This is a genomic window from Mycobacterium sp., assembly GCF_049608025.1.
Taxonomy (GTDB): domain Bacteria; phylum Actinomycetota; class Actinomycetes; order Mycobacteriales; family Mycobacteriaceae; genus Mycobacterium.
The window spans coordinates 35,745-92,633 of sequence record NZ_JBMYXC010000002.1 but is presented as its reverse complement, the minus strand read 5'-3'; the positions used below and the strand labels follow the sequence as shown (position 1 = coordinate 92,633).

Here is a 56,889-nt window from a genome sequence, read left to right as displayed (position 1 = left end):
TCTCCAGCAGCGGCAGCAGATCCTTGACGGTCGACACCTTGGAGCTGACCAGCAGGATGTAGGGATCCTCCAGGACGGCTTCCTGACGCTCGGCGTCAGTCACGAAGTAGCCCGAGATGTAGCCCTTGTCGAAGCGCATACCCTCGGTGAGCTCGAGCTGAAGGCCGAAGGTGTTGGACTCCTCGACGGTGATGACACCCTCGTTGCCCACCTTGTCCATCGCCTCGGCGATGAGCTCACCGATTTGGATGTCGCCGGCCGAGATCGCGGCCGTGGCAGCGATCTGATCCTTGGTCTCGACCTCCTTGGCGCTCTTGAGGAGACCTTCCGTGACTTTTTCCACGGCCTTCTCGATGCCGCGCTTGAGGCCGAGCGGGTTGGCACCCGCCGCAACGTTGCGCAGGCCCTCGCGGACCAGCGCCTGGGCCAGCACGGTGGCCGTGGTGGTGCCGTCGCCGGCGACGTCGTCAGTCTTCTTGGCGACCTCTTTGACCAGCTCAGCGCCGATCTTCTCGTAGGGGTCCTCCAGCTCGATCTCCTTGGCGATGGACACGCCATCGTTGGTGATCGTGGGAGCGCCCCACTTCTTCTCCAGGACGACGTTGCGACCCTTGGGCCCCAGCGTCACCTTTACCGCGTCGGCGAGGGCGTTAAGTCCCCGCTCGAGGCCACGGCGGGCCTCTTCGTCATACGCAATTGTCTTGGCCATTGCGAAGTGTTTCCTCCGGATTGGGGATGCACGTCTTGCTGGTCGGGCGCAGTGCCCGCGACGGACGGCCTGGGTGTGCCCCGCAGGTGCGGACCCAGGCCTCACCGTCCCGACCTAGCACTCGCCGGTCGCGAGTGCCAACGTCATTCTTAGCACTCGGCCTGGGCGAGTGCAAGGAAGGCCCGGTGCCCGGTGCCGAAACGACACGCGGCGCCGGACACGCCGGACGAATATGCAATCGCGGAACCGCCTGCCCTAGACTGCATTCCGGTCGAGAGGAGGCTTCGGGTGCGGGCTGACGCAGCGCCCAGCACCCAGGCTCTGCGGGGCTGGCAGCGACGGGCGCTGGTGAAATATCTCGCCGCCAGACCGCGCGATTTTCTCGCGGTGGCGACCCCGGGCGCCGGCAAGACGGCATTTGCGCTGCGGGTCATCACCGAGCTGCTCACCGAGGGCGCCATCGAGACAGTCACCGTCGTCGTCCCCACTGAGCACCTCAAGATCCAGTGGGCCCGGGCCGCCGCGCAGCACGGCATCGCGCTGGACCCGAAGTTCTCCAACTCCAACTCGCAGAACTCGTCGGAGTACCACGGCGTCGTCGTCACCTACGCCCAGGTCGCCAGCCATCCCACCCGGCACCGGGTGCGCACCGAGAACCGCAAGACGCTGGTCGTCTTCGATGAGATCCATCACGGCGGCGACGCCAAGAGTTGGGGTGAGGCCATCCGTGAGGCGTTCGACGACGCAACCCGGCGGCTGGCACTCACCGGTACCCCGTTTCGCAGCGACGACAATGCCATCCCGTTCGTCACCTACGAAGGCGACGGTGCGGGGTTCAGACAATCGAAGGCCGACCACGCCTACGGCTACTCAGACGCGCTCGCCGACGGGGTCGTCCGGCCGGTGATGTTCATGGCCTACTCCAGCGAGTCCCGGTGGCGCGACAGCGCGGGTGCGGAACACGCGGCCCGCCTCGGCGAACCACTGACCGCCGAGCAGACCGCCCGAGCGTGGAAGACGGCGCTCAATCCGGCCGGCGAATGGATGCCCGCTGTCATCTCCGCGGCCGACACCCGCCTGCGGGGTCTGCGCCAGCACGTGCCCGATGCCGGCGGCATGATCATCGCCTCCGACCAGGCCGCGGCCCGCGCCTACGCCGACCTGCTGCGCACCATCACCGGCGAGGCACCCACCGTGGTGCTCTCCGACGACAAGGGCTCCTCGGACCGAATCTCGAAGTTCGCGGCGGGCACCTCACGGTGGCTGGTGGCCGTGCGCATGGTGTCCGAGGGCGTCGATGTGCCACGACTGGCCGTCGGCGTCTACGCCACCAGTGCATCGACGCCGCTGTTCTTCGCCCAGGCGATCGGCCGGTTCGTGCGATCGCGGCAGCCCGGTGAATCCGCCAGCATCTTCCTGCCCTCGGTGCCGAACCTCCTGCTGCTCGCCAGCGAGATGGAGGCCCAGCGCAATCACATCCTCGGTAAGCCGCACCGCGAGACGCTCGAGGACCCACTCGACGCCGAACTGGCCGAGCAGAAGCGCGACGAGCCTGACGATGCGGACACCGGGATCGAATACCTCGGGGCCGACGCCGAACTCGATCAGGTCATCTTCGACGGTTCGTCGTTCGGCACCGCGACGCCTGCGGGCAGCGACGAGGAGGCCGACTACCTCGGCATTCCCGGTCTACTGGATGCCGCGGCAATGCGAGACCTATTGCGGCGCAGGCAAAAAGCGCAGCTCACCAAGCGGACTGCCGGCAATGAGGCACCGCGACCGTCGACGCACGGCCAGCTGCGCGAGTTGCGTCGCGAGCTCAACACGCTGGTGGCGGTGGCCCACCACCGCACCGGCAGATCGCACGGTTGGATTCACAACGAGCTGCGACGAATTTGTGGCGGTCCCCCTATCGCCGCGGCCACCACAGATCAGCTCAAGGCCCGGATCGAGGCCACGCGTACGCTGGCCCGGAAGTACTCGGAGTGAGGCTAAAGAATGTCGAAGGTGCTGGTCACCGGTTTTGGACCCTACGCGGATACACCGACGAACCCTGCCCAACGGGCCGCTGAAGCTGTGGACGGCAGCGTCATTGCCGGGGCTTCGGTGGTAGCTCGGATCGTTCCGGGCGCCTACTTCGAGGCCATCGAGGCCACCGTGCACGCGGTGGAAGAGCAAAGTCCCGATCTGTTGATCATGCTCGGCGAGTTCGGTGGCCGCGCCATGATCACCGTTGAACGGTTGGCGCAAAACCTCAACGACTGCGCGCGGTACGGCGTGGCCGACACCGCCGGCAAGGTGTTGGGCGGTGAACCCACCGCGCCCGACGGTCCGGTCGCCTATTGGTCGACCACTCCCAACCGCGCCATGGTGGTCGCGATGCGCCGCGCCGGGGTCCCGGCCGACTTATCCGATGCCGCCGGCACTTTCGTGTGCAACCACTTGATGTACGGAATGCTCCACCACATCGCCGTCAATAACCTACCGATCCGGGCGGGCTGGCTGCACCTGCCGTATCTGCCCGAGGTCGCCGCCCTCGACCGTAACCTGGGCGCTCCCAGCATGTCGGTGGATACGCTGGCGTCTGGTGTCGCCGCCAGTATCGAGGCGGCCCTCACATGCGATGTCGACATCAGCGAACCGTTCCTGTCGCGCTTGCAGATCTAGCCGACCATCGGTCACCGGCATGACCACCCAATGATTCTCAACAGCAACGGCTTTCGCCTGAGTAGCCAATTCCTGGGATTTCCGGGCTGACCACTTCGATGATTTCGGCGTGGTTCTCGTCGCTGAGAGTTGACAACCACGCCGAATCCGCTAACACCCCAGCAGCTCCGGAAGGTCGCTCACCGAGTCGATGACGTAATTGGGTTGCATCGCGAATTCATCTGCGGCCCAACGGTCCAGGGTGTCCTGACGGAACTTGCCGGTACGCACCAGCACTCCGGTCATTCCGACCACCTGGGCGGCGAGCACGTCGTTATTGAGGTCATCGCCGACCATGTGCATCTCGTCGGGGTCGACGCCGAGCCGCCCAGCGGCGGACAGGAAGCCCTCGGGCGCCGGCTTGCCGACAGCGGTGACGTGGCGCCCTGAGGTCTGCTCCATCCCGATCAGGTACATGCCGGTGTCGATGCGCAGACCGTCGGCGGTGGTCCAGGCGGTACTGCGGTGCATGGCCACCACGGGAACCCCTTGAGCCATCCAGTCGTAGACCCAGGACAGGGTGAGGTGGCTGAACGCCGGCCCGGCACCGCCGAGCAGCACCACGTCGGGGGTCTCCGGCGCGCGCTGCCCGGTGAACTCGCTGGAGTACACCAGATCGATCCCGGGCATGTCCTCGGCGATTTGGCCGCTGTTGACCAAGAAGCACCGGGCATCGGGGTAGCGACTGCGGACATAGTCCGCCGTCAGAACGGCGGCGGTGATCACCTCGTCAGCGCTGACGTTCATCCCGGCGTCGGTCAGCAGTTGGGCGATCTGTCCGCGGGTTCGGGTGGTCGTGTTGGTCAGGTAAGCGCAGGCGACCTGGTTGTCGGCCAACGTGCGCAGCGTCTCGGCCGCGCCGGGAATCGGTTCCCACGAGGTCACCAGCACGCCATCGATGTCGAAGAGCACGCCACCGATAGCCATGGTGCGACAGTAAACCGCGTTACGGGGAGCGCAACTGGAAATCGGGTTGGTTCCGGGCCCACCGGGTAGCACCTACCCACGGGGACGTCACCGCTGCCATCGACCAGGCCAGGTCAGCGGGCACGTCGATGACCTCGTAGCGCTTCACCCCGGCCGCGGTCGCGGCGATCAACGTGGCCACCCCGGCCCTGCGTTGCAGCACCGTCTGGCGCACCGTCCACCCGACGATGCCGGCGGCGGACACGCAGTCGCGGCGTCGCACCAGGCTGCCCGCCCGGGCCACCAGCCAGCCGCCGCCCACCCGATGCCCGAGCGACCGGGACCGATCGACGGCCAGAAAAGCGCTGAACAGCACCAGCACCGCCAGCGCCGGCCACGTCCAGGCGGGCGCACCCACGGTAGCGGTCAGGACCACCAGCACGAGGGCCACAACAGCAGGTAACGCCATCGCCCTGTTCCAGCGCCGACGGGTGGCCACCGATCCATGCGGCGTCACCGCGCCGGTGACCGCGTCCGGTTCGGAGATGAGGTCGGCCAGCACCGACTCGGCGGTACGCCGCGGGCACGGTGGAAGAAGTTGTGACGCCTCCCCCACCCCGGCGACGCCGGTCATCACGGCGTCCAGTCGCGCGCCGCCGAAGAGGCGTACCAGCAGCGGTTCGCGCAGCGAGCCGCCGCGCAGCCGGCGCATGTCGAAAGTGCTCTCCCTAACGCGCAGCAGACCATTCGACAGATGTAGCAGGTCGGCGTCACGCCGCAGCTCCAGGTTGGCGTAGGTCAGAAGTGACTGCGACACCGAGAGCGCCACCGAGGCGGTGAGTATCACCGCCGCACCGACCAAGAAGCTGCCGACCGCGCCCATCGCCTCGAACAATCCGGTACCCGCCCGAACGGCGCGGGAGTCCCGAAGGGCGGCAAGCACTCCCGCCTGGGAGAGCACACCGATTGTCCCCGCGATCATCAGCAGCCCGGTGAAGGTCAGCGGGCTGTAGCGCAGCCAGGACAGCTGCCAGCGGGCCAGCACCCGGCCTGATGTTCCGGCGGGGCCGATACCCGCCGGGCCGATGTGAGCCGGCGATTCGGCCAACAGGGTGGCCCGCAGCGCCGGCACCTCCCGTGCGGGCACCGCGTCCAGCGCGAAGGACGTGTCCCCGGCGGCTTCCTGCCCAGTGCTCACCCGCAGCACCGTCAGGCCGAGCACCCGGTGCAGCAGCCGTGCGTCGGTAGACACCGAACGAATCCTGTTGCGTGGTACGGAGAGCACCTTTCGCTGCAGGACGCCGCTGCGCAACTGCACCTCCTCGGAGCCGATGCGGTAGGTCGTGGTGAACCATCGCGCCAGCCCGTAGCCCACGACGAGGCCGACGCCGACCACCGCCCAGACCGGGTTGCCGGTCGCGGACCCGAGCACCAGCGACCCGATCAGGACCGGAATCTGGCGCAGCACCTCATGCACCGGATGCACGAGGAGCATTCGGGGACTCAGGCGTATCCATTCCTGACCCCCGAGCCAATCCGGCCCTGCCGCCTGAGTCATGTGGCGTCCTCGCCCCCGAGTGCGGCGATGTCGGTGAGCCGGCTCACCACCCGGTCGGCGACGTCGGCGTCCAGCGCAACGATGCGCACCGCGCCGGCCGACGAGGCCGTCGTCACCGTCACGTTGGCCAACCCGAAGACCCGATCAAGCGGACCCCGATGCGTGTCCACGGTCTGAACCCGCGAGATCGGGGCGATCCGTCGCTCTTGGGTCAGCCAACCCGATCGGGTGTACACCGCGGTGGGATCGACGTCCCACCGGTGCACGCGGTACCGCCACAATGGGACCACCACCACGAACACCGCGATTCCGAGTACCGTGCCGAGCAGCGCCAACACATGCAGCCAGGTCGGACGCGGGTCGACGGCGAACCACACCGCCTGCGCCACCACCAAGAACAGCCACGGGATTGCCGCCCCGAGTGCCCACACCATCGGTGCCTTGGGGCTCGGGCGATGCGTCGGTTCACCGAGATCCATGTGTCGAGCATGACCTATGCGCGCCGACGTATGTTGAACTCATGAGCGCTAAGTGGACGACAGCCGATATACCCGATCAATCCGGCCGCGTGGCCGTCGTCACCGGAGCCAACTCCGGGATCGGATACGAAGCCGCGTCCGTGCTGGCCGCCAACGGCGCCCACGTCGTGGTGGCGGTGCGCGACCTCGGCAAGGGCAAGCAGGCCGTCGACGAGATCGCCCGTGGCCATCCGGGCGCCGATCTCGCCGTACAGGAACTCGACCTGTCGTCCCTGGCCAGCGTGCGCGCTGCTGCGGCGGCGATGCGTGCGACGTACCCGCGGATCGACCTGCTGATCAACAACGCCGGGGTCATGTACCCGCCGAAGCAGAGCACCGCCGACGGCTTCGAATTGCAGTTCGGCACCAACCATCTCGGCCACTTTGCGCTGACCGGTCTGCTGCTGGATCGACTACTCGGCGTCGAGGGTTCGCGAGTGGTTACCGTGGCCAGCATCGCCCACAACATCCAGGCCGACATTCATTTCGACGATCTGCAATCCGACCGCAGCTACAACCGCGTCGCCGCTTACGGTCAATCCAAGCTCGCGAATCTCATGTTCACCTACGAGCTAGACCGCAGGCTGTTGGCCGGCGGCGCGAAGACCATTGCCGTCGCCGCCCATCCTGGCATTTCGAACACTGAGCTCATGCGCCATGTCCCCGGCTCCGGACTGCCCGGCTTCCATCTGCTCGCCGGACTGGTCACCAACAGCCCGCCGATCGGCGCGCTTGCGACGCTGCGGGCCGCGACCGATCCTGCAGCGAGGGGCGGCCAGTACTTCGGGCCTTCGGGCTTCCGCGAGTTGGTGGGCCACCCGGTGGTGGTGCAATCCACCGGCAAGTCACACGACGCCGCGGTGCAGCAACGTTTGTGGACGGTGTCCGAGGACCTGACCGGCGTGAAGTTCCCAACGTGAAATCCTCAGTGTGATGCGCTCCGTCGATGAGCATCGGCAGCTGGTTGCCGCCCTGATCTCCGCACGACCGCCGATGACACTGCCGGTCACCCACAGCACCGCAGCGTTGGGCCTCGTTCTCGCCGAGGATGTGGTCGCACCGTTGTCGCTGCCCGGTTTCGACAACTCCGCGATGGACGGCTACGCCGTCATCGTCGACGACATCGCGACGGCGTCCGAGGACACCCCCGTGCGTCTTCCCGTCACCGAGGACATTCCGGCCGGCCGCACGGACCCCACGACTATCACCGCCGGTACCGCGCAGCGGATCATGACCGGTGCGCCGCTGCCCGCGGGGGCAACGGGGGTGGTGCCCGTGGAGGCCACCGACGGCGCGATCGACACCGTCACCATCCGCGCGAGCGTCCGGCCGGGCCAACACATCCGCCGGGCGGGCGAGGACGTCACCTCAGGTGCGACGGTGTTACGGACCGGTCAGGCGGTCACGCCCGCCGTGCTGGGCCTGGCGGCCGCACTCGGACTGGCCGAGCTGAGCGTGGTACCGCGCCAACGGGTGCTGGTGATGTCGACCGGAACCGAGTTGGTGGCACCGGGTACGCCGCTAGAGCCGGGTCAGATCTACGAGTCCAACGCGGTGATGCTGGCGGCCGCGGTACGCGAGGCGGGCGGCGAAGTGGTGGCAGCGCCGATGACCGGTGACGACGTCGACGTGTTCCGCGAGACACTGCGCGGCTGGACTGGCTGTGGCGGTGACCGGGTCGACCTGATCATCACCACCGGCGGTGTCAGCGCGGGGGCCTATGAGGTGGTCAAGGACGCATTGTCGGGAACCGTCGAGTTCGTCAAAGTCGCGATGCAGCCCGGAATGCCGCAGGGCGCTGGGACTTTCGGGGACGCCGACGGAGAGGACGCCAAAGGAGAGGACGCCAAAGGAGAGGACGCTGCCGCAACGCCCACTGTCACGGCGCCCATTGCCAGGACGCCCATTGCCAGGACGCCCATTGTCACGCTGCCCGGCAACCCGGTCAGTGCGCTGGTGTCCTTCGAGGTGTTCGTCCGGCCGGCGCTGCGTGCCGCCATGGGGCTGCCGAACCCCGACCGGCCGCGGCGCACCGCGATACTGGCCGAGAATCTCACTTCGCCACGCGGCAAGCGACAGTTTCGTCGCGGCGTGCTGGAAGACGGCCCAGCCGCAGCCACGGTGACCAGCTACGGGCCTCCGGCCTCGCATCATCTGCGTTGGCTGGCCTCGGCGAACTGTCTGCTCGAACTCGCCGAGGACACCGTCGAGGTTGCTGCCGGCCAGCGTGTGCAGGTGTGGGACCTGCGCTAGTTTCTCCGCGTGCCAGCGCTCGCCAACGGCTGCACCGTAGAATCGCTGCACGATGGCCAGACGCCCCGACCTCAAAACAGGCCCAGCGCGGCTGGTAGCCCTGGTTCGTTCCACCGTGCCCCCGATGCACCCCGAAGGCTTGCCGTTCGTCGGCGTGAGCCTGGCGGTCGCACTGGCGGGGCGTCGGAACCGCTGGCTGCGCCGCGCCGGACTCGCCTCCGCGGCAGCCAACGCCGCATTCTTTCGTCACCCGCCGCGCCGGCCTCCGACCCGCCCGGGCCTGGTGGTCGCACCGGCCGACGGGCTCATCTGCCTGGTCGACGAAGAGATACCACCGAGTGAACTCGGTCTTGCCGCGACGCCGGTGCCGCGCATCAGCATCTTCCTGTCCCTACTGGACGCTCACGTCCAACGAGCGCCGATCGGTGGTGAAGTCACTGCCGTGGCGCACCGCCCCGGCCTGTTCGTCTCCGCCGATCTGGCGTCGGCCAGTGCAGACAACGAGCGCAACAGCGTCGTGATCCGTTCCCCTGAGGGGGCCGAGGTCGTCGCGGTGCAGATCGCCGGCCTGCTCGCGCGCCGGATCGTCTGCGACGTCAAACGCGGCGACAGCATCGGTATCGGCGACACCTATGGTCTGATCCGGTACGGCTCGCGACTGGACACCTACCTGCCCGCGGGGTCCAACATCCTGGTGGAGGTCGGGCAGCGGGCTCTGGCCGGCGAGACCGTGCTGGCCGAGCTGTCATGATCAAGCCCCGCAAACACCGCATCAAAACGCCGGTCATGAGCGTCCGAATCCTGCCCAGCGCGATGACGGTCGCCGCAATCTGCTTCGGTCTGAGCTCAGTCAAATTCGCGCTCGAGGGCCGATCCACAGAGGCGATGGCATTCCTGGCGATCGCGGCGATCCTGGACGCGCTCGATGGTCGAGTGGCCCGGGCGCTCAAAGTGAGCTCGCGCATGGGCGCGGAGATCGACTCGCTCGCGGACGCCGTGAACTTCGGTGTTGCACCGGCTTTCATCGTGTACGGCACGCTGCTGTCCACGTCACGGATCGGCTGGATCGTGGTGCTGCTCTACGCGGTGTGCATCGTGCTGCGGTTGGCGCGCTTCAACGCGATGCTCGACCTCGACAAACCCGACTACGAGAAGAAGTACTTCGTCGGCATGCCCGCCCCCGCAGGGGCGATCGGGGCGATCGGGCCACTGGCGGCAAAAATGCAGTTCGGCGACGGCTGGTGGACCTCAGAGCCGGCCGTCGTGATCTGGATGATCACCCTCTCGCTGTTGGTGGTCAGCACCCTGCCGATGCGCAAGATTCACACCTTCGCGGTGCCGCCCAGCATGGTCGCGCCGCTACTGGCACTGCTGGCCATCGGCGTGGCCGCCGCGATCCTGTACGGCTACCTGGTGATCCTGGTGATCATCGTGGCCTACGTCGTGCACATCCCGTTCGCCATCCGCACCCGGCGATTCCTTGCCGCGCACCCCGAGGTCTGGGACGACAAGCCGCGCCAGCAACGCGCCGCGCGGCGGGCCATCCGTCGCGCCCAGCCACATCGTCGGTCGATGATGCGCCTGGGTCTGCGTAGGCCACCGAGGGGCTGACGTGTCTGCCGGCACACACCTCACGCTCACCGCTCGGCTCAACACCTCTGCGCTGGACAACCGGCGCGGCGTAATCCGTCTCCATCCGGAAGCCATTGCCGCGCTCGGGATCCGGGAATGGGATGCGGTGTCTCTGACCGGAGCGCGGACAACTGCCGCCGTAGTCGGTGTCGCTCCCGCCGGGACACCGACCGGTAGCGCACTGTTCGACGACGTCACGCTGTCGAACGCCGGTCTGCGCGAGGACGCGTCAGTACTCGTCACGCCGGTCAGCGTTTGTGGCGCCCGCTCCGTCACGCTCAGCGGCTCCAGGCTGGCCACCCAGTCGATCACCGCAGCTACTTTGCGGCAGGCACTGTTGGGCAAGGTGATGACGGTCGGTGACACGGTCTCGCTGCTGCCCCGCGACCTTGGGCCGGGCACGTCGAATTCGGCGGCCAGCGCCGCGCTGGCATCCTCGGTCGGTATCACCTGGACCTCCGAGCTACTGACCGTGACGGGCGTGGATCCGGTCGGACCCGTGAGCGTACAACCCAATTCGCTGGTCAGCTGGGGCGTATCGGTGCCCTACGGTCCGAAAGTCAGCGGCCCGGATGCCGTCGGCCCAGATTCTGTTGTCCAGGATTCTGCTGCCACTCGCGCCGAGCGGCCAGCCGCTCTCCCGACGACGCCGACTGTGGCATTCGACGATCTCAAGGGGGCCCATGTCCAGGCAGGCAAGCTGACAGAGTGGCTCAAGCTGGCTCTCGATGAGCCTGAACTGCTCGAAACATTGGGGGCAACAGCAAGTCTCGGCGTTCTGGTTTCCGGCCCGGCCGGCGTCGGCAAGGCCACGATGGTACGGGCAGTATGCGTCGGTCGGCGGCTCGTTGAGTTGGATGGACCTGAGATCGGTTCGCTGGCAGCCAATGACAGGCTCTCGACGGTAGCCGACGCGGTCGCGACCGCCGGCTCTCCGAACGATGGCGGCGGCATACTCCTGATCACCGACGTCGACGCGCTCCTTCCCGCGACCGCCGAACCGGTCGCGGGGCTGATCCTGGCGGAGCTCCGAAAGGCTGTCGCCGCCAAAGGTGTCGCGTTCATTGCCACCTCCGCTGTTCCCGACAACCTCGACATGCGCCTGCGGGCGCCGGATCTGTGCGACCGGGAGCTCGGACTGAGCCTTCCCGACGGCAACACGCGCACGCAGTTGCTCGAAGTACTCCTTCGCGGCGTACCCGGAAAGGATCTGGATCTCGCCGAAATATCCAATCGTACACCAGGTTTCGTAGTTGCCGACCTGGCCGCACTGGTGCGCGAGGGTGCGCTGCGGGCCGCGGCGAGGGCCAGCCAGGACGGTGCTGCACCTGAACTCACACAGCAGGATCTGACGGGTGCGCTGAGCGTCATCCGGCCGTTGTCGCGTTCCGCCACAGAAGAGTTGGCTCTCGGTTCGGTGACGCTCGACGACGTCGGGGACATGGTCGACACCAAGCGGGCGCTCACCGAGGCGGTGTTATGGCCGCTGCAGCATCCCGAAACGTTCCAGCGCCTCGGCGTGCAGCCGCCTCGGGGTGTGCTGCTCTACGGCCCGCCCGGATGCGGCAAGACGTATGTGGTGCGAGCGCTCGCCAGCTCGGGCCGCCTGAGCGTGCACGTGGTCAAGGGCGCCGAACTGATGGACAAGTGGGTCGGCTCGTCGGAAAAGGCAGTGCGCGAATTATTCAGCCGTGCCAGGGATTCAGCGCCCTCGTTGGTTTTCCTCGACGAGCTCGACGCGCTGGCGCCCCGGCGCGGGCAGAGCTTCGATTCCGGGGTGACCGACCGGGTGGTGGCCGCATTGCTGACCGAGCTCGACGGCATCGAACCGCTGCATGACGTGGTGGTGCTGGGCGCGACGAACCGCCCGGATCTCATCGATCCGGCGTTGTTGCGGCCGGGCCGGCTGGAGAAGCTGGTGTTTGTCGAACCGCCCGATGCCGATGCCCGCAGCCAGATTCTCGGTGCCGCGGGAAAATCAGTGCCTTTGGTCTCAGAGGGCCCCGACGCCGTCGACCTCGACACCTTGGCTCGCGATCTCGACGGCTACAGCGCCGCGGACTGCGTGGCGCTCCTGCGCGAGGCCGCGCTGACGGCGATGCGACGCTCGATCGACGCCGCCGACGTCACCGGCGCCGATGTCGCCACCGCACGCGAGGCGGTGCGGCCGTCCCTCGATGCCAAACAGGTCGAGTCGCTTCGAGAGTTCTCCGCCTCACACTGAGCTCGCTTGCCGCCACCAGCGGCTGGTGTGCGGTGAGATCGCCCGGATCCCAGTTCTGACGATCTGAGCGCCCACTACGCGCGGGCCAGCCTTCGCCTGCTGCGAGCCACCCGCAGCACCATCGGGGCGCGACCGCTGGCGAAGCTGCCCTAGACTAGGGCGGCGCTGCCGACCCCGACGAGACGGAGCCATGCTCGCCATCCTCGCTGCCCATGCAGTCGCCACCCTGTTGGCTCCGCTGCTCGTGCACCGCTGGGGGCGGACAGCCTTCTATCCCCTGGCCCTGGTACCGCTGGTCTCGCTTGTCTGGGTGGCGCTGAATTGGCCCGGCGAGGATCGGGCGCAGACCGTGAATGTGCCGTGGGTGCCCGGGCTGTCGATGGACATCGCGCTGCGCTTCGATGCGCTCGCGGCCATCATGAGCCTGCTGGTGCTCGGCATCGGGGCGCTGGTGCTGTTCTACTGCGCCGAATACTTCCACCACTGCGACGGTCACAAGGAGAAACGGCTCCCCAGCTTCGCCGCCGAACTCGTCGCGTTCTCCGGCGCGATGTTCGGCCTGGTCACCAGCGACAACATGCTGGTGCTCTATGTGTTCTGGGAGATCACCACGGTCTTGTCGTTCCTGCTGGTCGGGCACTACGCCGAACGAGCGACGAGTCGCCGGGCCGCGACGCAGGCGCTGTTGGTGACGACCTTCGGCGGTCTGGCGATGCTGGTCGGCATCATCGTGCTGGGCAACATCGCGGGGACCTATCTACTGTCCGAGCTGATCGCCAACCCGCCGACCAGCCTGGCCGCCTCGGTAGCGGTGGTGTTGATACTGGTGGGTGCGCTGTCGAAATCGGCGATCGTGCCGATGCACTTCTGGCTGCCCGGCGCGATGGCCGCGCCGACCCCGGTGAGCGCCTACCTGCACGCAGCGGCGATGGTCAAGGCAGGCGTCTACCTGATCGCACGGATGACGCCGGGTTTCGCCGACTCCCCAGAATGGCGGCCGACCGTAGTGACGCTGGGCCTGCTGACGATGGTGCTGGCGGGCTGGCGCGCCATCCGCGAGTACGACCTGAAGCTGATCCTGGCGTTCGGCACCGTCAGCCAACTCGGCCTGATCACCGTCATGGTCGGTTCCGGGGGCAGCGAGATGATGCTGGCCGGTCTGGCAATGCTGTTCGCTCACGCCATGTTCAAGGCCGCACTGTTCATGGTTGTCGGGATCATCGACCACACCACCGGCACCCGCGACATCCGCAGGCTCGCCTGGCTGGGCGACCGCAGCAAGGCGCTCCTCATCATCGCCGCCGCGGCCACCGCCAGCATGGCCGCGCTACCGCCGTTCTTCGGATTCGTCGCCAAGGAAGCCGACCTCGACACGGTGCTGCACAGCCCAACGCTGGGTGGCGCGGCCCCGTTCGTCCTGGCCGGAATCGTAGTCGGATCGGTGCTGACCACCGTGTATAGCCTGCGGTTTATTTTGGGTGCGTTCGGCCGCAAAGGCTTGCCGCAGCCCAGCACCCGAGTCGCCGAGATGCACCGGCCCAAGCTCACCTTTCTGGTCCCGCCGGCCATCCTGGCCGCCGCCGGCCTCCTGTTCGGTCTCTGGCCCGCCTGGCTGAACAACATCCTCGACGACTACGCCGACACAGTGCCCGACCCCGCCGGCTACGTCTCGGACTACTACCTGGCGCTGTGGCACGGCTTCAACCTGCCGCTGGGATTGTCGGCGCTCGTACTGGCCTCGGGCACCGCGGTGTACTTCGGTCGCGGCCGGCTTCCCCGAGTGGGGTTCCTGCCACTGGCCAACGCCGACCGCAGCTACGACGCCGTGCTGCGGGGCGCCGACGTGATGTCGGTCCGGCTGACCGCGGTCACCCAGCGCGGCTCCATCCCGGCGACGCAGTCGATCATCTTGGCGACCCTGGTATTGCTGCCGGTCACGGTGCTGGCGCTGGGCGCCCGCGACCGGCCCGAGTTCGAACTGTGGGATTCACCTCCCCAGGCGGTGGTCGGGCTGCTGATGCTGGCCGCCGCCCTCGGTGCCACCGTGATGCGCAACCGCCTGGCGGCGGTGCTACTGGTCGGCGTGACCGGATACGGCTGCGGGGCGATCTTCGCCTTCCACGGCGCTCCCGATCTCGCCCTGACTCAGTTCCTGGTGGAGACACTGACATTGGTCGTCTTCGTGCTCGTGCTGCGCACCCTTCCCGCCGAGACCGGAGCCGCCGACATCAAACGGTTCCGGGTTCCGCGCGCCGCCCTCGCGATCGCGGTCGGGGCGACCGTCACCACCCTCGCGGCGTTCGCGATGGCCGCCCGCTCCGGCAGACCGATCGCCGATCTGCTGCCCGATGCCGCGTATCTGCGTGGCCACGGCTCCAATACCGTCAATGTGCTGCTCGTGGACATCCGGGCCTGGGACACCATGGGAGAGGTCGCGGTGCTTCTCGTCGCCGCGACGGGCGTCGCGTCCATGGTGTTCCGCAACCGGCGGTTCGGCACGGCACCCAGAGTCCAGGATGTGCGGGACGCCGGTGAGCCCGGCACCGGCCAGCCTGATAGCAGCCCACCCAAGGCTTTCGCCCAGGTCAGCCCCGCCGTCGGCGACATCACGTGGTTGCGCGGCAGCGGATTGCGGGACCCGCGGCACCGGTCCCTGGTGCTGGAAGTGGCCACCCGGCTGATTTTCCCGGTGATGATGGTGCTGTCGGCGTACTTCTTCTTCGCCGGGCACAACACACCCGGCGGCGGCTTCGCCGGCGGTCTGATGGCCGGCCTGGCTTTGGTCCTGCGATACCTCGCGGGTGGCCGCTACGAACTGGGTGAGACGCTGCCGTTGGACGCGGGCAAGATCCTGGGGGCCGGGTTGACGCTGGCCGCGGGCACCGCAGCCGCCTCCCTATTGGTCGGGGCACCCGCACTGTCCTCAGCGCTGATCGAAGTCGACGTGCCCGTCCTGGGCACCGTCAAGTTCGTCACCGCCTTGTTCTTCGATCTCGGGGTTTATCTGATCGTGGTGGGCCTGGTGCTCGACGTGTTGCGCAGCCTCGGAGCGCGTATCGATGAGGAGATCAGCGAGCAGGAGCGTAGGGCGGTGCGGCGATGAGCGACTGCGCGACGAACAGAGGACAACAGTGACCACCTACCTGTTTCCACTGATCATCATCGGCGGCCTGACCACCACCGGGGTCTATCTGTTGCTCGAACGGAGCCTGACCCGAATGCTGTTGGGGCTGCTGCTGATCAGCAACGCGATCAACCTGCTGATCCTCTCGGCCGGTGGTCCACGGGGGAACCCCCCGGTACGCGGACGCACCAGCGCGGGCGAGACGACCACCGCGGATCCGTTGGCACAGGGGCTGATCCTGACCGCGATCGTGATCACCATGGGCATAGCCGCGTTCGTGCTGGCTCTCACGTATCGGTCTTACCGGTTGAACACCGTCGAGGAAGTCGGCAACGATCCCGAAGACACCCGGGTGTCGCAGCGGACCGGCACGGAGTCCTTCGACGCCGACAACCGTCCAGGGCCCGATCGCACCCGCGACACCGATCTGCCCGACGAACTCGACGCGCTACCCGGGTTCGAGGGTTCCCGATGAACTCGCTGATGCTGAATCCCCATCTGGCCCAAGTGCTGACGCCGTTGCCGGTGCTCGTCCCATTGCTCGCCGCGGCGATAACATTGTTCGCCGGCCGCCAGCCCCGACTGCAGCGGGCCATCACAGTGCTCGCACTATCGCTGATGGTCGCCATCTCGGCTGCCCTGGTCTACCTCGCCGACCGTGACGGCACGATCGCTTTGCAGGTCGGCGGCTGGGGTCCCACCGAACCTGGCATGGGCCCCCTCGGTATCACGCTGGTGGTCGATCGATTGTCGGCACTGATGCTCCTCGTGTCGTCGATCGTCCTGCTCGCTGTCGTCTTCTATGCCATCGGTCAGGGCATCCGCGACGGTGACGGGCGCCAGCCGGTGTCGATCTTCCTGCCGACCTATCTGGTCCTTTCGGCCGGCGTGTGCATGGCTTTCCTGGCCGGCGACCTGTTCAACCTTTTCGTCGGCTTCGAGGTCCTGCTGAGCGCGAGCTTCGTCCTGCTGACCATCGGCGCCAGTAAGGAACGGGTGCGGGCGGGCATCTCCTACGTGATGGTGTCGATGGTCTCCTCGATGGTGTTCCTGTTGGGCATCGGACTGGTATATGCCGCGACCGGGACGCTCAACATGGCCGAGTTGTCTGTCCGACTCGGCGACGTCGGAGACGGCACCCGGACGGCGCTGTTCGCGGTGCTACTGGTCGCGTTCGGCATCAAGGCCGCGGTGTTCCCGCTGTCGGCGTGGCTGCCGGACTCCTACCCGACCGCCCCCGCGCCCGTCACCGCCGTGTTCGCCGGCCTGCTCACCAAGGTCGGTGTCTATGCCATCATCCGAGCGCATTCGCTGCTGTTCCCCGGCGGTGAGATGGACCAGGTGCTGCTGGTAGCCGGGTTGCTGACGATGGTGGTCGGCATTCTCGGCGCGATCGCCCAGAGCGAAATCAAACGACTGCTGTCCTTCACCCTGGTCAGCCATATCGGCTACATGGTCTTCGGCATCGCGCTGTCCACCGAGCTCGGGATGTCGGGCGCCATCTTCTATGTGGCACATCACATCCTGGTCCAGACGACACTGTTCCTGGTTGTCGGTTTGATCGAACGGCAGGCGGGGGCATCGACGCTGCAGCGTCTGGGCGGACTCGCCGCGGCGAGTCCATTGCTGGCCTTCGTCTTTGTCGTCCCGGCTCTGAATCTGGGCGGGATTCCGCCCTTCTCGGGCTTCATCGGGAAGGTAGCGCTGCTGGAGGCAGGCGCGCAGGTCGGATCAGTGCTGGCCTGGACTCTGGTCGCCGGTAGCGTCATCACCAGCCTGCTGACGCTGTACGTCGTGACCAGGGTGTGGACGAAGGCGTTCTGGCGTTCCCGCGACGACGCGCCAGAGGGCCATCTGTCGGCATCCGCCCCCACGGCGCTGTTGGACAACACCGAGGAATCGATGGACATCGCACTGGTGGAACGGGACGACGTGGGCCGGATGCCGGTCGGCATGCTGGCACCGACGGGTGCGCTGATCACGGTGGGCCTGCTGCTGTCGGTGCTGGCGGGTCCGATCTTCGCCTACACCGAACGCGCCGCCGACGAAGTCCTCGACCGGGGCCAGTACATCAGCGCAGTACTCGGGGAGCCATGATGAGCGCCCGCGCGAAGAGCAGCGGATCAGTGCGGACGATCGCGCTTCGGGCATGGAGCCTGTGCTGGCTTATCTTGGTCTGGGTTCTGTTGTGGGGCAGTTTCTCTGCGGCCAACATCCTGTCGGGGCTGGCGATTGCGCTGGTGATCACGCTGCTACTGCCCTTGCCGTCGGTGCCGGTTGAAGGCCGGGTTCATCCGCTTGCACTGCTGCACCTGATCTTGCACGTGGCCTACTCCCTATTGGTCTCCTCGGTGCAGGTCGCCGCGCTGGCGCTGAGGCGCGCGCCGCCGCTGTCGGCGGTGCTGCGGGCACAGCTTGCGGTCAAGTCCGATCTGGTACTCGCCCTGGCGGTCAATATCCTCAATCTCACTCCCGGGACAATGGTTCTCGAGATCGATCAGGCCCGACGGATGATCTACGTCCACGTGCTCGACGTGGAATCCGATCAAGGGGTGCAGCGTTTTCACCACCAGGTCGACAGTCTGCAGAAGCTCCTCGTGGCGTCGTTCGAACGCGACGCCGAGTGGAAGCCGTCAGCGCAGAGGGGGACCGGCGAATGAACACCGTATGGGCCGTCTCCGGGGCGATGCTGGCGGCCGCGGCCGTCGCCACGATGTTCCGGATGCTGATGGGACCCACCACGTTGGACCGACTTGTCGCCCTGGACGCTCTTGTCGCAGTGACGATGTGTGCAATCGGTACCTGGGCGGCATTCAGCATGGACACCACGGTCACCTACAGCCTGACTGCGCTGGCGTTGATCACGTTTGTCGGCTCCGTCAGCGTCGCACGGTTCCGGGTGCCTGACATAGCCAAGCCCGCCGACCCCGCCAAACCGGCTGACGGGCGGCAGCGATGAGCGCGCTCGACATCGTCACCAGCGTGCTGATCCTCAGCGGGTCAGCGCTGGCGCTGACCGCCGCGATCGGCGTCCTCCGTTTTCCCGACACCCTGGCGCGCATGCACGCCGCGACCAAACCTCAGGTGCTCGGCCTGCTCCTGGTGCTGGCAGGTGCTGCGATCCGGCTGCGCGGGAACATCGATGTCGGCATGTTGATCCTCACCGGAATGTTCACGCTGATCACCGCCCCCGTGATCGCCAACCGCGTCGGCCAGCTGGCCTATCGGGAACACAATGTCCGCGACGATTTGTTGACCACTGATGAAATGGACGAATCCGCCGCCGACCCGGAAGTCGACAGTCGGCCGCAGTGATCACTCCGAGAGCTGGAATTCCACCATCGCGATGACGGTGTCGACTGCCTCGGACAACGCCAGCACCCGTTCGGCGACTGTCGGAGCCGCGAGCACCGCGTACCGGTCGGCCTGACCCATCGGCAGCCGAACAGCCAAGGCGTACAACCACAGTCCGACATCACCGGAATCGTCGGCGCCGCGCACGATCTCGCGACTGTCCACCTCCGCGCCCCGCGCCGCAGCGACGCGATCGAACAGCGCCACCATCCGATCCTCGATATCGCGGATGGCGGCAACATCGACGGGAGCACCCGGTTCATCCGGCCACAACTCGACCGCGGCCTGCGGGTACGGATTGTCGGGCTGCCATTCCAGCACCCGGAACCGCTCCCTCATCACACAATTCAGCCGGTAGCGGCCCGCGCCCATCTCAGCGAACTCGGCGATATGGGCCACCGCACCGATATCGCTCCGTACATCCCCGCCGCCGGTCTCTCGGCCCGCCGCGATCAACACCACCCCAAACGCCGGATCATCTGCGGCCAGACAAGTGTGAACCAGCGCCGAATACCTCGGCTCGAAGATCTGCAGCGGTAACTCCTCGCCGGGCAGCATCGCCACCTCGAGCGGAAATATCGGAAGTGTCGGCATGATTCAGATGTCCAACTCGCCGATGAGAGCGTCGACCACGGCTCGCAGGTCCCCGTCGTGTTCTTCGGCGACCCTGCGCTGCCGCTGATAGGACGCGCCGGTTCGATAGATGTCGGCCACGGAAGTGAGCTCGTCGACACAGGACAACGATTCCGCCACCGGCACAAGGCGATCCACCAGGCTGTCCAGATCCTCGGTGACCAAACGTTCGTTACTGTCTGCATCGAGGATGATGATGGCGTCCAAGCCGTAGCGGGCGGCCCGCCACTTGTTCTCCTGCACATGCCACGGTGGCATCACGGGCAGCGTCTCCCCGGCCTCAAGGCGACGGTCCAAGTCGACGATGAGGCAGTGGGTCAGCGCGACCAACGCCGAGAGTTCATCCAGGTTCGAGACGCCGTCGAAGATCCGCACCTCCACGGTGCCCAGATGCGGAGACGGCCTGACATCCCAACGGATTTCGTTCATATGGTCGATGATGCCGGTCTTCTTCTGGTCGCTGACGAAGCCCTCGAACTCGCGCCACTCCTGGAAGTGGAACGGTAGGCCGGCGGTTGGCAGTTGCTGGAACATCATCGAGCGGTTGCTGGCATAGCCGGTGTCCTCGCCATCCCAGAACGGCGACGACGCCGAGAGCGCCAGCAGGTGCGGGTACTGGTTGAGTACCGAGGTCACGATCGGCATCACCTTGTGCGCCGAGGACACCCCCACGTGCACGTGCACCCCCCAGATGAGCATCTGACGGCCCCACCACTGGGTGCGCTTGATCAGTTCGGCGTAGCGCGGGGCGTCGGTGAGTTTCTGCGACGACCAATTCGCGAAGGGGTGGGTGCCGGCACAGAACAACTCCATCCCACGCTCGCGAACGATGTCGCGCACCGGTCGCAGTGTTGACCCCAGGTCATCCATCGCCTCCCCGGCATTTCTGCAGATACCCGTGACGATCTCGACGGTGTTGCGCAGCAATTCGCTGTGCACGTGCCGATTCTCACTGAGTTCGGCGATCACCGAGGCGGCTTCGTTGCTCAGATCACGGGTGTCGGCGTCGACGAGAGCGAATTCCCACTCCACACCAACGGTGGGCTCGCGCGACCCAACGAAATCGATGCGGCTACTGGTGCCTCGATCAGGACCGAGTGATGACACCGCAGGCCACCCGCGCTCCGGCATCGCCGGTCGCCAGGGTGATCTGATCCGGTGGCGGATCGCCGTTTACCTGCTGGTAGCGCTCCGGCGGGATGTTGGCGAAGTTGTCGGCCTTCTCGTGGATGATGATCGCGGTGCCGGCCCCGTCGAGGAGTTCATCGGCGGTGAAGGCGTCGGTGGTGGTCACCAGCATCGCAGAACCGTCCTCGCGCACCTGCAGCGAAGCCAGGTCGCCGCTGGCGGGGTGCCCGCTGTGTCCGGGCACCTGGAGGTGACCACCGGCGGAGTTGAAGTTCGCCGGAGTCCCACCGGTCGGCGCGACGGAGTCTGCTTCACACTTGCCCACCTCGTGGATGTGCATACCGTGGAAACCTGGGGCGAGTTCGCCGGCCAGGCTGGTCTGCACCGAGACGGTGGCGAAGCCATCGGCGAACGCGATGTCGGCGGTGGCGATGGTGGTGCCGTCGGCCAGCTTCAGATCGGCGTTGAGAATCTCACCGCCCGCCGCCGCGCCTCCCTCACCGGGCGACAGGGACGGAGACGGGGGGGCCGGCGACCCGGTCCAGATCGCCGGCGTGGTGCCGGGTGATGTTGCGACGGGTTCGTAGGGACTGCACGCGGCCAACGCGAGTGCGGGCACTGCGAACAGGGTGGCGGCGGCGACGGTCCTGAGCATGTGTAAGAGCCTAACCGGTAACCACCACGACCACGCCCGGTGGTTGCTCAATGAGTTCAGGAACGCGCGGAGCGACCGGGGCCTCGAGCAACTGGCCGACTTCCTCGGCGGACTGCTGCTCGTCCGGGGCGTCGCTGAAGAACACGGTGGTGACGAAGGTATCCGGCAGCGTCAGGTTGCCGGTCTCGGTGACATTCCAGCCGGCCTCCCTGAGCCGGTTGGCGGTCGCCTCGGCCACCCCTGCGATGTCGGAGATGTTGAACACCCGCACGTCGGCGCGGACCGGTTCCGCCGGCGGGGTTGTGGTGGTCGTCGTGCTGGTGGTGGTCGTGGTGGCGATCGGCGCATCATCGTCGTCGGCACCGCCACCCATCGCCTGGAACCCGACAAGCAGGAAGACCACGCCGAGGAACAACAGCACCATCACCATGGCGCGCAGGGGCAGGCCCGAGGATTCTCGCTGGTTCATTGGCGCCTACTGTATCGACATGCCGGTGAGGCCGGAAAAGCTCAGGTGACGTCGAAGCCGAGCCGGCGGGCAGCCCGGGCTTTCTGCCTACTGGCCCGCAGCCGCCGCAACCGTTTGACCAGCATCGGGTCCGCTGCCAGCGCCTCGGGGCGGTCGACCAGCGCGTTGAGCACCTGGTAATAGCGGGTCGCCGACATGGCGAACAGTTCCTTGATCGCGTCCTCTTTGGAGCCCGCGTACTTCCACCATTGCCGCTCGAAGGAGAGGAGTTCGTGTTCTCGGCGGGTCAGGCCGTCGGCGAGGTCGCCGCCGTCCCCGCCGTGCTCAGTCCGCGCGATCGCGCCATCCATATCGCTCCTGGGACCCTTCCGACACTCGTGAATAACATCGCAGTGCTTCGGCGAGTATTCAATCACGGCGTGGTCACCGCAGGCGCCACCGATCACCGCGAGTCGGCGCTCAAACTCCCTGCCGGGTCCCGGCACTAAGCTTGTCGAACATGGCCGTAGTACCCATCCGCATCGTGGGAGATCCCGTCCTGCACACCGCGACCGAACCGGTGCCTGTCGGCGACGACGGTTCGCTTCCCGGCGACCTGTCGGATCTGGTCACCGACCTCTACGACACCATGGACGCCGCCAACGGGGTCGGGTTGGCGGCTAACCAGATCGGCGTCGCCAAGCGGGTCTTCGTCTACCACTGTGCCGACGAGCGCGGCCATGGCACCCGTCGCCGCGGCGTGATCGTCAACCCGGTGCTGGAGACCTCCGAGGTGCCCGAGACGATGCCTGATCCCGAGGACGACGACGAGGGCTGCCTGTCGGTGCCCGGAGAGTCGTTCCCGACGGGCCGGGCCACCTGGGCACGCGCGACGGGCCTGGATGCAGACGGCACACCGATCACGCTCGAAGGGACCGGACTGTTCGCCCGGATGCTGCAGCACGAGACGGGCCACCTCGACGGCTACCTCTACCTGGACCGGCTGATCGGGCGCAATGCCCGCAGCGCCAAACGGGCGGTCAAGTCCCAGGGCTGGGGTGTGCCCGGATTGTCGTGGATGCCGGGCGAGGATCCCGATCCGTTCGGCCACCCCTGATCGATGACAGACCTGCCGCCCCCCGGCACGCGCGTCAGCCTGCGGCACCGGTTGCCGGCGGGGTCGACGCCGCCGCACACCGATGTGGTCGGACACCTGGTGGAGGTCGGGCCGCTCGTACGCGTGCGAACAAGGCACGGTGACATTGTCGACGTCATGCCCGCCGACGTGTTGGCGGTGCGGGTCGTGCCGGAGCTTCCGGTGCGCACCGGCGAGATCCGCAACCTCGAACACGCCGCCGCGCTCGGCTGGCCCGGTACCGAATGGCAATGGCAGGACGGTTGGCTGTTGCGTTACGGGCTGGGAAAGACCCGCCGGGCTAATTCCGCAGTGCCACTGCGCTTCACTTCGCACACCGAACTGGTCGGCGCGGCACGCTGGTACGCGTCCAGAGGCCTGCCCGCCCTGATTTCCGCGCCGGACCGGTTGTTCCGGGTGCCCGCGGCAGTGCCCGTGTTCGCCGAAACCGTCCTCATGGCAGCTGATCTGCCCAAGATTCTGCCGAACGTGAAGATGTCTTCACTCGGGGCGCCGAACGTGAAGATAGCTTCACACCCGAGCGCGGCGTGGAAAGCGATCAATCTTCGCGACATACCCGACGAAGTCCTCACCTCGGTCGCCGACGGCGAGGTGGCCTTCGGCGAGCTCGCCGGTGCGGCCGCCGGTCGCGTGGCGGTGACGGAGGCACCCGACGGCACGTGGTGGGCCGGGCTGTCCGCCGTGCAGGTATCCGAGGCGGCGCGACGGCAGGGCCTGGCCCGATCCCTGTGCGCGGGGCTGCTGGAGTGGGCGCGTGGGCGCGGTGCGAGCCGGGCATACGTCCAGGTCATCTCCGAGAACACCGCCGCACGGGCGCTCTACGAGTCGATGGGTTTCGCGGCGCACCACCGTTCGCGGTACGTACGTGCCGAGGATCTGTTGTCGCACAATCCCGTCCTAAGCTGATGCCCATGCGCCTGGCCACCTGGAACGTCAACTCGATCCGCACCAGGGTCGATCGGGTCACCGACTGGTTGCAGCGTGCCGACATCGATGTACTGGCCATGCAGGAGACCAAGTGCTCCGATGACCAATTCCCCACCATGCCGTTCGCGGCGCTGGGCTACGAGGTCGTGCACTGTGGGCTCAACCAGTGGAACGGGGTGGCCATCGCGTCGCGGGTCGGCGTCGACGACGTCGAGGCGGGTTTCTCCGGCCAGCCCGCATGGGGCGACAAACCCGGCGTGGAACCCGCCACCGAGGCTCGGGCACTGGCCGCGACCTGCGGTGGAGTGCGGGTGTGGAGCCTCTACATTCCCAACGGCCGTAGCGTGGACTCGGCGCATTACCGCTACAAGCTGCAATGGCTTGCCGCACTTCGGGATACCGCGGCCTCGTGGCTGGCCGACGACCCATCGGCGCCGATCGCCCTGGCGGGTGACTGGAATATCGCCCCAACCGATGCCGACGTATGGGACGTGGAGTTCTTCCGGGGCAGCACCCATGTCACCGAGGCTGAGCGGGCCGCCTTCGGCTCCATCGTCGACGTCGGCTTCACCGACGTGGTGCGGCCGTTCACTCCCGGTCCAGCCGTGTTCACCTACTGGGATTACACGCAGTTGCGGTTCCCGAAGAACCGGGGCATGCGCATTGACTTCATCATGGGCTCGCCCACGCTGGCCGAGCGCGTCAGCCATGCCGAGATCGTGCGCGACGAGCGCAAGGGCAAGCAACCCAGCGACCACGCCCCGGTACTCGTGGACCTCAGCGATCGGTAGCGCCCGCCAGAACCGCCACCCTCCTGCGGATCGGCTCTCGGGTTTCCACCACGCGGCGCCTGCGCTAGCGTGGCAACGTCAAAACGGGAGCGCGTACCAGCGCGCTGAGAGGACGGGTAGGCCCGTCGACCGTACGAACCTGACCGGGTAATGCCGGCGTAGGGAGAAGCACACGATGCCCCATGTTCCTGTCGTTGCCGACGGCCTGTCCGTCACCACCGGCCCCATCACCGGCAGCACGAAAATCTACCGACCGCTCGACGACGCACGCGTTCCGTTCCGGCGCGTCAACCTGACCAACGGAGAGCACCTGGATCTGTACGACACCTCGGGCCCCTATACCGACGACGAAGCCGTCATCGACCTGGCCGCCGGCCTGCCGCCCCGACCGGGAGTGGTACGCGATCGCGGCACCCAGCTGCAACGGGCCAGGGCCGGCGAGGTCACCGCCGAGATGGCGTTCATCGCGGCGCGCGAAGGTATGCCGGCCGAGTCGGTGCGCGACGAAGTGGCGGCGGGCAGGGCCGTCATCCCGGCCAACCACAACCACCCCGAGGCCGAACCGATGGCCATCGGAAAAGCGTTCTCGGTGAAAATCAATGCCAACATAGGCAATTCGGCGGTCACCTCGTCCATCGCGGAGGAGGTCGACAAGATGGTATGGGCCACCCGCTGGGGCGCTGACACCATCATGGACCTGTCCACCGGCAGCGACATCCACGAGACGCGGGAGTGGATACTGCGCAATTCGCCGGTACCCGTGGGCACCGTTCCCCTCTACCAAGCCGTCGAGAAGACGAACGGCGACCCAGCCGAGCTGACCTGGGAGCTGTACCGCAACACCGTGATCGAACAGTGTGAGCAGGGCGTGGACTACATGACCGTGCACGCGGGGGTGCTGCTGCGCCACATCCCCTTGACTGTCGACCGCGTGACCGGGATCGTCTCCCGCGGCGGCTCGATCATGGCGGCGTGGTGCCTGGCCCATCACCAGGAATCGTTCCTGTACACCAACTTCGAGGAATTGTGCGAGATCCTGGCAAGCTATGACGTCACCTTCTCGCTGGGCGACGGCCTGCGGCCCGGCTCGATAGCCGACGCCAACGACGCTGCCCAGTTCGCCGAACTGGAGACGCTCGGGGAACTGACCAAGATCGCGAAGTCTCATGGCGTGCAGGTGATGATCGAGGGGCCGGGCCATGTCCCGATGCACAAGATCGTCGAGAACGTTCGCCTCGAAGAAGAGTTGTGCGAGGAAGCGCCGTTCTACACCCTGGGACCGCTGGCCACCGACATCGCCCCCGGTTACGACCACATCACCTCGGCGATCGGCGCGGCGATCATCGCGCAGGCAGGCACCGCGATGCTGTGTTACGTCACCCCGAAGGAACACCTCGGACTGCCGAATCGTCAAGATGTCAAGGACGGCGTCATCGCCTACAAGATCGCCGCCCACGCAGCAGACCTCGCCAAAGGCCATCCCCGCGCACAGCAGCGCGACGATGCGCTGTCTGAGGCGCGCTTCGAATTCCGTTGGCATGACCAGTTCGCGCTATCGCTGGATCCGGACACCGCGCGTGAGTTCCACGACGAAACCCTGCCCGCGGGCCCGGCCAAGACCGCCCATTTCTGTTCGATGTGTGGACCCAAGTTCTGTTCCATGCGGATCACCCAGGACGTGCGGGACGCCTACAAGAGGGACCTCGAAGAACGGGACATAGAACTGGGCATGGCCGAGAAGTCCCGTGAGTTCGCCGAGCACGGCAACCAGGTGTACCTGCCAGTGGTCACGACGTGACCTACCTCCCACTCGCCCCGCCGGGTCAGCCACCTCTTCGGGTCCTGACCATCGCGGGCTCCGACTCTGGCGGTGGAGCTGGAATACAAGCCGACATGCGAACTTTCGCCATGCTCGGGATCCATGGCCTGGTTGCGGTCACCGCGGTCACCGTGCAGAACTCGTTGGGCGTCAAGGGGTTCCACGAGATCCCGTTGGAGGTGATCGCCGACCAGATCGAGGCGGTGGCCGCCGATATCGGCCTGCAGGCTGCCAAGACCGGCATGCTCGCGTCATCGGAGGTCATCGACACCGTCGCCGGGGCCTGGGTGAGCCAGGGCCTTGCCGGCAGCGCGCCGCTCGTCGTCGATCCAGTGTGTGTCTCGATGCACGGCGACCCGCTGCTACACCCGAGCGCACTGAACTCGCTGCGGGAGAAGCTCTTTCCACTGGCAACTCTGGTCACACCCAACCTCGACGAGGTCCGCCTACTCGTCGGAACAGATGTCGTCGACGCCGCGACCCAGCGCACAGCGGCCCGCCAATTACACGCGCTCGGCCCGCAATGGGTGCTGGTCAAGGGCGGGCACCTGCGCTCTTCGGCACACAGCCCGGATCTCTTGTTCGATGGCACCGAGTTCCACGAATTCGATTGCCCCCGCATCGACACCGGACACGATCACGGAGCCGGTGACACCCTGGCCGCCGCCATTGCCGGTGCCCTGGCGCACGGATACACCGTGCCCGACGCAGTCGCGTTCGGAAAAACCTGGGTCACTGAATGCCTGCGCGCCGCGTACCCGCTGGGCCACGGACACGGACCAGTGTCGGCGCTCTTTCGACTCGGCTGATGGACCGGATCGCCGGCATCCTGCACGAGCCCGCGGGAGCACCCGTCGGCGCAGTCGCCCTCACACACGGCGCCGGAGGCAGCCGGGAGTCACCGATGCTCGCCGCGATCTGCGACGAATGGTCGCGACGCGGCTGGCTCGCGGTTCGCTACAACCTGCCCTACCGGCGACGCCGCCCCAAAGGGCCACCCTCGGGCAACTCTGCCACCGACCGGGCCGGCATCCTGGAAGCGGTGGCCGAGGTGCGCAGACTGCTGGACGAACCGTCCCTGCCCGTCGTCGCCGGTGGCCACTCTTACGGCGGACGCCTCACCTCCATGGCCGTCGCCGACGACGGTTTGGAACTCGATGTGCTCACGCTGTTCTCCTACCCGCTGCATCCGCCCGGGAAGCCCGAGCGTGCCCGCACCGAGCATCTGCCACGCATCACCGCGCCCACCGTGTTCACCCACGGATCCGCTGACCCGTTCGGGAGCATCGAGGAGATCCGGCCGGCGGCTGCCCTCGTCTCCGCCGCGACCGAAATCGTCGAAGTCAAGGGCGCGCGCCACGACCTCCGCTCCAAGCAACTCGACGTCCCGGCGCTTGCCGTCGACGCGGCGCTCCGACTGCTCGATCGACCGCTACCTCGGGTACCGTCTGGACTATGACTTCGGAGTATTTTGACGCGGTCATCGTGGGAGCCGGCTTTGCGGGAATCGGCGCCGCGATCCAGCTCAAGCGCATGGGTTACGAGAACTTCGTCATCCTGGACCGCGAAGACGACCTGGGTGGAACGTGGTACGTCAACCACTACCCCGGCCTGGCCGTGGACGTTCCCACCACCACTTACTCGTACTTTTTCGAGCCGAACCCACATTGGTCACGGCTGTTCTCCCCGGGCAGCGAGATCAAGCAGTACGCCGATGACGTCGCCGACAAGTACGGTGTGCGCCGGCACATGCGGTTCAACACGACCGTCGAGGGTGCGAGATGGGACGAAGACGCCAAGCAGTGGCGGGTCGCCTTGCGCGACGGCCAAACCCTGGTAGCCCGCTACCTCATCACCGCCACGGGCTTCCTGTCCCAACCGCACGTCCCCGACATCCCGGGCATCACCGGATTCGACGGACGGATCATCCACACCACCGCGTGGGATGACTGCTACGACCCGACCGGGGAGCGGGTGGCCATCATCGGTACCGGCGCCACCGCCGTTCAGCTCATCCCCGAGTTGGCGAAGAAGGCAGCCGATCTCACCGTGTACCAACGGACACCGATCTGGGTGGTGCCCAAGTTCGACCCCCCGATCTCTGAACGCGTCAGGCGGCTCTATGCGCGAATCCCGCTGACCCAGAGAGTTATACGCGCGATCACCGACGCCATCTACGAGCTGATGGTGTCGGTGGCCATACTCAACAACCGGACATTGCGCGGGCGGTTCAATATCGCCGCCGGCGATCTGGCCAAGATGCACCGGTTCGCGTCGATCCGCGACAAGCAGCTACGGGACAGGCTCACGCCCGATTATGACTTCGGTTGCAAGCGACCCACCTTCTCCAACAGCTACTACCGCACGTTCACCAAACCCCATGTCCACCTTCAGGACAGCGGGATCGCACGGATCGACGCCGACGGCATCGTCGCCGAAGACGGCACCAAAACGGTCGTCGACACCCTGGTACTGGCGACCGGCTTCGACTTGTGGGAGTCCAACTTCCCCGCTATCGAGATCATCGGCCGGGGTGGCAGAAATCTCGGGAAGTGGTGGCGTGACACCAGATTTCAAGCCTACCAGGGCGTCACGATGCCGTTCTTCCCCAATTATCTGTCGTTGGCCAGTCCTTATGGTTTCCTCGGGTTGAACTTCTTCAACAACATGGAATACCAGATGCGGCACATGGACCGGATTTTCGGCGAGCTGAAGCGCCGCGGGGCAACCACTTTCGAGGTTACCGAGGAAGCCAACACGCGATATCTGGATCGCATGACCGAGCTGCTCGGCCCATCATTGTTCACCAACGGAGACTGCGCGTCGTCGCGGTCTTACTACTTCAACCCCAGCGGCGAGCCCACTTTGCTACGGCCTACGTCGAGGCGGACCGCGATCCGCGAAGCCTCCAATTTCCCGATCGACGACTACCAGATCAACTAGGAGACACGGTGCCGAAAGAGAATTCGTCTGCCGCCACAGTCGCGGGGCTGGCGCTCGCCGGAACGGGCCTGGCGCACTTCGTCGTCCCGCAGCTGTTCGAGGGACTCACCAAGCCGGCATTCCCCAGCAACACCCGTCAGCATGTGTACATCGACGGCGGTATCGAGACCGCCGTCGGACTTGGCCTGGCCGCACAACAGACCCGTAAGCTGGCCCTCATCGGCCTCGCCGGCTACCTGATCTACTTGATCGGCAACGTGGTTCGCCACCGGTAGCGACACCGCGATATCGCGCGGTGACTTCGCCACCAGGGCCGGAGCTACAGCGGCTGCTCGGCACATTCGACACTGTCACCCTCGGCTTGGGCTCCATGATCGGGGCAGGCATCTTCGTCGCGCTGGCACCCGCTGCGGCTGCCGCCGGAACCGGGTTGCTGATGGGTCTGGCGATCGCCGCCGGCGTGGCCTACTGCAACGCAATGTCATCGGCCCGGCTGGCGGCGCACTACCCGCGGTCGGGGGGCACGTATGTCTACGGTCGGGAGCGGCTCGGCGCGTTCTGGGGCCATACCGCGGGGTGGAGTTTCGTCGTCGGCAAGACCGCGTCCTGCGCGGCGATGGCGCTGACCATCGGGTACTACGTATGGCCGGCCCATGCCCACGCGGTGGCGGTCGCTTCGGTGGTTGCGCTCACAGCTTTCGGCTACGCCGGGATACAGAAGTCCGCCTTGCTCACTCGCGTCATCGTGGCTGTGGTCCTCGCGGTGCTCGCGATGGTGGTCGTTGTCGTCGCCGGCTTTGGAGACGCCGACCCGTCCAGGTTGGTCGGGGATGACGCTCCATACCGGGGCGTGCTGCAGTCCGCGGGCCTGCTTTTCTTTGCTTTCGCCGGCTACGCGCGCATCACCACCATCGGCGAGGAGGTCCGCGATCCAGCAAAAACCATTCCCCGCGCCGTCCCGCTGGCGCTGGGTATCACTCTGGTCGTCTACGTGCTGGTGGCTACCGCGGTGCTCGCCCAACTCGGCAGCGCCGGGGTGGCGTCGGCGGTCGCGCCGCTGTCGGAGGCGGTGCGCGCAGCCGGCTTCCCGGGTCTGGTGCCGGTCGTCAGCGTCGGCGCCGCCGTCGGCGCGCTGGGCGCCCTGTTGGCGCTGCTGTTGGGCGTTTCGCGGACCACCCTGGCCATGGCCCGAGACCATCACCTGCCACCTGCGCTGGCGGCGGTCCATCCGCGTCACCGCACGCCGCACCGCGCGGAGCTCGCCGTCGGCCTCACCGTCGCGCTGCTGGCCGCCGTCGTCGATGTGCGCAACGCAATCGGTTTCTCGTCATTCGCGGTACTGCTCTACTACGCCATCGCCAATGCATCAGCCCTGGTTGTCGGAGCCCGGCTACTTCCCGCGATCGGTCTCGTCGGCTGCCTGACGCTGGCCGTCACGCTGCCGCCCACCGCTGTCCTGACGGGGACGGCGGTGGTCCTGATCGGCATGGTCACCTACGCGGTGCAGGTCCGACGCGTCCTCTGATCCGTCCGGCCAGAGTGGTCGGGCCAGAGTTCGCGTTTGGGTTCGTGGCGGCCGGGCACTAAGATGAGAAAGCGGCCCGGGAGTGATGGACAGTCGTTCGTCCCCGGTCCTGCGGGAGCGGCGCAGCAGAGACTTCGCCTGAGACCCCGAATGGCGTTCGCGATTCCCGAGCGAAGGATCGCCACGTGCACCGTCTGAGCTTCGATTGCACGCGCGCGAGAAACGGATAAGAAAGGCTGCATGACTTCCACCAGCACCGACAATTCCGAACTCCTGTTGCGCGAGCAGAACTACGGCGAGGACCCGCTGGCCGACCGGGACACCGACCTCTACCGCGGTGAATACGTGATGAGCTTCGTCGAGAAATGGGATGAGCTGATCGACTGGGACGCCCGAGCCCAGTCCGAGGGCAAATTCTTCATCGACGTGCTGCGCGACCGCGGCAAGAGCAGCGTTCTGGACGTCGCGAGCGGCACCGGTTTCCACTCCGTACGACTCACCAGCGCAGGATTCGACGTGACGAGTGCGGACGGATCGGCCGCCATGCTGGCCAAGGCGTTCGAGAACGGCAAGAAGCGGGGCCTGATCCTCAAGACCGTGCAGGCCGACTGGCGGCAACTGAACAAGAGCATTCAGGGCAAGTACGACGCCATCATCTGCCTCGGCAACTCCTTCACCCACCTGCACGACGAGCAGGATCGGCGCCGGGCGCTCGCCGAGTTCTACGCCGCGCTGCGTCACGACGGCATCTTGATACTCGACCAGCGCAACTACGACGAGATGCTCGACCATGGCTTCACGTCGCAGCACAAGTACTACTACTGCGGGGATCGGGTCACCGCGGAGCCCGAACACGTCGACGACGGACTGGCCCGATTCAAGTACACCTTTCCCGACGGGGCCGAGTACACGCTGAACATGTTCCCGCTGCGGAAGAACTACCTCCAGCGGCTGATGCGCGAGGCCGGGTTCGAACGCGTCCGCACCTACGGCGATTTCCAGGAGACCTACCAGGAGAGCGAACCCGACTTCTTCGTGCACGTCGCGGAGAAGTCAGTGGAGACGACGGCCGGCGGCGGGGTCACCGAAGAAGCCGAGACCTACTACGACAGCGACGACGCCGACAATTTCTATTCGGCGGTCTGGGGCGGGGAGGACATCCACGTCGGATGCTACGAGAACACCCGCGACATCGCCGCGGCGAGCATCGAGACGGTCGAACGCATGGCGGGCACGCTGTCGAGTCTGGACGTCTCGAGCGTGGTTGTGGACCTGGGCGCGGGTTACGGCGGATCGGCACGCCGCCTGGCCGGTTCGCGCGGCTGCAGCGTTCATTGCGTCAACATTTCGCAGACGCAGAACGACACCAACCGGACCAAGAACCACAACGAAGGACTGGACCGGTTGGTCGGTGTCATCCACGCCAGCTTCGACGACGTCCCGCTACCGAGTGAGAGCGCCGACGTGGTCTGGTCCCAAGACGCCTTCCTGCACGCTCCCGACCGGAAAAAGGTGATCGAGGAGGCCTTCCGCCTACTCAAGCCCGGTGGCGAGCTCGTGTTCACCGATCCGATGCAGGCCGACGACGTGCCCGACGGTGTGCTGCAGCCGGTCTACGACCGACTCAACCTGCACGACCTCGGCTCGATGCGGTTCTACCGCGAGGTGGCCCAGGCGGTCGGTTTCGAGGTGCTCGACCAGATCGATCTGGTGCACAATCTGCGGACCCACTACGACCGGGTGCGCGAAGATCTGGAGTCGCGGCGCGCCGAACTGGAGCAGAAGTCTTCGGCGCAGTACCTGGACAAGATGGTGTTCGGCCTGCGCAACTGGGTGAACGCCGCCGACGACGGACACCTCGCGTGGGGCATCCAGCGGTTCCGCAAACCGAGCTGACTCGCCGGCTACCGGCAGCTCATGACTCGGTCAGCTGGTGGCGAGTGCGGTCTTCGCGGACAGGTATCCCGTTACGGCCACGTTGGTCCTGCGCGTACAGGCCCACCACGTAGGCCACGCCGCCACCAAGGATCTGCATCGCTGTCTGGTCGATGTTGTCGAGCGTATCGGTGTCCTTGTGGTAGTTCGGGTCGAACGGTTCGTCGGCCTGACCGCCCCACAACTCGACCTGCTGGGCGGACTTCTCCTCTCCAGCACCGGAGAACAGGCCCCCGGCAGGGATTCCCGACTTCGTGAAAGCGTCGTAGTCGGACCTGCCGTCGAACGACGTGTCCTCGGCGGGTTTGCCCTCGCGGTCGAGGTAGGCCACCAGGGTCCGCTCGATTCCCGCCGAACCTTCCCGAATCCGGGGGACGCCCTGCCGCGCGCCGATCTTGGTCGACTGGTCGCCGTCGTAGGTGAAATACCCGGGATTGGGCGAGCCGAGCATGTCGAAATTGAGGTACAGCGCGATGTCCTTGAGCGCGTCGGGATCCAGGGACTCGACGTAGTCACTTGAACCGAGGAGTCCGTACTCCTCGGCGCCCCAGAACCCGAATCTCACAGCATTGCGGACCGGGGGCGAACTTCCCAGCTGCAATGCGGTTTCCAGCACCGCCGCTACTCCGGACCCGTTGTCATTGATGCCGGGTCCCTCGGCCACGCTGTCCAGATGCGCACCGACCATCACGATATCGCTGGTCGAACCGGTCGCGGTCTGCGCGATGACGTTGCGGGTCTTTTCGACGCGGACACCGGCATTGAGCGTGATCGTCACCGGTGCGCCCTGCTGTCCGCGCAATTGCGCTCCCGCAGCCTTGGTGACGCTGATCACCGGCACCTTCACCTCGGTGTCCCGCCCCAGGGTGCCGCCCATCTCGTCACCGTCCTGGTTGTTCGCGACGATCACCGCCGCCGCGCCGCGTTCGGCGGCGACTGCCTGCTTCGCGGCGAACGGGCATGCACCGCGGTCGACCAACACAACCGCACCTTCGACCGGCACACCGTCATAGTCGCCGACCGTGCACCCCGGAGTGTCCTCGGCTGGGGCGACTACCAGGGGCCCGGTCACACCCTCGGAGCCCATGGCCTCGGTTCCGATGGTGAAATCCAGCGGTCTGGCGGTCACGGTTTCGCCCGCAACCGTCAGCGCCGGCTCATCCGACCAGGACAGGCGCACCTCGAACTCCGGCGTTTGGACCTCGAAGCCCTTGTCCCTCAGGGCGTTGGCGACGTAGTCCACGCTGGCGGCATACCCTTGGGTGCCGAGCGCACGGTTGCCGTCATGGGCGTCGGCGATCTCCTGGAACTCGCCGAGGTGGGCCATCAGGGCGTCGATCGTGACCTGCTCCCGAAGCATGTCGGCAAATTCAACCGCAGCCGCCGGGTTCTCGGCCGGTTGCGGCGCGGGACGGTTCACGAGACCGCATCCGCTCAGCCCAGCCGCGGCGACAACCAGGACAGTCGTCATCATTGTGATCGCTGAACTGAGGGGCGCCGCGCGTCGTATCCGTCTCACGCCACCACGTTAGCGCGAGTCCAGATAGTCCAAGACGGCGTCAGCGGCCCACCCCGGTTCTTCGATCTGCAGAAAGTGACCCGCCGATGGCATGGTCAGCGCCCGACTGCCCGGTGGCAACACCTTGTCGATCTGGTCGGCGTACCCGGCGATCATTGCGCCATCCTGGCCTCCCTGCAGGTGCAGGATCGGCACCCGCGGCAGTTCGAAGCGCCACTTGTGCAACTCGGCGTAGGGCGGCGCGGGACGGCCGGGACGGGCCAGCGCGCGGTAGTAACCGACAGCCGCCCGGCGGTGGGTGAGACTCGGCAGCGCGGCCAATGCCGCATCCACCTCGGCGTCGGTCGGATAACGGGGTGGACCCCAGTCTCGCCACAGCCTCGGGATGACCCGGGGCAGCAGCCGTTCCGGCAGACCGGGCAGCTGAAAGAACATCATGTACCAGCTGTTGCGCAGCTGTCGCGGAATCATCCGCAGTTGACGAACGATGGGGCCACGCGTGCGCAGGAGTGCGGCAACCGGCGGCACCGCCATCGAGACGTGGACGGCGAACGGTGACTCCGGATACGCCGCGATAGCGGTGCTCGTGAGGGCACCCCAGTCGTGTCCGATGAGAACCGCATCCGACGGCGCCCCCAGTTCCCGGTAGACGGCCAAGGCGTCGTACATCAACGCGCCGATGTGATAGTCACAGTCGGCGGCAGGACCGGTCGGTGCATATCCACGCAAAAAGGGCGCGACCACCCGCATACCCCGTTCGGCGAGTAGCGGCGCCATATTGCGCCAACCCCACGCACTGTCGGGGAAGCCGTGCAGGCACAAGATGAGTCGGCCGTCGGAGGGCCCCCAGGACAGCGCCGCGACGTCCAGGTGCGGGAGCTTCAGCACCAAGGTTTCAGGCATCACAGCGCGGGGCTGGAGGCTTGCGCCCAGAATCGTTTCGGGATGCGACCCGCCCGGCGGGCCAGGTAGCCTCCCGTGACCGCGGCGGCCATCGCCGCGGCCATCGTCGCCGGATCAGCGGCACGGGTGACGGCGCTGGCCAACAGCACGGCGTCACACCCCAGTTCCATCGCCAGCGCGGCATCGCTGGCGGTGCCGATGCCCGCGTCGAGAATCACCGGTACGGAAGCCTGCTCGACGATCATCTCGATGTTGTTCGGGTTGGCTATGCCCAGCCCGGTACCTATCGGCGACCCGAGCGGCATGACCGCGGCGCAGCCGGTAGCTTCCAAACGGCGGGCGAGAACCGGATCATCGTTGGTGTAGGGCAGCACGACGAACCCGTCGTCAACCAGTTGTTCTGCGGCCCTGATCAATTCCACTGCATCGGGCAGCAGTGTCCGTTCGTCGGCTATGACCTCGAGCTTGACCCAATTCGTCTGCAGCGCTTCGCGAGCCAACTGTGCGGTGAAAACCGCTTCTGCAGCCCCGCGGCAGCCGGCCGTGTTCGGCAACGGTGTGATACCAACCCGGGACAGCAGATCGAGCACGCCGGTGCCGCCTTCGGCATCGACCCTGCGCATCGCGACCGTGGTCAGCTCGGTCTTCGCGGCGATCAATGCCGCCTCCAGCACCGCGAGGTTGGTCGCGCCGCCGGTACCGAGGATCAGCCTGGAGCCGAACTCCCGCCCCGCGATGTTCAGCTTGCCCGTTGTCAGATCAGCCACCCTGCACCGCCGTAACCACCTCGACTTTCACTCCATCGGTAAGCGGAGTGTGCCACTGAGACCGTGGTATCACCGACCAGTCGAGCGCGACGGCGATCCCCTTCTCCGGGAATCCGAGCATCGCCAGCAGACCCCCGACCGTCATCCGCTCATCGACCTCCACGACTTCTGCGTTGACGATCACCTTCATCGGGCCACCGCTCGTCTCAGATCCTCGGCCGTTCGCAGCTCCTCGGCCTCGGCAAGCGGCGCACCGCGAAGCTCTGCGACGATCGCCTCGGCGGTCCATGGCGCCAACAGGAATCCGGATCGCCCGTGGCCCGCGGCCACCAGTGTGCGCTCATCGAGTCTGCCGACCAGCGGGAGGGTATCGGTGGTCGTCGGCCTCAGCCCGGCGGCGCACTCGGCGAATTCGTACTCCCCCAAACCGGGCAACACCGCGCAGGCGTCATCGAGCAGTTCGCGTACACCCGAGACGGCGGGAGCGGTGTCTCGGCCGTGTTCGTACTGCGTCGCGCCGACGACCACGCCGTCGGCCCTGGGAACCAGATACACCTGGCGCCCATGGACCCGCGCGCGGATCACGCGCTGCGGCAACGGCATACACCCTCGGCGCCAACGCAACCGCAGCACCTCGCCTTTCACCGGACGGACCGGGAGCCCGGGCCATAGTTCGGGCGCGTCAATTCCGTTGGCAATCACGACGGCATCGGCGGCAGCGGCGGCATGGGCCTCGGTCAGGTCACACACCGGTCGATCCCACTCGACGTCGAGGCGTTGGCAGTGCGCGGCAAGCGCGTCGACGACCTTCCGATTGTCCACCGCCAGCTCGGTCTCGGCGATGAAGCCATGTCGAATACCCTGGGCAAGAAGGGGTTCCGCATCACGAGCGGTGCTAGTAGGCGTCACGGGATGGCCCTGACCAGACAGCCACTCGCCGACGGTTTTCAGATCTGCGACGTCGGCCCGATCGACGGCGACGACCAGCGACCCCCGGGCTGTCACGACCTCGGGCGGCAGTCCCTCCAGGAATCCCCGGTGCCACAGCTCAAGGGAGGCCAGGCCAAGCCGGAGCATGCGCTCCTCTCCGGGCCAGCCCTCGCTGTGCGGCGCGAGCATTCCTCCGGCGACCCAGGACGCCCCGCGCTGCCGGCTGTCGCGATGCACCCGGACCGCCAAGCCGTCCTGGGCGGCACGCCGCGCGATGGCGAGCCCGATGACACCACCGCCGATGACGGCGAGATCCACTCTGGCCCTGCCTGTCCTCGGCACTTCGCTGCTCCCTTCGCCGGCATGACCCGAGTTAACAGCCTACGTCGGCACGGGGTTAGCGTTCGCGGTGTGAGTCACTCCGCACCCCGGGCCAGGCTGGCATCGGCGAAGTTGTACCTCTGCACTGATGCCCGGCGCGAACGTGACGACCTGGCGGAGTTCGCCGAAGCGGCGCTGGCCGGTGGCGTCGACATCATTCAGCTGAGAGACAAGGGATCGCTCGGCGAGCAGCGATTCGGCCCCCTGGAGGCGCGCGACGAGCTAGCAGCCCTCGAGATCCTCAGCGATGCGACCCGCCGCCACGACGCACTACTGGCCGTCAACGACCGCGCCGACATCGCGCTCGCCGCCCGTTCCGACATACTCCACCTGGGCCAGGATGATCTTCCGCCGCCGGTCGCGCGAGACATCCTCGGCGACACCATCCTGGGCCGATCCACCCACGATGTCGACCAGGTGAAGGCCGCGATGGCACCTGGACCGAACAGTCCGGACTACTTCTGTGTGGGACCGTGCTGGCCGACACCCACCAAGCCGGGCCGACCGGCACCCGGCCTCGAACTGGTCCGCCACGCTCGCACGATCGTGGACGAGACCGGATCCGACAAGCCCTGGTTCGCAATCGGCGGAATCAGCCACGCTCGGGTACCCGATGTCGTCGCCGCCGGGGCCCGCCGCATCGTCGTGGTCCGCGCTATCACCGCCGCCGACGATCCGAAGGCGGCAGCGCGGCAGCTGACCGAGCTGCTCAGCTCTCGCCGATGACCGTCAGCGGGATGGCCGCCGCGACGCTGCGCAGCCGCTCCCAGCTCGCGGCGAAGCCCGGGTGCAGCGGCAGGTCTGCCACCTTGTCCTCGTCCACCCAGCGCAATTCGGCGCTCTCGCGGTTGGGGACCGTCTTCAGCAACGCGCCGGCATCGGCGATGACGGTGGTGTAGGTCCACCCGGCAACGGCGGCGGTGACCAGCACGCTGCGCACCGTCAGCTGATCGGCGAGCACACCGGCCTCCTCCTGCGCTTCGCGCACCGCGGCCTGTTCGGGTGTCTCGTGGCTGTCGCGCGCTCCACCGGGAAGTCCCCAGGTCCCGCCCTGATGGCTCCATTGCGCCCGATGCTGGAGCAGCACCGCGGCCGATCCGTCCGGGCGACGCGCACGCAGCAGTAGCCCCGCTGCGCCGTGCCTGCCCCAATACGCGGTCCCGTCTGCTGACACCACCCAACCGTCACCATCCCCGCGCACACGTTCAGGATAGGGAACAGGCGGCGACACCGGGGAAGTCACAGTGCTTGATTCCGCACCGGCAGGGCAGGTAGCTCTTAGACTTCTTTTATAGAGTGGGTTCAGTCGTTACGAGCCGGAGAGATCGATATCACAATGAGGTCCGCGCAAACGTGACTGTGGAGTTGGCGCATCCCTCAACCGAACCGCTTGCGTCCCGGTCACCGACAACCCCGGCGCGTTCGCGTTGGTGGTTCCTCTGGACGACGCCGGGGCGCATCCTGAGCATCGGCTTCGTCCTGGCCGCACTGGTGGCCGGGAGTGCATTCGCGACCTCGACGACCATCAACGACCGGCAGGGGGCGCTGACCACGGTCCTCGATCACACCGAGCCGCTGTCCTTCGCCGCCGGGCAGCTCTACACCACACTGTCTGTTGCTGACGCCGCCGCCACCACCGCGTTCATCGCCGGCGTAGAGCCCCGCGACGTGCGACGACGCTACGAGCAGGCGATCACCGACGCCGCAGTCGCGGCGACCCGCGCCGCCAGCGGACTGACCGACGAGACACTGGTCCAGCTTCTCAGCCGAATCAATGCCAGGTTGGCCGTGTATACCGGGTTGATCGAGACCGCACGAACCAACAACCAGGCGGGCAACCCGGTCGGTGCGTCGTACCTGTCCGAGGCGTCTTCACAGATGCAGCAGCTGATACTGCCCGATGCACAGCGGCTCTATGAGGCGGTCTCCGCGCGGGTGGACGCCGAGACCACCGCATCGACCCGGATTCCGACTCCGGTGATCCTGGTTGTGCTGTCAACCCTGCTGTTCGGGGTTTTCGCCAACCGATGGCTGGGCAAGCGCACCCGAAGACGGGTCAACATCGGATTCGTCGCCGGCGGGTTGGCGGTGCTGATCATGTTGATGTGGGTCGGCACGGCGCTGGTGATCTCGACCGTCGACAGCCGCAGCGCAAAGGAAACGGCGGCCGAGTCGCTCAAAACGGTGACCAACCTGGCGATCACCGCCCAGCAGGCACGGGCCGACGAAACGTTGTCACTGATCCGGCGTGACGACGAAAACGTCCGTAAGCAGTCCTATTACCAGCGAATTGACCAGATGAAGCAACAGCTGGCCCATTACCTCGCCCAAGATGATGCGATCGACAAGACCGACCTTGTCGACGCCGACCAGCTACTCGAACGATGGCGTGCCGCCGACGACCGGATCACCGCCTACATCGCGGTCGGTAACTACCAGGCCGCGACGCAGGTCGCGCTGGGTGACGGTGAGGATGACGCCACACCCGCCTTCAACAAGTTGGACGAGGCGTTGGCCGAGGGCATCGAGCAGAGTCGCAGCCAGTTGCGTTCCGACATCGTCAACGCGCGTCGGGTGCTCTCCGGAGCTACGGTCGGGGCCGCAGCCCTGAGTGTCGTCGCGGCCATCGCCGTGGCGTTGGGGGTATGGCCAAGACTGAGTGAGTACCGGTGATGAGCGCTTGCGCGAAGAACAGCAGGCCCGATGAGCGCTTGCGCGAAGAACAGCAGGCCCCGATGAGCGCTTGGGCGAGAGGATCAGGCGCCGCCCTCATGGCGGCGCTGTTGCTGCTGAGCGGGTGCGCGCGGGTGGAACCACTGGACCCCACGCCCGGGGTCACGCTTTCCCCCCCGACGCCGGCGGGGATGGAAGAGCTGCGGCCGGAGGTGGCCCGCACACCTGCCCCGGATGAAGATGACTGCGACCTGACCGCCAGCCTTCGCCCGTTCGACACCGAGGCCGAGGCCCAGGAAGCCGTCGCCGACATCAAAGCTCGCGGACGGTTGATCGTCGGGCTCGATATCGGCAGCAACCTGTTCAGCTTCCGTGACCCGATCACCGGCGAGATCACCGGTTTCGACGTCGACATTGCCGGCGAGATCGCCCGCGACATCTTCGGGACGCCGTCGCAGGTGGAGTACCGAATACTCTCTTCGGAAGACCGCGTCGAGGCGTTGCAGAACAATGAGGTCGACGTGGTCGTCAAGACGATGACCATCACCTGTGCACGTAAGAAGCTGGTGAACTTTTCCACGGTGTATCTGATGGCCAACCAGCGAATCCTGGTTCCACGCGATTCGTCGATCAATGGCCCGGAAGACCTGTCGGGCAAGCGGGTCTGCGTCGCGAAGGGCACGACCTCACTGGAACGTATTCAGGAAATCAACCCACCGCCACTCATCGTCGGAGTGGTCACGTGGGCCGACTGCCTGGTCGCGTTGCAGCAGCGCCAGGTCGACGCGGTCAGCACCGACGACTTGATCCTGGCTGGACTGGTGGCACAGGACCCCTATCTGCGCCTTGTCGGGCCATCGCTGAACGCCGAGCAGTACGGCATCGGCATCAATCTGGAGAACACCGGGCTGGTGCGGTTCGTCAACGGAACGCTGGAGCGCATCCGTCGGGATGGCACCTGGAACACCTTGTACCGCAAATGGTTGACGGTGCTGGGACCCGCCCCGTCCGCGCCGGAGCCGAGGTATTCGGACTGATGACCGACTACGAGGAAGGCACAGACGCCGCAGACGATCCTGGAACCCAGCCCGCTGGTTACTCCGACCTTGTCGAACACGCCGGTGATTCGGTTTCGACGATGCGCCCCATGTCCACCCAGGCGGTATTTCGCCCGAATTTCGACGACGACGACAGCGACTCGCAGCCGATCACCGATACCGAACCACAGGAGCAGTCGACAGCGCTGACCCGCACGGTGTCAGCCACCCGGCGACTGGGCGGCGGCCTGGTGGAGATCCCGCGGGTGCCCGAGGTGGACCCGTTGGCCGCGCTGATGAGCAATCCGGTCGTTGCAGAGTCGAAGCGGTTCTGCTGGAACTGTGGGCGGGCAGTCAGCCGATCATCCGCGGGCGCGCCCGCGAAGTCGGAGGGCTCATGCCCACACTGCGGCAGCGAGTATTCGTTTCTGCCGCAACTGTCCGACGGCGATATCGTCGCCGACCAGTACGAGATCAAGGGCTGCATCGCGCACGGCGGTCTGGGGTGGGTGTATCTGGCGTTCGACAAGAACGTCAACGACCGTCCGGTGGTGCTCAAGGGTCTCGTGCATTCCGGTGACGCCGAGGCCCAGGCGATCGCGATGGCAGAGCGTCAGTTCCTCGCCGAGGTGACCCACCCGGGGATCGTGAAGATCTTCAACTTCGTGGAACACGACGACAGGCACGGCAGCCCGGTCGGCTACATCGTCATGGAGTTCTTCGGCGGCTCGTCGCTCAAGCAGGCCACCCGTCGCGGGAGGCCCAAGGACGCGCGGCTGCCAGTGGCCGAAGCCATTGGTTTCATGCTCGAAATCCTTCCCGCGCTTGGTTATCTGCACTCCAACGGACTGGTCTACAACGACCTCAAGCCCGAGAACATCATGGTGACCGAGGACCAACTCAAGCTCATCGACCTCGGAGCGGTCTCCACGGTCAACTCGTTCGGGTACCTCTACGGGACGCCCGGCTATCAGGCGCCCGAAATCGTGCGCACCGGTCCCACCGTAGCCAGCGACATGTACACGGTGGGTCGCACTTTGGCAGCGCTGACTTTGCATCTGCGCACCCGCAAGGGCCGCTACGTGGACGGCCTACCCGAGGACGATCCGGTGCTGGCCGAGTACGACTCGTTCAGCCGGCTGCTGCACCGCGCGATTGATCCCGACCCTCGGCGCCGGTTCCAGAGCGCCGAGGAGATGACCGGCCAGCTGATGGGGGTACTGCGTGAGGTCGTGGCCCAGGACACCGGGGTGCCACGGCCCGGGTTGTCGACGGCGTTCAGCCGGTCGCGATCAACTTTCGGAACCGACCTCCACGTGGCACACACCGATGTCTATCTCGACGGTCAGGTCCACTCGGAGAAGCTCACCGCCCTGGAGATCGTCAAGGCACTTCAGGTTCCGCTGGTGGACCCGACCGATGTCGGCGCGACATTGCTCTCCGCGATAGTTTTGAGTGAGCCTGTGCAGACACTGGATTCGTTGCGCGCTGCCCGTCACGGGACGCTGGATTCCGAGGGCGTGGACCTCAGCCAATCCCTTGAGCTTCCGTTGATGGAGGCGCGCGCGTTGCTGGACCTCGGCGACGTCGCCAAGGCCACCCGTAAGCTCGACGACCTCGCCGACCGATTCGGCCGGCCTTGGCGGTTGGTCTGGTTCCGTGCCGTCTCCGAACTGCTCACCGCGGACTATGCCTCGGCAACAAAACATTTCACCGAGGTGCTCGACACTCTTCCCGGCGAGCTGGCACCCAAACTCGCACTGGCCGCCACCGCCGAACTGGCCGGAGACCCCGACGAACGCAAGTTCTACAACACCGTATGGTCCACCGACCGCGGCGTCATCTCGGCCAGTTTCGGCCTTGCCCGTGCCCAATCGGCCGCCGGCGAGCGCGACGCGGCGGTCCGTACCCTCGACGAAGTACCCGCCACGTCAAGGCATTTCACGACCGCCCGCCTGACGAGCGCGGTGACGCTGCTGTCAGGCCGGTCCACCAACGAGGTCACCGAGCAGCAAATCCGCAATGCCGCCCGACGAGTGGAGGCGCTGCCCGAGACCGAGCCGCGGGTGCTGCAGATCCGGGCGCTGGTGCTCGGGACCGCCATGGACTGGCTCGCGGACAACACCGCCAGCACAAACCACATCCTGGGTTTTCCGTTCACCGAGCACGGTCTGCAACTCGGCGTAGAAGCTTCGCTGCGCAACCTTGCCCGGGTCGCGCCCACCCAGGCACACCGTTACGCGCTGGTCGATCTGGCCAATAGTGTGCGGCCGATGTCCACGTTCTGAGACTCCCGGCAAAGGGTCGAGATATCGTACAAAACCCCAGGTGAATGGGTACGGATAAGGATTCGACGAACATATGGTCAAGCCGCTGATTCCGTAGTAACGTTAGCCGCCTGACTGAGGTTTCAGTCGGAAAAATCGGTGACGTCATCGGCGCAACAGGCTCACAGGCCGCCACGCGACGGCTTTGCGATTCCAGGGTCTGCTTCTCCCTGACGGCAGCCACCGCAGGAATCTCAGGAGTGCGAATCGCAGGTTTCGGCTGACGGAGGCCACGATGTCTATTTCAGAACAGCTGCCAATTGCAGAGCCGATGACTCGGCAAGGTACGCAGCGGCTATTCCGGCCGGACCCGCGGTCCTGCGATCTGCGTGAAGATCATCACCGGGTGATGTTTGCCGCTTACCCATTGCCGCCCGCGAAGGTCCTCGTGACAGTCCACGGCGACATCGACGCGACGACCTGTTCGGCTCTCGCCGACTATGTCGAACGCCAGATCGCTGGCGCCCATCGGCTGGTACTGGACCTGCAGAACGTGGAGTTCTTCGCCGCGTCCGGATTCGCCGCGCTCTCTAATGTCAATGTCATATGCGCCCGCGCAGGCGTCGACTGGACGCTGCTGGCCGAAGCGCACATTCGGCGACTGCTCGGCATCTGCGATCCGGCGCGGGAGTTGCCGGTGGTACAGAACTGTTCAGCCGACAAGTACCTGCGCGCACGCCCGGGCGATGGCAAGTTCCTCGTTGGTGGGAATGACGAGCACCGCCGTCGGTGAACCGTCAGCAGAGATACGTCTGGCGGCCCTGGCCGGACTGTCGTTGAGGTGGTCGTCCAGTTCGACGCCGAAGGCCGCCAGCCCCGAGAGGGCATCGCGGCGTACCGCTGCGTCGTTCTCCCCGACACCCGCGGTAAACGTGATGACGTCGGCGGTGCCCAGTACCGCCAAGTACGCGCCGATGTACTTCTTCAGTCGATGGATGTACACGTCGTAGGCCAATTGTGCTGCTGCCCGGTCGGATTCGGCCCCGGCTTCGATCTGTTGGCGAAGCACCCGGAAATCGGTCTCGCCTCCGAGACCCAGCATTCCCGATCGTCGATTCAGCATCGACTCGATTTCCTCGACACCCATGCCGGCCGTCCGCCACAGATAGGTGATCACGCCGGGGTCCAGGTCACCGGAGCGTGTTCCCATCACCAAGCCCTCCATGGGAGTGAGGCCCATCGACGTATCCACCGGTCGTCCGCCGACGATCGCCGATGCCGACGCACCGTTGCCGAGATGAAGGACAATCTGGCTGAGGGATTCCAGCGGTACGCCCAGGAAGCTCGCCGCCTGCTCGCTGACGTACTGGTGTGAGGTGCCGTGGAACCCGTAGCGCTTGATGCGCCACCTCGCGGCGATCTCGTGGTCGATGGCGTAGGTGGCCGCGGCCCGCGGTAGGTCGTGGAAGAACGCGGTGTCAAACACCGCGATGTGGGGTAACTGCGGGACCGCCTGCCGTGCCACTTCGATACCCAGGATGGCCGGTGGGTTATGCAAGGGTGCCAGCGGAGCCAGTTCCTCAAGCCTCGCGATCAAGGCATCGTCGACCACGGTGGGCCGGTACAGATCTGGTCCGCCGTGCACCACTCGGTGGCCGACAGCCACCAGGCCGAGATCATCCAGAGAATTCCCACCCTCGGCAAGCAGGTCGAAGACCGCCTGCAAGGCAGCGGCATGATCTGCGACTGCACTGTCCCCCGAGCCCGGCTCGACCTCCTCGCCAATGCGGTCGACCATTCCGTCGGCCACTGTCGCACCCGACTCTAGTTGGACAACTGAGTATTTCACCGAAGATGAACCCGAGTTGAGCACCAGTACCGAACGCGTCATTGGATTCACCCCTGGGCTTGGATCGCGGTGATCGCGACGGTGTTCACGATGTCCTCGACCAGTGCGCCGCGGGACAGGTCGTTGACGGGTTTGTTCAGACCTTGCAGCACCGGTCCGATTGCGATGGCGCCCGCGCTGCGCTGGACCGCCTTGTAGGTGTTGTTTCCGGTGTTCAGATCGGGAAAAATCAGGACCGTGGCGTGGCCGGCAACAGTCGAGTCCGGCATCTTCGTCGCCGCCACCGAAGGTTCCACCGCTGCGTCGTACTGGATCGGCCCCTCGACCAGCAGCTCCGGTTCTCGGGAACGCACCAATTCCGTTGCCTTCCTGACCTTGTCGACATCCGCACCCTCTCCCGAGGTGCCGGTCGAATACGACAGCATCGCTACTCGCGGCGCAATTCCGAACTGCGCGGCAGTACGCGCTGAGGAGATCGCGATGTCGGCGAGTTGCTCGGAGGTCGGGTCCGGCACGATGGCGCAATCCCCGTATGCCAGCACCTCGTCGGCTAGGCACATCAGGAAGATGCTGGAGACCGTGGCGACCCCTTCAGCCGTCCTGATGATCTCGAAGGCCGGTCTGATTGTGTGCGCCGTGGTGTGTCTGGCACCCGACACCATGCCGTCGACCATGTCATTGTGCACCAGCATGGTGCCGAAGTACGAGACGTCGTGGATGGTCTCCCGGGCCCGCTCGAGGGTGACCCCCTTATGGCTGCGCAGCGCCGCGTACTGCTGCGCGAACTGGTCGCAGAGCTCACTGGTCTGCGGATCGAGAACCGCAGCTTGTGACAGGTCCACGCCGAGTTCTGCTGCACGAGATCGGATCTGGGACTCAGCGCCGAGAATGGTGAGGTCGGCGACGTTACGCTGCAACAGCCTGCCCGCCGCCCTCAATATGCGGTCGTCGTCGCCTTCGGGCAGCACGATGCGCTTGCGGGCCGACCGGGCCCGATCGAGCAACCGGTGGGTGAACATCTGCGGCGTTGTGACCGAAGGGATCGCAATAGCTAACTGTGCCAACAAGTCCGCGGTATCGACGTGGGCGTCCATCAATGCCAAAGCGGTGTCGATCTTCCGTTGGGATTGGATCGTCACTCGGGCGCGCGTCGCGGCCACCCTGCTGGCCGTCTCGAAGGTATCGAAGGTCGTCTCAAGGATGGGTAGGCCCAGACCCAGACCCGAGACCAGGGAGTCCACCGACGGATGCAGTTTCAGACCGCCGGTGAGAATGACGCAGGAAAGTGAGGGAAAGCCCTCGGCGGTATGGGCGCTGAGCACTGCGAGCACGACGTCGGAGCGGTCACCGGCGGTGACGACGGCGGCCCCCTCGGTCAGCCGCTCCAACACGTGCTCGGCCGTCATGCCGGCCACCAGGACATCGAGCACCTCACGTCTGAGCAACGCAGGATCGCCGCGCAACAGTGTGCTCGCGACCGCGGCCTGCAACTCGGCGACCGACGGTGCGCCCAACAGTGGCTCCTCGGGCAGCACATAGCTACCGGGTTCGATCTTCTGTAAGGCTGCGGCGACATCGGCCATGTCCGCCGGGTCACAGCGGTTGACCACTATCGCGGCGGTATGGGCGTGCTGGGCCGCGATCTCGTCGATACACACCTCGACCACCTGCGCAACCTGCTCAGGCGTGCGGCCTTCGGCCCGGACCGCGAGCACCACGGGAGCGCCCAGGTTGGCCGCGATCCGGGCGTTCATCGACAGCTCGCTGGGCGCCGCGACGTCGGTGTAATCGCTGCCCACGATCAGGACGGCGTCACACTGGTCGGCGACCCGGTGAAATCGGTCGACGATGTCAGCCAGTGCGGCGTCCGGGTCGTCGTGCAACTGCTGGTAGCTGACGCCGACACACTCCTCATAAGACAGGTCCGCGGTGGAGTGGGCCAGCAGCAGTTCGAGGATGTAGTCGCGACCCGCGCCGGGTCCATCCCCCGAGTCGCTTCTGTCCTGTCCCCGGGGAGCCCGCGCGATGGGGCGAAACACCCCGACCCGGGCGACCGTCGCGGCTAGCCGGTGCAGAATGCCCAGCGCGATGGTCGACTTCCCGGTGTCTCCCTCCGGCGAAGCGACGTATATGGCGGATATCTGGGAGCTCGGGGCGTCGGGCACATTTCAAGCCTGCCTGTCAGCTGGCCGTCATGTCTACTGGAACCCGCAGCGTGGCGAGCAGGCCGCGGTGGTCGGCTCCCGGAACCGTGACCGTTCTGGCCGCTGCCGCCGAACAGTTCCTCACCAGAATGTGGTCGATACCCAGCAGCGGCGGCCTGTTTCCGCGGCCGGGGTAGGTGCGGGCGAGGCCGGCTCCGGCCTCTGCGGCGGCATCCCCGAATCCCTCGTCCAGTAGACGCCCGAATGGCGCCATATCGGCGGTGGCGTTGAAGTCGCCGGCGACGATCACCGCGCCCGCACCGGCTGCGGCGGCCACCTCCCGCAGCGTGTCGGGGAGCAATGCGATGTCCCGCAGCCAGGGCCCGATCGGCTGCGGCCACGGTGCCGCCAGGTGCACCGACAGCACGGTGGTGTCGACCGTGACCCCGGGGACACGGATCCGCGCGCCCAGCATGGGCAGGGCATACCCGTCGATTCGGCCGGACTGCACTATGGGATGTCGGCTCCAGATTCCGATACCCGAGACCCGCGGCGCAGGTACCACGACCCGGTAGGGGAACACCGCATCCATCCCGGCCGCCGACATTCCGTCGGACGCATCCTGGGTGATTTCCTGGACTGCGACGATGTCGGCACTGTCGCGAGCCAGCGCCACCACTGCACGTGGATCAGCCTGCCCCACACCGAGGTTTGCGGTCAGCACCCGGACATCGACCGTGCCTGAAGTGGACGCGGCGCCGCCCTGGTAGCGAGGAAAGTACACACCCACCAATGCCGTGGTCACTGCCAAAGCCATCAGCGCCAGCAGCCAGCGTCTTCTCAGCGCCAGCAGCAGCACAGCCACTGGCGCCGCGAGCGAAAGATAGGGCGCTACGGCCGCGACGATGAGCATGGGATGCCCGGAAATCGGCATATACCGGGCAACGAGGGCTACCGTCGCCGCGGCCAGGGCCAGCACACCCAACAGGGTTGCGAGAATCCTCATCATCTCGCCGCGCTCGCTGTGTCAGGCCAGGCGTCGCAGCCTTGGCTCCAGATCACGCTTGAAGAGTTCCAGGAAGCGCTTCTGGTCGTGCCCCGGGGCGTGAAAGACAAGGTGGTTGAGGCCCCAATCGACGTAGTCCTTGACCTTCGCGACGGCTTCGTCGGGGTCTGAGGCCACAATCCAGCGCTTAGCCACCTGCTCGATGGGCAGCGCGTCGGCGGCCTTCTCCATCTCGATGGGGTCGTCAATGCTGTGCTTCTGCTCGGCGGTCAGCGACAACGGCGCCCAGAATCGGGTGTTCTCCAACGCAACCTCGGGATCGGTGTCGTAGGAGATCTTGATCTCGATCATCCGGTCGATGTCGTCGGGGTTGCGGCCAGCCTTCTCGGCACCTTCGAACATGGCGGGGATGAGCTTGTCCTTGTAAAGTTCCTCGCCCTTGCCGGAGGTGCAGATGAAGCCGTCGCCGGCGCGGCCGGCGTACTTGGCGACCACGGGACCACCGGCCGCGATATAGACCGGTACGCCAGAATCAGGCACGTCGTAGATGGAAGCGCCCTTGAGCTGGTAGTACTCACCGTGGAAATCGACTCGGTCGCCCCGCCACAGTTCGCGCATCAGCTTGATCGATTCGCGAAATCGGGCGAAGCGCTCCTTGAACTCGGGCCACTCTCCCACGTAACCGGTGGCGATCTCGTTGAGCGCCTCACCGGTCCCCACACCCAGGAAAATCCGATTCGGGTAGAGGCACGCCATGGTGGCGAAAGCCTGGGCGATGACCGCAGGGTTGTAGCGGAACGTCGGCGTCAGCACCGATGTGCCCAGGAGCAGGCGTTCGGTCCGCTCACCCACCGCAGTCATCCAGGCCAGCGAGAACGGCGCGTGGCCCCCCTCATGGCGCCACGGCTGGAAGTGGTCACTCACCGTCGCGCTGTCCATGCCGTGAGCTTCGGCGGCGACCGCCAACTCAACGAGTTCCCGCGGCGCGAACTGCTCCGCCGATGCCTTGTAGCCCAGTTTCAGTTCACCCATGAGTTCTTTCTACACTCGCCGGATGGCACCGGTCCTCACCGCCGTCACCGACCGCGTTCACTTCGTCCACACCGACTTGGTGAACTGGACCCTGGTCACCGGCAGCGACGGGGACGGGGTCATGCTCATCGACGCCGGTTTCCCCGGCAGCCGCGCCGACGTGGTGGACTCTCTGGACCAACTCGGGTTCGGCGTGCCGGACGTGCGGGCGATCCTGTTGACCCATGCACACATCGACCACTTCGGCTCGGCCATCTGGTTCGCCGGTGAGCACGGCACCCCGGTCTACTGCCACGCCGCCGAGGTCGGGCACTCGAAGCGGGAGTACCTCGAACAGGCATCGCCGGTGGACATCGCCGCCCACGTCTGGCAGCCGAAATGGCTCAAGTGGTCGGTCTCGATCCTCGGCAAGGGTGCTCTGACGCGCGACGGCATCCCGACCACGGCACCGCTGACCGAGAACATCGCGGCGGGGCTGCCGGGGGCCCCGAAGCCGATCCCGACGCCCGGCCACACCGGAGGGCACTGTTCCTACCTGGTGGATGGAGTCCTGGTCAGCGGCGACGCGCTGGTCACCGATCACCCGTTGGCGTCCCGCCGCGGACCCCAACTGCTGCCCCCGATGTTCAACCACGATGAAGACCGTTGCCGGCGCAGCCTGGCAGCGTTGGCCGCGCTCGACGCCGAAATTTTACTGCCTGGCCACGGTCCGGTGTGGCGGGGCCCGGTCCGGGTGGCCGCCGAGCAGGCCGCTTCGCCCGACGTGTCCTGAGCCGGGCAAGGACAGCGCGCGGCCGCCATCGCACCCGCGGCAAGAGAGCTCATCTCGGGCTGCAGAACCGGTCGTCCGAACGTGGCCGGCCCTGTCGGGCGGGTCGGTAAGGTCGGAAGGGTCAGGCGCACCACAACCTTCAGTCGACCAGTGGAGAGTTCGATGTCCGATACCGCAACACCGCACGTCATCCCGCTGGACTCCAGTGGTCTCGGTGATCGCAGCTACGTCGCCCATGACGGCGTGCACGCGCTCGTCGTCGACCCGCAGCGAGACTTCGACCGCGTCGAGGCGCTACTCGCCGAGCACGGGCTCACGCTGACCCACGTCGCCGAAACCCACATCCACAATGACTACGTCACCGGGGGCCTCGAGCTCGCGCGCCGCCACGGTGCGACCTACGTCGTCCCCGGGGACGTCGAGCTATCGTTCGCGGGGCTCGCCGTGCGCGACGGTGACTCCTTCACCGTCGGAGAACTGACGGTCGATGTCATCCACACCCCGGGGCACACCCCGCATCACGTGTCCTTCGCCGTGCGCAAGGGCGATCACCTCGGGGCGGTGTTCACCGGTGGTTCCCTGCTGTACGGCAGCGTCGGGAGGCCCGACCTCGTCGCGCCGGATCTGGCCGTCAAACAGGCCCACGATCAGTGGCACTCGGTGCGCCGTCTTGCCGACACCCTCGACGACAAGACCCCGATCTACCCCACCCATGGGTTTGGTTCGTTCTGCGCTGCGACCCAGGCGCAGGGACTCTCCTCGACCATCGGCAACGAGAAGACGATCAATCCAGCCCTCACCGAGGCCGAAGAGAAGTTCGTCACCGACCTGCTGGCCGGGCTCGACGTCTTCCCCGCCTACTACGCCCATATGGGACCGGTCAACGCCGCGGGTCCGAGAGATGTCGACCTCTCGATGCCCGAGCAGGCCGATCCCACGGTGCTGCGCGAGCGCATCGTCGCCGGCGAGTGGGTCGTGGACCTTCGTTCGCGCAACGTCTTCGCCGCCGGTCACGTCCCCGGCTCGGTGAACTTCGACCTTGATGGCACCTTCATCAACTATCTGGCCTGGATGATGCCGTGGGGCACCCCGGTGACGCTGCTGGGCCATACCCCCGAGCAGGTCCGCGCCGCGCACCGTGAGCTGGTCCGGGTCGGGATCGACAACGCCGTAGGCCAGGCCACCGGAGGTCCGCAGGCCTGGCTGGAGGACCCGGCAACGGCACAGCGATTGGAGCAGGTCGACTTCCACGGAGTCGCGGCGGCGCTGGCCGCCGACCCGGACACTTACCTGTTGGATACCCGCCAGATCCTGGAATGGGACGTCGGCCATATCGCGACGGCGGTTTTCATGCCTTTCTACGAGGTCGCCGACCGACTCGGCGAGATTCCGCGAGACCGGCCGGTCTATGTGTTCTGCGGATCGGGCTACCGCGCCGCCGCGGTCGCCTCGCTGCTGATGCACCACGGTTTCACCAACATCGTCCACGTTGACGACGACTTCGCCGATGCCGCCGGCGCCGGATTGAGCGTCGTGGCAGAGGAGACCCCCGAACGAGAGCCGGGCTGGACCTGGATCGCGTCCCGCGCCGTGGTCCGTGAGTACAGCCCGCGGACGGCGGCGGATTCCCCCGGATAGGCCACTTCCCCGGGGTAGGACACTCCTCCGGGTCAGGACGCGACGAGTCGGATCTACTCGCTGCGGCAGTCCAGTCACCACCTACCTCCAAAACTTGACACGTGTTAAGTTTTCCCGCATGGACAACATCCGCGGCAAGACCATCGCGATCACCGGCGCAGCGCGGGGCATCGGATACGCCACCGCTGCAGCACTGCTGGCACGCGGAGCGCGCGTGGTCATCGGCGACCGCGAAGTCGCGATGCAGGAGTCGGCGGTCGCGCAACTGGGCGCTCTGGGGCCGGTGTCGGGCTACCCGTTGGATGTGACCGACCGCGAATCGTTCGCCACCTTCCTGAGCAAGGCTCGCACCGATGGGAACGGGCACCTTGATGCATTGATCAACAACGCCGGCGTGATGCCGGTCGGCCCGTTCCTCGAACAGTCCGAGCAGTCGATCCGCTCCGCGATCGAGGTCAACTTCTACGGCGTACTCACCGGGTGCCAACTAGCGCTCCCCGAAATGGCGGCCCGACACAGCGGCCATATCGTCAACATCGCCTCTCTGGCGGGCATGATCGCGCTTCCCGGCCAAATCGTCTACGCCGGAACAAAGTTCGCGGTGGTCGGTTTGACGACGGCGATGTCCGACGAGTTCGCCCCGCAGGGAGTCGACGTCAGTTGCGTGATGCCGACCTTCACCAACACCGAACTCCTCACGGGCACCCACACGTCCTCGGCCCAGAAGCCGGTGGAGCCTGAGGACATCGCGGCGGCCGTCATCAAAGTGCTCGAGAAGCCGACCACGTTGGTGTCGGTCCCGCCCGCCCTGCGGTTCGTCAGCGCGATCACGCCGACCCTCGGGGCCAAAGCCAGACGCTGGCTCTCCCACAAGATGGGCAACGACACGGTGTTCCTCGACGTCGACCGGGCCGCGCGCGACGGCTATGAGCGACGCGCGCAGGCCGCGCTGGGTGTTGTCGACTCGCCCGGTGACCAGGACTAACCGAAGATCGGCGGTGGCGCGCCCGCCCGGTAGGCCTCGATGACGTCGAGATGGTCGAACAACTCCTCGAGGCCGAACTGATAGTCCTCGGACGTCCCGACGAACACCACGTGGGCGATTTCTCCCGCGTCCTCCGGCATGAGCAGAACCACCGTCGCCGCCACCTGCTCGGCGTCGTCCTCCACCTCGGCAATCGAGGGCGGCCAGTACCAGGCAACTCCCACGTCGTCCGAGTCGTCTCGGTCTGAGTCGTACAGGTCGTCGGCGTCGTCGAAGTCCTCAGAGAAGGCCCAACCCCGAGCGGTCAGCTGAGCGTCGAAATCCTCCAGCTCGCCGGCGATCTCGAGTTCCTCAGCGATCTGCTCGCGCACTGGCGCCGAAATCCAAGTCCGATCGCGGGCGGCCTGCCGCTTGTTCCGGCGCGCCTTCTTCGCCGCCGATCGCTTCGACACCTACGACACCTAGGCCAGCGCCCGGTCCAGGTCGGCCAGCAGATCCTCAGTGCCTTCCAACCCGACTGAGATTCGCACCACGCCGTCACCCAAACCGATCGCGGCCCGGCCTTCCGGGCCCATCGCCCGATGCGTCGTCGTCGCCGGATGGGTGATCAGCGACTTGGCGTCCCCAAGGTTGTTCGAGATGTCGATGACCTGAAGCTTGTCCAGCACTTCGAACGCGCGCTCCTTACCACGGCCGTCGGGGGCGTCGAGTTCGAAAGTCACCACGGTGCCGCCACCGGACATCTGACGCTTGGCCAGATCATACTGCGGATGCGATTCCAGGAACGGGTAGCGCACCCACCGCACCGAAGGGCTGGACTCCAGATACTCAGCGATTCGGTGCGCCGACGAATTCTGATACCGCACACGCAATTCCAACGTCTCGAGACCCTTCAACAGCGTCCACGCATTGAAAGGACTGAGCGCCGGACCGGTGTGCCGCATCAGCTTCTGCACAGGCTCGTCGATGTATTGCTTATCGCCGAGGATCGCCCCGCCCAGCACCCGCCCCTGGCCGTCGATGTGTTTGGTGCCCGAGTAGACGACCACGTCGGCGCCCAGCGGGAAACCCTGTTGCAGAATCGGTGTCGCGAAGATGTTGTCCAGAACCACCTTCGCCCCGGCAGCATGGGCCAGGTCGCAGACAGCGGCAATGTCGACCAGTTGTTGCATCGGGTTCGACGGCGTCTCGAAGAAGACGGCTCGGGTGGGTTTGGAGGAGTCGGACAGCGCCTCCTCCCACTGGGAAAGGTCGTCGCCGTCGACGAACACCGTCTCCACGCCCCACCGCGGGAGGATCTCGTTGCACACCACATAGCACGACCCGAACAGGCTGCGCGCCGCGACCAATCGGTCACCGGCAGCCAGCAGCGCACCCAACGACGTGAACACCGCAGACATCCCGGTGGACGTCGCGAAGCAGGCGGGCGCACCCTCGATCAGGCGCAATCGCTCTTCGAACATCGAGATCGTCGGGTTGCCGTAGCGCGAGTAGACATAACGGTCGATCTCGCCGGTGAACGCCTTCTCCGCATCGGCTGCCGTCTGGTACACGTATCCCGACGTGAGGTACATCGCCTCGGCGGTTTCCTCGAAGCCCGAACGCAGCAACCCGCCGCGCACGCCGATGGTGGCCTGGCTGACCCCCTCGGGCAGTTCGGCCGGCGTCCGCACCGACGGCAAGGGTTGGTCGGGACTACTCACGATTGTCTCCATGGAAGCCCGCTGGCCCGCCAGCCGGTACCACCGCGATGGCCCTGCTCGTCAAGGTTTCCCTCGAAGCCGTCCAGCATGTTGTAAGACGGAGTGATACCCGCTGCCGTGGCCGCCCGGGCCGCCGGGATGGACCGGTTCCCGGAGCGACACAGGAACACCACCGCGCTTTCACCCGGGGTGATGCCCGAGGCCACCAGATCGTCGACGAAGCCCTCGTTGCGCGCGCCGTCAGTGCGATTCCACTCGACGTAGACGACATCGCGGTCCAGGCTGGCGAGGTCGGCCACCCCGACCAAACGCCACTCTGCCGCCGTACGACAGTCGACCAGCACGGTTTCAGGGTTCTCGCTCAGCAGCTTCCAGGCCTCTTCAGGCGTGACATCTCCGGCATAACTCACGTTCGTGAGTGTCCCACAGCTAATTGGGGCCGGTCGAACAGACCTTCCATACACCGTCCTGGCGTGCGAACGCCATCTCGACAGTCTCCTTGGCGTCAGGATCTTTGTCGAAGTGGTAGGTGACCTCGGCGGTAGCCCGGTCGCCTTCGATAGCCATGTTGGTCGCCCGGTCGACAAAACGATCCCCCCGGTTTGCCGACGAATCACGTTGTCTGGCAAGGATGTCTGCTTCGATACCCCGCTGCTCCACGCAGGTGTAGGTACGGAAGTCAGCGTAGTCCTGGCGCTGTAGCGCGTCGTTCTGCGCAACCACTGCACGACCGATCTGCTGTTCATCGGTGAGCTCGTCACCCGAGAGCGCATTGAACAACCAGACCGCAATCAAACCGATGACGATGATCGCCAGCGCGCCCAGGAACGGACCGGGGCTCGCGCCATTGGAGGACTTGTCAGAAGATTCGTTCATCGGGGCCCGCGCAGCGCCGTCGCGACCCGGCGAGCGCGGTCGCGGGCGACGATCGGATCGGGTGCTGTCGCCGTCGAAAGGGCGAGCCAGCGCCGAGCTTCAGGCACATCGCCGCGGCTGAACAGACGCACGTCGCTTTCGGCGACGGCCAGCGCGTCGGCCAGATGGGCACGCAACTGTGCGTCGTCCGCATCGAGGCTGTCCGCCGTCGCTGACGCTGAACCCGACTCTGCCGCATAGCGCACCTCGACGGCGCCCGGCGAGATCATGATGGTGTCCACGGGAAGCCCGAGGATGGCCCGAGCGTGCAACTCGAACTCGGAGAGCCGCTGCGAGCGCAGGGTCACCAGCCCACTGTCATGGGGCCGCGGCGCCACGTCGGCGAAATAGACCTCGTCGCCACGTACCAGCAACTCCACGCTGAACACCCCACGACCACCCAACGAGTTGACGATGCGGGCGGCGATCGATTTCGCGTCGTCCAGCGCGGCCGGTGAAAGCTGTTGGGGCTGCCAGGATTCCAGGGTCCCATCAGCTGATTGGTGGTGACCGATCGGCTCGCAGAAATTGACGACGGGTCCGGTGGGGCCGGTGGTACGCACCGTCAACAACGTCACCTGGGCATCGACCTCGACGATGGTCTCGACCATGACACGTTGCAGGCTGAGTCGGCCCCCCGCGACGGCGCGGCGCCAAGCAGGCTCGACGTCTTCAGCCCCCCGCAGCACCGACTCGCCTTCACCGGGGGCGGCGGCGACCGGCTTGGCCGCCAACGGGAAACCCGCGTGCTGTCCGATCGCGGCAAGCTCTGCCGCAGAACCGGCAAACCAGAACGGAACCGTCGGCAGGCCGAGCTCGTCGGCCGCAAGCCGGCGCAATCCCTCACCGTCAAGCGCCAGGCGGGTGCTGCGCGGCGTCGGGAACACCTCCACGTCGCCACGCTCGGCGATCGTGATCAGCGCGTCCATCGCGACCGCGCCGGCTTCGGCCACCAGGTAGTCCGGCTTCTCCGTGTCGATGAGCTCGGTGACCGCGTCGGCGTACCGGTCCACGGAGATCACCTCGGCACCGAGATGCCGGAACGCCAGCGCCAGCTCACCATGACGTTCCCCGGCACCGAGCAGCATCACCACTGCCGAACCGGGTGCGGGCAGCGCCGTCTGGTCAGAAATCGTGTCGCCGTCCGTCGTGTCACTCATCGTCCGTCCACCCTGCCAGAACGAGCGACCCGATGAGCCGCGCCATGCGCAACCGGGCGTTCGACTTGCACCCCGCGCGCGCCGGACCCGCGCTGTGCGGACACCGGTGCGCCAAAGTCTGAAATATTGGCGGTATGGTCCGTCGGTTTTCTTGGGTGCTCGCGCTCGTCATCGTCGCCGTGTCCGGTGCACTGATGGGACTCCTCGGCGGCAGCGACTCAGCTGAGCAGTCACCGGTGGCAGTACCTCCGAGCGCTGAGTCGG

Annotated in this window: 55 protein-coding genes and 1 riboswitch (1 of these 56 cut by a window edge); of the genes, 31 read left to right on the top strand and 24 right to left on the bottom strand. The window is 66.4% G+C overall.

Translation table 11 applies throughout. From position 1 onward, the window contains the following. On the bottom strand, positions 1-709 hold the 5' portion of the coding sequence (gene groL / locus ACPGXI_RS01250; RefSeq protein WP_526648988.1) for a chaperonin GroEL. Its footprint begins 923 nt before the window's first position; 709 of the gene's 1,632 nt are visible here — the first part of the coding sequence; the start codon lies at positions 707-709; its stop codon lies beyond the left edge, outside the window. Positions 710-997: 288 nt separating this feature from the next. Between groL and ACPGXI_RS01245 the strand changes: the two genes are divergently transcribed. Together ACPGXI_RS01245 and pcp are read left to right on the top strand one after the other, a co-directional pair. Then, positions 998-2,698 carry a DEAD/DEAH box helicase gene (locus ACPGXI_RS01245; RefSeq protein ID WP_526648986.1) on the top strand — a complete coding sequence of 567 codons (1,701 nt, stop codon included), beginning with the start codon at positions 998-1,000 and terminating at the stop codon, positions 2,696-2,698. Between the two features lie 9 nt (positions 2,699-2,707). After that, entirely contained in the window at positions 2,708-3,376 is a 669-nt protein-coding gene (gene pcp / locus ACPGXI_RS01240) for a pyroglutamyl-peptidase I (RefSeq protein ID WP_526648984.1), read from the top strand. A gap of 150 nt (positions 3,377-3,526) precedes the next feature. Here the strand turns inward: pcp and ACPGXI_RS01235 are convergent, their stop codons facing one another. The 3 genes from ACPGXI_RS01235 to ACPGXI_RS01225 are packed head-to-tail and all read right to left on the bottom strand — an operon-like array spanning position 3,527 to position 6,358. Then, positions 3,527-4,342, bottom strand: a complete 816-nt coding sequence (locus ACPGXI_RS01235) for an HAD-IIA family hydrolase (protein WP_526648982.1) — start codon at positions 4,340-4,342, stop codon at positions 3,527-3,529. A 19-nt stretch (positions 4,343-4,361) separates the two neighbouring features. Continuing rightward, positions 4,362-5,879, bottom strand: a complete 1,518-nt coding sequence (locus tag ACPGXI_RS01230) for a PH domain-containing protein (RefSeq protein WP_526648980.1) — start codon at positions 5,877-5,879, stop codon at positions 4,362-4,364. Beyond that, positions 5,876-6,358, bottom strand: coding sequence for a PH domain-containing protein (locus ACPGXI_RS01225; RefSeq protein WP_526648978.1), 483 nt, complete (start codon positions 6,356-6,358; stop codon positions 5,876-5,878). Before ACPGXI_RS01225 ends, ACPGXI_RS01230 begins: the two co-directional genes overlap by 4 nt. A 41-nt stretch (positions 6,359-6,399) precedes the next feature. Between ACPGXI_RS01225 and ACPGXI_RS01220 the strand changes: the two genes are divergently transcribed. From ACPGXI_RS01220 to mnhG, 11 genes are all read left to right on the top strand, one after another. Then, a complete protein-coding gene (locus ACPGXI_RS01220; protein WP_526648976.1) occupies positions 6,400-7,317 on the top strand; it encodes an oxidoreductase in 918 nt (305 codons plus the stop codon). A 13-nt stretch (positions 7,318-7,330) separates the two neighbouring features. After that, positions 7,331-8,650, top strand: coding sequence for a molybdopterin molybdotransferase MoeA (gene moeA / locus ACPGXI_RS01215; RefSeq protein WP_526648974.1), 1,320 nt, complete (start codon positions 7,331-7,333; stop codon positions 8,648-8,650). A gap of 52 nt (positions 8,651-8,702) precedes the next feature. Then, the gene (locus ACPGXI_RS01210) at positions 8,703-9,401 is read left to right on the top strand and encodes a phosphatidylserine decarboxylase (protein WP_526648972.1); all 699 of its coding nucleotides are present in this window, start codon (positions 8,703-8,705) and stop codon (positions 9,399-9,401) included. Beyond that, the gene (pssA, locus tag ACPGXI_RS01205) at positions 9,398-10,261 is read left to right on the top strand and encodes a CDP-diacylglycerol--serine O-phosphatidyltransferase (protein ID WP_526648970.1); all 864 of its coding nucleotides are present in this window, start codon (positions 9,398-9,400) and stop codon (positions 10,259-10,261) included. The genes ACPGXI_RS01210 and pssA overlap by 4 nt, the downstream gene beginning before the upstream one ends. Position 10,262: 1 nt before the next feature. Continuing rightward, positions 10,263-12,506: an AAA family ATPase gene (locus tag ACPGXI_RS01200; RefSeq protein WP_526648968.1), complete on the top strand. Its 2,244-nt coding sequence runs from the start codon at positions 10,263-10,265 to the stop codon at positions 12,504-12,506. A 190-nt stretch (positions 12,507-12,696) separates the two neighbouring features. After that, entirely contained in the window at positions 12,697-15,609 is a 2,913-nt protein-coding gene (locus ACPGXI_RS01195) for a Na+/H+ antiporter subunit A (protein WP_526648966.1), read from the top strand. 28 nt (positions 15,610-15,637) lie between these two features. Beyond that, a complete protein-coding gene (locus ACPGXI_RS01190) occupies positions 15,638-16,105 on the top strand; it encodes a Na(+)/H(+) antiporter subunit C (RefSeq protein WP_526648964.1) in 468 nt (155 codons plus the stop codon). Between the two features lie 8 nt (positions 16,106-16,113). Then, positions 16,114-17,727, top strand: coding sequence for a Na+/H+ antiporter subunit D (locus ACPGXI_RS01185; protein ID WP_526649143.1), 1,614 nt, complete (start codon positions 16,114-16,116; stop codon positions 17,725-17,727). A gap of 29 nt (positions 17,728-17,756) precedes the next feature. After that, positions 17,757-18,290, top strand: coding sequence for a Na+/H+ antiporter subunit E (locus ACPGXI_RS01180; protein WP_526649141.1), 534 nt, complete (start codon positions 17,757-17,759; stop codon positions 18,288-18,290). Further along, positions 18,287-18,589 (top strand): monovalent cation/H+ antiporter complex subunit F, encoded by a 303-nt coding sequence (locus ACPGXI_RS01175; protein ID WP_526648962.1) that lies wholly within the window; start codon positions 18,287-18,289, stop codon positions 18,587-18,589. Before ACPGXI_RS01180 ends, ACPGXI_RS01175 begins: the two co-directional genes overlap by 4 nt. Further along, positions 18,586-18,945, top strand: a complete 360-nt coding sequence (gene mnhG, locus ACPGXI_RS01170) for a monovalent cation/H(+) antiporter subunit G (RefSeq protein WP_526648960.1) — start codon at positions 18,586-18,588, stop codon at positions 18,943-18,945. The genes ACPGXI_RS01175 and mnhG overlap by 4 nt, the downstream gene beginning before the upstream one ends. Here mnhG and ACPGXI_RS01165 read toward each other — a convergent pair whose 3' ends face one another. From ACPGXI_RS01165 to napA, 5 genes are read right to left on the bottom strand one after another with little or no spacing between them, the layout of a single operon-like run. Beyond that, entirely contained in the window at positions 18,946-19,578 is a 633-nt protein-coding gene (locus ACPGXI_RS01165) for an LON peptidase substrate-binding domain-containing protein (protein WP_526648959.1), read from the bottom strand. It abuts the gene before it with no gap. Between the two features lie 3 nt (positions 19,579-19,581). Further along, positions 19,582-20,748, bottom strand: coding sequence for a glutamate--cysteine ligase (locus ACPGXI_RS01160; RefSeq protein ID WP_526648957.1), 1,167 nt, complete (start codon positions 20,746-20,748; stop codon positions 19,582-19,584). After that, on the bottom strand, positions 20,705-21,400 hold the full coding sequence (gene sodC / locus ACPGXI_RS01155; protein ID WP_526648955.1) for a superoxide dismutase[Cu-Zn]: 696 nt from the start codon (positions 21,398-21,400) through the stop codon (positions 20,705-20,707). The genes ACPGXI_RS01160 and sodC overlap by 44 nt, the downstream gene beginning before the upstream one ends. A 10-nt stretch (positions 21,401-21,410) precedes the next feature. Then, a complete protein-coding gene (locus tag ACPGXI_RS01150; protein ID WP_526648953.1) occupies positions 21,411-21,869 on the bottom strand; it encodes a LytR C-terminal domain-containing protein in 459 nt (152 codons plus the stop codon). 41 nt (positions 21,870-21,910) lie between these two features. Then, positions 21,911-22,219: a nucleoid-associated protein NapA gene (gene napA / locus ACPGXI_RS01145; protein ID WP_526648951.1), complete on the bottom strand. Its 309-nt coding sequence runs from the start codon at positions 22,217-22,219 to the stop codon at positions 21,911-21,913. Positions 22,220-22,368: 149 nt separating this feature from the next. Here napA and ACPGXI_RS01140 point away from each other — a divergent pair, with 149 nt between their 5' ends. The 10 genes from ACPGXI_RS01140 to ACPGXI_RS01095 all read left to right on the top strand — a co-directional run bounded on the left by ACPGXI_RS01140 (position 22,369) and on the right by ACPGXI_RS01095 (position 32,905). Further along, positions 22,369-22,965 (top strand): peptide deformylase, encoded by a 597-nt coding sequence (locus tag ACPGXI_RS01140; protein WP_526648949.1) that lies wholly within the window; start codon positions 22,369-22,371, stop codon positions 22,963-22,965. A gap of 3 nt (positions 22,966-22,968) precedes the next feature. Then, positions 22,969-23,910, top strand: a complete 942-nt coding sequence (locus tag ACPGXI_RS01135; protein WP_526648947.1) for an N-acetylglutamate synthase, CG3035 family — start codon at positions 22,969-22,971, stop codon at positions 23,908-23,910. Between the two features lie 5 nt (positions 23,911-23,915). Beyond that, positions 23,916-24,722 carry an exodeoxyribonuclease III gene (locus ACPGXI_RS01130; protein ID WP_526648945.1) on the top strand — a complete coding sequence of 269 codons (807 nt, stop codon included), beginning with the start codon at positions 23,916-23,918 and terminating at the stop codon, positions 24,720-24,722. A gap of 73 nt (positions 24,723-24,795) precedes the next feature. Further along, positions 24,796-24,904, top strand: a riboswitch (TPP riboswitch). Beyond that, positions 24,898-26,520, top strand: a complete 1,623-nt coding sequence (thiC, locus tag ACPGXI_RS01125; protein ID WP_526648943.1) for a phosphomethylpyrimidine synthase ThiC — start codon at positions 24,898-24,900, stop codon at positions 26,518-26,520. It overlaps the preceding riboswitch by 7 nt. Next, entirely contained in the window at positions 26,517-27,350 is an 834-nt protein-coding gene (gene thiD, locus ACPGXI_RS01120) for a bifunctional hydroxymethylpyrimidine kinase/phosphomethylpyrimidine kinase (protein WP_526648941.1), read from the top strand. Before thiC ends, thiD begins: the two co-directional genes overlap by 4 nt. Further along, the gene (locus ACPGXI_RS01115) at positions 27,350-28,000 is read left to right on the top strand and encodes an alpha/beta hydrolase family protein (RefSeq protein WP_526648939.1); all 651 of its coding nucleotides are present in this window, start codon (positions 27,350-27,352) and stop codon (positions 27,998-28,000) included. The genes thiD and ACPGXI_RS01115 overlap by 1 nt, the downstream gene beginning before the upstream one ends. Next, the gene (locus tag ACPGXI_RS01110) at positions 27,997-29,484 is read left to right on the top strand and encodes a flavin-containing monooxygenase (RefSeq protein ID WP_526648937.1); all 1,488 of its coding nucleotides are present in this window, start codon (positions 27,997-27,999) and stop codon (positions 29,482-29,484) included. The genes ACPGXI_RS01115 and ACPGXI_RS01110 overlap by 4 nt, the downstream gene beginning before the upstream one ends. Before the next feature lie 8 nt (positions 29,485-29,492). Next, positions 29,493-29,759: a DoxX-related protein gene (locus ACPGXI_RS01105; protein WP_526648935.1), complete on the top strand. Its 267-nt coding sequence runs from the start codon at positions 29,493-29,495 to the stop codon at positions 29,757-29,759. Between the two features lie 20 nt (positions 29,760-29,779). Further along, a complete protein-coding gene (locus ACPGXI_RS01100) occupies positions 29,780-31,009 on the top strand; it encodes an amino acid permease (RefSeq protein ID WP_526648933.1) in 1,230 nt (409 codons plus the stop codon). Positions 31,010-31,249: 240 nt separating this feature from the next. Further along, positions 31,250-32,905 carry a glycine/sarcosine N-methyltransferase gene (locus tag ACPGXI_RS01095; protein WP_526648931.1) on the top strand — a complete coding sequence of 552 codons (1,656 nt, stop codon included), beginning with the start codon at positions 31,250-31,252 and terminating at the stop codon, positions 32,903-32,905. Between the two features lie 19 nt (positions 32,906-32,924). Here the strand turns inward: ACPGXI_RS01095 and ACPGXI_RS01090 are convergent, their stop codons facing one another. Genes ACPGXI_RS01090 through thiO form a run of 5 tightly spaced genes read right to left on the bottom strand, consistent with a single transcriptional unit; the run spans position 32,925 to position 37,381 of the window. After that, on the bottom strand, positions 32,925-34,418 hold the full coding sequence (locus ACPGXI_RS01090; protein WP_526648929.1) for a M28 family metallopeptidase: 1,494 nt from the start codon (positions 34,416-34,418) through the stop codon (positions 32,925-32,927). Between the two features lie 54 nt (positions 34,419-34,472). Further along, positions 34,473-35,366 carry an alpha/beta fold hydrolase gene (locus tag ACPGXI_RS01085; protein WP_526648927.1) on the bottom strand — a complete coding sequence of 298 codons (894 nt, stop codon included), beginning with the start codon at positions 35,364-35,366 and terminating at the stop codon, positions 34,473-34,475. Beyond that, a complete protein-coding gene (locus ACPGXI_RS01080; protein WP_526649139.1) occupies positions 35,366-36,124 on the bottom strand; it encodes a thiazole synthase in 759 nt (252 codons plus the stop codon). The genes ACPGXI_RS01085 and ACPGXI_RS01080 overlap by 1 nt, the downstream gene beginning before the upstream one ends. A 1-nt stretch (position 36,125) precedes the next feature. Then, positions 36,126-36,323, bottom strand: a complete 198-nt coding sequence (gene thiS / locus ACPGXI_RS01075) for a sulfur carrier protein ThiS (protein ID WP_526648925.1) — start codon at positions 36,321-36,323, stop codon at positions 36,126-36,128. Beyond that, entirely contained in the window at positions 36,320-37,381 is a 1,062-nt protein-coding gene (gene thiO, locus ACPGXI_RS01070) for a glycine oxidase ThiO (RefSeq protein WP_526648923.1), read from the bottom strand. Before thiO ends, thiS begins: the two co-directional genes overlap by 4 nt. Before the next feature lie 45 nt (positions 37,382-37,426). Here thiO and thiE point away from each other — a divergent pair, with 45 nt between their 5' ends. After that, the gene (gene thiE, locus ACPGXI_RS01065; RefSeq protein WP_526648921.1) at positions 37,427-38,170 is read left to right on the top strand and encodes a thiamine phosphate synthase; all 744 of its coding nucleotides are present in this window, start codon (positions 37,427-37,429) and stop codon (positions 38,168-38,170) included. Here thiE and ACPGXI_RS01060 read toward each other — a convergent pair. Further along, entirely contained in the window at positions 38,154-38,645 is a 492-nt protein-coding gene (locus ACPGXI_RS01060) for an NUDIX hydrolase (RefSeq protein WP_526648919.1), read from the bottom strand. The two genes, thiE and ACPGXI_RS01060, sit on opposite strands and share 17 nt — an antisense overlap. 152 nt (positions 38,646-38,797) lie before the next feature. Between ACPGXI_RS01060 and glnX the strand changes: the two genes are divergently transcribed. The 4 genes from glnX (at position 38,798) to ACPGXI_RS01040 (ending at position 44,214) form a co-directional block, all read left to right on the top strand. After that, a complete protein-coding gene (glnX, locus tag ACPGXI_RS01055) occupies positions 38,798-40,117 on the top strand; it encodes a protein kinase G-activating protein GlnX (protein ID WP_526648917.1) in 1,320 nt (439 codons plus the stop codon). A gap of 98 nt (positions 40,118-40,215) precedes the next feature. Further along, a complete protein-coding gene (locus ACPGXI_RS01050; RefSeq protein ID WP_526649137.1) occupies positions 40,216-41,154 on the top strand; it encodes a glutamate ABC transporter substrate-binding protein in 939 nt (312 codons plus the stop codon). Next, on the top strand, positions 41,154-43,442 hold the full coding sequence (locus tag ACPGXI_RS01045; RefSeq protein ID WP_526648915.1) for a tetratricopeptide repeat protein: 2,289 nt from the start codon (positions 41,154-41,156) through the stop codon (positions 43,440-43,442). The genes ACPGXI_RS01050 and ACPGXI_RS01045 overlap by 1 nt, the downstream gene beginning before the upstream one ends. 310 nt (positions 43,443-43,752) lie before the next feature. Beyond that, positions 43,753-44,214, top strand: a complete 462-nt coding sequence (locus ACPGXI_RS01040; RefSeq protein ID WP_526648913.1) for an STAS domain-containing protein — start codon at positions 43,753-43,755, stop codon at positions 44,212-44,214. Here the strand turns inward: ACPGXI_RS01040 and ACPGXI_RS01035 are convergent. Genes ACPGXI_RS01035 through fgd form a run of 4 tightly spaced genes read right to left on the bottom strand, consistent with a single transcriptional unit; the run spans position 44,134 to position 49,452 of the window. Then, complete coding sequence (locus ACPGXI_RS01035) at positions 44,134-45,312, bottom strand: acetate/propionate family kinase (protein WP_526648911.1); 1,179 nt, start codon at positions 45,310-45,312, stop codon at positions 44,134-44,136. The genes ACPGXI_RS01040 and ACPGXI_RS01035 overlap by 81 nt on opposite strands. 5 nt (positions 45,313-45,317) lie before the next feature. Next, the gene (gene pta / locus ACPGXI_RS01030) at positions 45,318-47,435 is read right to left on the bottom strand and encodes a phosphate acetyltransferase (protein WP_526648909.1); all 2,118 of its coding nucleotides are present in this window, start codon (positions 47,433-47,435) and stop codon (positions 45,318-45,320) included. A gap of 16 nt (positions 47,436-47,451) precedes the next feature. Beyond that, complete coding sequence (locus ACPGXI_RS01025; RefSeq protein WP_526648907.1) at positions 47,452-48,423, bottom strand: endonuclease/exonuclease/phosphatase family protein; 972 nt, start codon at positions 48,421-48,423, stop codon at positions 47,452-47,454. Positions 48,424-48,441: 18 nt separating this feature from the next. After that, positions 48,442-49,452 (bottom strand): glucose-6-phosphate dehydrogenase (coenzyme-F420), encoded by a 1,011-nt coding sequence (fgd, locus tag ACPGXI_RS01020; RefSeq protein ID WP_526648905.1) that lies wholly within the window; start codon positions 49,450-49,452, stop codon positions 48,442-48,444. Between the two features lie 22 nt (positions 49,453-49,474). Between fgd and ACPGXI_RS01015 the strand changes: the two genes are divergently transcribed. The 3 genes from ACPGXI_RS01015 to ACPGXI_RS01005 all read left to right on the top strand — a co-directional run bounded on the left by ACPGXI_RS01015 (position 49,475) and on the right by ACPGXI_RS01005 (position 52,847). Continuing rightward, positions 49,475-50,224 carry an MBL fold metallo-hydrolase gene (locus tag ACPGXI_RS01015; protein ID WP_526648903.1) on the top strand — a complete coding sequence of 250 codons (750 nt, stop codon included), beginning with the start codon at positions 49,475-49,477 and terminating at the stop codon, positions 50,222-50,224. Positions 50,225-50,386: 162 nt separating this feature from the next. Then, the gene (locus tag ACPGXI_RS01010; protein ID WP_526648901.1) at positions 50,387-51,862 is read left to right on the top strand and encodes a rhodanese-like domain-containing protein; all 1,476 of its coding nucleotides are present in this window, start codon (positions 50,387-50,389) and stop codon (positions 51,860-51,862) included. A gap of 118 nt (positions 51,863-51,980) precedes the next feature. Next, positions 51,981-52,847 carry an SDR family NAD(P)-dependent oxidoreductase gene (locus tag ACPGXI_RS01005; protein WP_526648899.1) on the top strand — a complete coding sequence of 289 codons (867 nt, stop codon included), beginning with the start codon at positions 51,981-51,983 and terminating at the stop codon, positions 52,845-52,847. Here ACPGXI_RS01005 and ACPGXI_RS01000 read toward each other — a convergent pair. Genes ACPGXI_RS01000 through purT form a run of 5 tightly spaced genes read right to left on the bottom strand, consistent with a single transcriptional unit; the run spans position 52,844 to position 56,625 of the window. Then, on the bottom strand, positions 52,844-53,299 hold the full coding sequence (locus tag ACPGXI_RS01000; RefSeq protein ID WP_526648898.1) for a hypothetical protein: 456 nt from the start codon (positions 53,297-53,299) through the stop codon (positions 52,844-52,846). The genes ACPGXI_RS01005 and ACPGXI_RS01000 overlap by 4 nt on opposite strands. A gap of 9 nt (positions 53,300-53,308) precedes the next feature. Continuing rightward, a complete protein-coding gene (locus tag ACPGXI_RS00995; protein WP_526648896.1) occupies positions 53,309-54,562 on the bottom strand; it encodes an O-succinylhomoserine sulfhydrylase in 1,254 nt (417 codons plus the stop codon). Further along, positions 54,547-54,960: a rhodanese-like domain-containing protein gene (locus ACPGXI_RS00990; protein WP_526648894.1), complete on the bottom strand. Its 414-nt coding sequence runs from the start codon at positions 54,958-54,960 to the stop codon at positions 54,547-54,549. The genes ACPGXI_RS00995 and ACPGXI_RS00990 overlap by 16 nt, the downstream gene beginning before the upstream one ends. A 19-nt stretch (positions 54,961-54,979) precedes the next feature. Next, positions 54,980-55,426 carry an Rv0361 family membrane protein gene (locus tag ACPGXI_RS00985; RefSeq protein ID WP_526648892.1) on the bottom strand — a complete coding sequence of 149 codons (447 nt, stop codon included), beginning with the start codon at positions 55,424-55,426 and terminating at the stop codon, positions 54,980-54,982. Then, entirely contained in the window at positions 55,423-56,625 is a 1,203-nt protein-coding gene (purT, locus tag ACPGXI_RS00980; RefSeq protein WP_526648890.1) for a formate-dependent phosphoribosylglycinamide formyltransferase, read from the bottom strand. The genes ACPGXI_RS00985 and purT overlap by 4 nt, the downstream gene beginning before the upstream one ends. Between the last annotated feature and the right edge of the window lie 264 nt (positions 56,626-56,889).

Bases quoted from the DNA above. Each gene is read 5' to 3' on its own strand.
- ACPGXI_RS00995 (WP_526648896.1), bottom strand. From the start codon at position 54,562: ATGGAGACAATCGTGAGTAGTCCCGACCAACCCTTGCCGTCGGTGCGG.
- pssA (WP_526648970.1), top strand. From the start codon at position 9,398: ATGATCAAGCCCCGCAAACACCGCATCAAAACGCCGGTCATGAGCGTC.
- ACPGXI_RS01210 (WP_526648972.1), top strand. From the start codon at position 8,703: ATGGCCAGACGCCCCGACCTCAAAACAGGCCCAGCGCGGCTGGTAGCC.
- ACPGXI_RS01050 (WP_526649137.1), top strand. From the start codon at position 40,216: ATGGCGGCGCTGTTGCTGCTGAGCGGGTGCGCGCGGGTGGAACCACTG.
- ACPGXI_RS01135 (WP_526648947.1), top strand. From the start codon at position 22,969: ATGACAGACCTGCCGCCCCCCGGCACGCGCGTCAGCCTGCGGCACCGG.
- ACPGXI_RS01010 (WP_526648901.1), top strand. From the start codon at position 50,387: ATGTCCGATACCGCAACACCGCACGTCATCCCGCTGGACTCCAGTGGT.
- ACPGXI_RS01025 (WP_526648907.1), bottom strand. From the start codon at position 48,423: ATGATGAGGATTCTCGCAACCCTGTTGGGTGTGCTGGCCCTGGCCGCG.
- mnhG (WP_526648960.1), top strand. From the start codon at position 18,586: ATGAGCGCGCTCGACATCGTCACCAGCGTGCTGATCCTCAGCGGGTCA.
- fgd (WP_526648905.1), bottom strand. From the start codon at position 49,452: ATGGGTGAACTGAAACTGGGCTACAAGGCATCGGCGGAGCAGTTCGCG.
- ACPGXI_RS01040 (WP_526648913.1), top strand. From the start codon at position 43,753: ATGACTCGGCAAGGTACGCAGCGGCTATTCCGGCCGGACCCGCGGTCC.
- ACPGXI_RS01115 (WP_526648939.1), top strand. From the start codon at position 27,350: ATGGACCGGATCGCCGGCATCCTGCACGAGCCCGCGGGAGCACCCGTC.
- ACPGXI_RS01130 (WP_526648945.1), top strand. From the start codon at position 23,916: ATGCGCCTGGCCACCTGGAACGTCAACTCGATCCGCACCAGGGTCGAT.
- ACPGXI_RS01085 (WP_526648927.1), bottom strand. From the start codon at position 35,366: ATGCCTGAAACCTTGGTGCTGAAGCTCCCGCACCTGGACGTCGCGGCG.
- sodC (WP_526648955.1), bottom strand. From the start codon at position 21,400: ATGCTCAGGACCGTCGCCGCCGCCACCCTGTTCGCAGTGCCCGCACTC.
- ACPGXI_RS01220 (WP_526648976.1), top strand. From the start codon at position 6,400: ATGAGCGCTAAGTGGACGACAGCCGATATACCCGATCAATCCGGCCGC.
- ACPGXI_RS01035 (WP_526648911.1), bottom strand. From the start codon at position 45,312: ATGACGCGTTCGGTACTGGTGCTCAACTCGGGTTCATCTTCGGTGAAA.
- thiE (WP_526648921.1), top strand. From the start codon at position 37,427: ATGACCCGAGTTAACAGCCTACGTCGGCACGGGGTTAGCGTTCGCGGT.
- ACPGXI_RS01225 (WP_526648978.1), bottom strand. From the start codon at position 6,358: ATGGATCTCGGTGAACCGACGCATCGCCCGAGCCCCAAGGCACCGATG.
- ACPGXI_RS01090 (WP_526648929.1), bottom strand. From the start codon at position 34,418: ATGATGACGACTGTCCTGGTTGTCGCCGCGGCTGGGCTGAGCGGATGC.
- ACPGXI_RS01045 (WP_526648915.1), top strand. From the start codon at position 41,154: ATGACCGACTACGAGGAAGGCACAGACGCCGCAGACGATCCTGGAACC.
- ACPGXI_RS01175 (WP_526648962.1), top strand. From the start codon at position 18,287: ATGAACACCGTATGGGCCGTCTCCGGGGCGATGCTGGCGGCCGCGGCC.
- napA (WP_526648951.1), bottom strand. From the start codon at position 22,219: ATGGATGGCGCGATCGCGCGGACTGAGCACGGCGGGGACGGCGGCGAC.
- moeA (WP_526648974.1), top strand. From the start codon at position 7,331: ATGCGCTCCGTCGATGAGCATCGGCAGCTGGTTGCCGCCCTGATCTCC.
- ACPGXI_RS01005 (WP_526648899.1), top strand. From the start codon at position 51,981: ATGGACAACATCCGCGGCAAGACCATCGCGATCACCGGCGCAGCGCGG.
- ACPGXI_RS01095 (WP_526648931.1), top strand. From the start codon at position 31,250: ATGACTTCCACCAGCACCGACAATTCCGAACTCCTGTTGCGCGAGCAG.
- ACPGXI_RS01110 (WP_526648937.1), top strand. From the start codon at position 27,997: ATGACTTCGGAGTATTTTGACGCGGTCATCGTGGGAGCCGGCTTTGCG.
- ACPGXI_RS01185 (WP_526649143.1), top strand. From the start codon at position 16,114: ATGCTGAATCCCCATCTGGCCCAAGTGCTGACGCCGTTGCCGGTGCTC.
- ACPGXI_RS01160 (WP_526648957.1), bottom strand. From the start codon at position 20,748: ATGCCGGAGCGCGGGTGGCCTGCGGTGTCATCACTCGGTCCTGATCGA.
- ACPGXI_RS01195 (WP_526648966.1), top strand. From the start codon at position 12,697: ATGCTCGCCATCCTCGCTGCCCATGCAGTCGCCACCCTGTTGGCTCCG.
- pcp (WP_526648984.1), top strand. From the start codon at position 2,708: ATGTCGAAGGTGCTGGTCACCGGTTTTGGACCCTACGCGGATACACCG.
- ACPGXI_RS01165 (WP_526648959.1), bottom strand. From the start codon at position 19,578: ATGCCGACACTTCCGATATTTCCGCTCGAGGTGGCGATGCTGCCCGGC.
- ACPGXI_RS01015 (WP_526648903.1), top strand. From the start codon at position 49,475: ATGGCACCGGTCCTCACCGCCGTCACCGACCGCGTTCACTTCGTCCAC.
- ACPGXI_RS01235 (WP_526648982.1), bottom strand. From the start codon at position 4,342: ATGGCTATCGGTGGCGTGCTCTTCGACATCGATGGCGTGCTGGTGACC.
- purT (WP_526648890.1), bottom strand. From the start codon at position 56,625: ATGAGTGACACGACGGACGGCGACACGATTTCTGACCAGACGGCGCTG.
- thiC (WP_526648943.1), top strand. From the start codon at position 24,898: ATGCCCCATGTTCCTGTCGTTGCCGACGGCCTGTCCGTCACCACCGGC.
- ACPGXI_RS01230 (WP_526648980.1), bottom strand. From the start codon at position 5,879: ATGACTCAGGCGGCAGGGCCGGATTGGCTCGGGGGTCAGGAATGGATA.
- ACPGXI_RS00985 (WP_526648892.1), bottom strand. From the start codon at position 55,426: ATGAACGAATCTTCTGACAAGTCCTCCAATGGCGCGAGCCCCGGTCCG.
- thiS (WP_526648925.1), bottom strand. From the start codon at position 36,323: ATGAAGGTGATCGTCAACGCAGAAGTCGTGGAGGTCGATGAGCGGATG.
- ACPGXI_RS01140 (WP_526648949.1), top strand. From the start codon at position 22,369: ATGGCCGTAGTACCCATCCGCATCGTGGGAGATCCCGTCCTGCACACC.
- ACPGXI_RS01150 (WP_526648953.1), bottom strand. From the start codon at position 21,869: ATGAACCAGCGAGAATCCTCGGGCCTGCCCCTGCGCGCCATGGTGATG.